The organism is Acinetobacter sp., assembly GCF_041919735.1.
In the GTDB taxonomy this organism is placed as follows: domain Bacteria; phylum Pseudomonadota; class Gammaproteobacteria; order Pseudomonadales; family Moraxellaceae; genus Acinetobacter.
The window spans coordinates 192,454-246,266 of sequence record NZ_JAYRTF010000002.1 but is presented as its reverse complement, the minus strand read 5'-3'; the positions used below and the strand labels follow the sequence as shown (position 1 = coordinate 246,266).

The window sequence follows — 53,813 nt, the reverse complement described above, 5'->3', positions numbered from 1 at the left end:
AAGTCGTAAAGCTCAGAAAGCTGTTGTTGAACAAAGAAACTTAAATCCTGTGCTTGACTCTTGTGGTTAAAAACAGGACATTTTAAATGGTTTATCGCATAGACATTTTAATTGGTGAATAACAACTAAAAAGGTGATTTGAATGTTCAAACCACCTTTTGATTAGCACCATACAACACTTAAACAGGCTGATTTTCCAAAAAATCGCGGTGGATGTGGCTGAGATCAATCAGCGCAAAATCCGCCAATTGGAATGTTTTCCAAACCTGAATAAAATCCTGCTTAGAATCAAAAGCAGCCGTTGGGGATCGCGTGGCCTGCCACTGCAAATCTGAAATCCACAGATAAGCTTGCTTTGCATCCGAATCCCAAGCCTGAACTTTGCCATTCGCATTGACACCCTGCACGGCAGCATGTGCTGGAAGCACTGGTTCAATTTTCGGCAAACTGATTTCTACAAAATGCTTGATTTGACGAAGACCGTAGCCTGCAAAAATTTCCTTTTGTTCAGAACTGAGCTGATCATACTTTTCTTGAATATCCAAAATCATTTCTATTGCCTAGTTTCAATTAAATTCTTTAAATACATTCAGCAGGATAAAATTTTATCCCAGCAGGTCTGGCTTTCTTCGCATTATCTTTGCTTTGCCGCGCTTATTTATACGTGAAAAATTGCCTTTTTTTTATTCTACATTAGTACAAAGCCTGCGCGGCATTGCACTGCAGCTGTGTAGCCAGCAAAGCGTAGAAGCTGCCTTCATCTTCTTATTTTTAAATAATAGCAATGAACGAAGATAAATGAATCATTCGTTGAATCATTCACACGCTGTAGCCATTTTGCCCATCTCGCTCTGTATTTCAGCCTATAAACCTGCTGCATCCAGCACGAAACCACTGACTGAATCCGCCGCATTGGCCTCCATTCAATCCCGCCTATGCTCAGCCATCAAAAATCGAAGCTTCACTTTATTTTTTTTGCCGCTCTTGGATGCGCCTGATCATACACTTGCGCGAGATGATCAAAATCCACATGAGTATAAATTTGCGTAGTGCTGAGATTGCTGTGGCCCAGCATTTCCTGCACGGCGCGTAAATCGCCGCTATTGGACAGCATATGGCTGGCAAAACAGTGGCGCAGCAAATGCGGATGCAGATCGACGTTTACCCCTGCGCGCTGCGCCTGAAATTTCACCCGGTTTTCAATTTGGCGCGCACCCAGCGGATTACCCTTTTGCGTGATAAACACATGGGCTTCCGGCACAAAATCGCCATGCCACAACGGATAAATCTGCAGCCAATTCATCACAGCATCTTTAGCTTTACGGCCAAAAGGCACAATGCGGGTTTTGTTGCCCTTGCCGGTAATGCGCAGCAGCTGACGGTTAAAATCGACATCTTTAATTCTTAAGGACTGCACTTCGGCTAAGCGCAGGCCGCTGGAATACAGCAGCTCCAAAATAGCTTTATCGCGCAGCCACATTTGCTGCTGCACTTCGCTTTGAGGCTCTGGCTGATCCAAAATTTGATTGACCGTTTCAATATCCACCAAGCCCGGCAGCGGGCGCGACTGGCGCTTGAGCTGAAAATCATCCGCAGGATTAAAACTCATGTATTCGCCCTGCTCCGCCCATTTCATAAACTGGCGGATGGCAGACAGCATGCGCTGCAAACTGCTGGAACTTAATTGCTGGCGCTCAACTTTATCAGCCAGATATTCACGCAAATCCGAGGTTTCAACATCAGCCAGCGGCAAGTTGCGTTCAGCGCAAAAATCAATAAAGTCTGAAACATCGCGCTCATAGGCATGCAGCGTGTGTTCAGACTGATTCTGCACTTTCCGTTCTTTGAGCCACATTGCCAGCAGCTCGGCTTGATCATTTTTATTCTGCATCACTACCGTATCGTCACTCATTCGCTCAACCGCGCCTCCGCTGCATTCACATTCAATTGCTGCAGATAATGCTGAATCCATGGCGCAGTTTCTTCAGCCTGCCGCTCAGCAAATAAATGATCTCCGCCATGAATGATCTGCAGCGCGGAATCATTCAGCTGCTGATGCAGAAACGCTCCAACCGCGACGGGACTGATGGGATCCGCATCGCCCCATAACAGCAAGGTCTTTTGCTGAATATGCCCCAGCTCAGCCGAATAATCCAGCTGCGTGTTGGTGAACCAGTCTGGATAATTTAAAAATTGCTGCTGATACGCATCCCGCCAGTCTTCCACCTCAAAAGCGCCTAAATCCAGCCCGCCCGATGTCGCAATCAGCACCAAGCCTTGAACCAAATCCGGCTTGGCTAAAGCCGCCTGCACGGCAAATATGCCGCCCATGGACTGTGCGATCAGCACTGATTCCTGCTGAATCTGATCCAATACATATCGGCTCAGGCTGTTAAAATCATAGACCTCTGCCCGCGCCGGCTCATGATCAAATTCTGGATATGCGATGATTTGAGTAGAATATTCTGACGGCAGCAATGCGATCAACGGCTGCCAAAATGCTGTATTGCCGGATGCCCCTGGCAAAAAAATCAGATGTTTCATACTGATCAGTTAATATTGAATAATGGCTACAGCATAACGCATTTGGGGTATAAAAAAAGCACCGTTCCAGAACAGTGCTTTTTGGTCATTTCCTCCTGTGCAGGCTGGTGCGGTCAGCCTTGGAAATAGCTTAAATCCAAACGGCCTTCATAAACATTTGCGGTCGGGCCTGTCATCCAGACTACATCGCCTTCTTTCCATTCGATTTGCAGCTTGCCGCCTGCCAATTCAATTTCCACAGAATTGGACAATAAGCCGCGGCGCATGCCCGATACAGCTGCAGCGCAAGCGCCTGTGCCGCAAGCTAAAGTTTCACCGACACCGCGTTCAAACACGCGCAGGCGCGCATGCTTTTCATCAATAATCTGCATAAACCCAGCATTGACACGTGCAGGAAACCGCTCATGCGATTCTACCTGCGGGCCAATACGCGCAACATCGGCCTGAATCACATCCGGCACAATGGTCACGGCATGCGGATTGCCCATATTCACCACATCAATGGTCAGCTGCTCACCATTTTTCAAGCTGATGTCATACAGGCTTTCCGCTTCTTCCGCTAAAAATGGAATTTCATGCGGCAAGAATTTTGGATAGCCCATATTGACGCGCACCCAGCCATTGAGGCCCAGTTCAGGCTCAACAATACCGGCTTTGGTTTGCACTTTGATTTTGGTTTTTGTGGTCAGCTGGCGCTCATGCACAAAACGCGCAAAACAGCGCACGCCGTTGCCGCACTGCTCCACTTCAGAACCATCAGCATTAAAAATGCGGTATTTAAAATCCACATTCGGCATATCTGGCGGCTCAACCACCAGCAGCTGATCAAAGCCGATACCGAAGTGGCGGTCTGCCAAACGCTGAATGGTCAAAGTATCCAAATAAGCGCGCTGGCTGATCAGATCCAGCACTAAAAAGTCATTGCCCAGGCCATGCATTTTGGTAAATTCTAACAACATCTCGAATTTCTCCTTAAGGCAATAGGCGTTCACGTTCCCACAATGATTCGATCGTTTCACGTTCACGAATCAAATGAGACTGATCGCCGTCCACCATCACTTCTGCTGCGCGGCCCCGGCTATTGTAGTTTGAGCTCATCACAAAACCGTATGCGCCGGCGCCCATCACAGCCAGCACATCATTTTCCTGAATGGCAAGCTGACGTTCTTTGCCCAAGAAATCACCCGTTTCGCAGATCGCACCGACTACATCCCACTCTTTCACTTCGGCATCAGTCCGCGGCGTCACTTCCTGAATGTCCATCCACGCTTCATATAAAGCTGGGCGGATCAAGTCATTCATCGCTGCATCAATAATGGCAAAGTTGCGGTGATTGGTCGGTTTCAATAAATCCACTTTGGTCAGCAGGACACCGGCATTAGCAGAAATGCTGCGGCCCGGTTCCATATAGACTTTCATGCCTAATTTTTCTAAAGCCGGTTTCATGGCATTGGCGTATTCTTCAACCGTTGGCGGTGTTTCATCTTTATAGGTCACGCCTAGGCCGCCGCCGATGTCGATGTGCTTAAGATGGATGCCCAGCTCTTTCAGCTTCGCAATCATCACCATCACACGGTCCAAAGCATCGACAAAAGGCTGTGTTTCAGTCAGCTGTGAGCCAATATGGCAGTCAATGCCGACCACATCCAGATTCGGCAATGACGCCGCATATTGATAGGTTTCATACACGCTGTCCGATGGAATGCCGAACTTGTTTTCTTTTAAGCCTGTAGAAATATACGGATGCGTTTTGGCATCAACATCTGGATTCACACGCAATGAAATAGGCGCTTGCTTGCCCATTTGCGCGGCCACTTTTTGAATCCGGTCCAGCTCTGCATGCGATTCCACATTAAAGCAGGCGATGCCGACTTCCAGCGCTTTTTGAATATCCGCTTCGGTTTTGCCTAGGCCTGAAAATACAATTTTTGATGCATCGCCGCCGGCTTTCAATACCCGCGCCAGCTCACCGCCCGTCACAATATCAAAGCCTGCGCCCAGCTTGGCCAATACATTCAATACTGCAAGGTTAGAGTTCGACTTTACCGCAAAGCAAATTTGATGCTCAATAAAGCCAAATGCACGGTCCATATCCAAATAATGCTTGGCGAAAGTATTTTTAGAATAGACATAAAGCGGTGTGCCATATTGCTCCGCGAGCTGCTGTAATGAACATTGCTCTGCGTGCAAAACCCCATTAATGCGGGTAAAACTCATGAATGTATCCTTGCGTGAAATGACTGGCTTAAAAAAGTTAAGGCTTAAGGTTGAGTAGCGGGCTGGCCGTCAGCAGGCGCTTCAGCGTGCTGAACTGGCGCGGCGCTGCTCTTTTCTTCAGATTGTTTCTCTTCAGATTGTTCTGCAGCTTTTTGCGGCGCTTCAGCATCTGAATAGAGCAAATATTTTGCACGTTTGTCGTAATTTGGATCATTCGGCAGCTGTAAAGCGCCAGACTGACCGCAGCCCGTGAACATAAAACCCACGGCGCATAAACTCATGCAGCAAATGATTTGGCGCATCTGTTCACCTATCCATATTTTCAAAGAAGTATAGCGCAATCACTTGCATGACCGAAGCGCTAAACGCTAGAGATTATCGCCACTCATAAAAAAACGCCAGCGTATTGCCAGCGTTTTTTTGCATTAGCATCGATTATTTATGTTTCGGTTTGTAGAAACCAAAGTAACCGATAATCAAAAGAATAAACCAGATTGGGCTGACCATCAGCGCTTTCATGGTATCCGCTTCCAAAGACAAGACGTAAATCATACCGATAAAGAAGATGATGACCACCCAGCAGGTAAACAAGCCGCCAGGAAGCTTGAAAGTTGATTTGGCATGCAGCTCTGGACGGGTTTTATAGTAAACGATATAGCTCCAGATAATCATCAGCCATACGCAGATAAATAAAATCGTCGACAGCGTTGTCGCCAAGGTAAAGGCTTCAACCGTATTCGGCACAAAGTACTGCAGCGCAGCGCCAAGCAGCAGGCATACGGCAGAGAAATACAAGGCATTTGCCGGAACTGAGCGCTTATTCAAATGGCCAAAGGCTTTCGGGCCCTGATTTTCACGCGATAAGCCAAACAGCATGCGCGATGTGGAGAATACGCCGCTGTTCATCGAGGACATTACTGAAGACAGCACCACCAAGTTCATGATGATGGCCGCCGCGGCAATACCCGCTTGGCTGAACAAGTTGACGAATGGCGAAATGCTTGGATCAATTCTGTTCCATGGCGTTACTGACATCACAATCACCAAGGCCAAGACATAAAAAATAATGATCCGCACAGGAATTGAGTTCACTGCTTTCGGCAAGTTTTTCTCAGGATCTTTAGTTTCCGCTGCCGTCGTGCCGACCAGTTCTACACCCACAAAGGCGAAGATCGCAATCTGGAAGCCGGCCAGGAAGCCTGTTACCCCAGTAGGGAATAAGCCGCCATGCGACCACAGGTGGGTAAATGACGCAATTTCACCGGTCGTTGACGTAAAGCCGGTAAAGATCATCCACAGGCCGACACCAATCAGCACCACAATCGCGATAATCTTAATCAGGGCAAACCAGAATTCCAATTCACCGAACAGCTTCACCGTCACTAAGTTCAAACCCATGATGAACACAATGGCGGCCATGCTGATCATCACCCCTTCTTCCGGCGAGAACGGGTTTCCTCCATTAAAGAACTGCAAGTAGTAAATAATGGCAGAAAGGTCAGCAATGCCGATGGTGATCCAGCACAGCCAGTAGGTCCATCCGACAAAATATCCTGCCCACGGGCCAATTAAGTCCGTCGCAAAATCAATAAAAGATTTATATTCCAGATTGGATAATAGCAGCTCGCCCAATGCACGCATGACGAGAAAAACCATAAAGCCAATGATCATATAAATCACAAGAATGGACGGGCCAGCCAAACTGATGGTCTTTCCTGACCCCATAAATAAACCTGTCCCAATCGCCCCGCCAATCGCAATCAACTGCAGGTGCCGGTTGGACAAGCTTCGTTTCAAATCGCCGCTATCCGCATGCGATTCATGAATTTCATTCGACATATTTTTAATTCAACTTAGCGTTCCATTGGCGACAAATTAACGTAAAAGCTGAAACAAATACAAAATTATTTTTCATCATTTGTTTTTTCGGATTATTCAACAAAGTTCATTTATTTTTCTTATATATAAAAACGCTTAGAAATTGAACATTTTTTAAATACTCAATAAAACAACAAAATTCTTGTAAAAACCTAAATTTCATGTAAAAAATATTTTACTAATGATTAAAACATGCCCAAAAATCATGGAAGTTTCAAACAATGGCATGTCAATTGCTTCATTTTTTATAAATAAAGCATTCACTCAACTAGGGCTTATAAGAAGAAAGATACTATGCAAGATTTACACACACTCATGGAAACACTCAGCGGCTGGGTCTGGGGCCCTTACATGCTGGTTCTGCTCGTTGGCACAGGCGTTTTCCTGACCTTCCGGCTGCTCTTTTGGCAATTCCGCATGCTGCCTTTTGCGTTTAAACAGGTCTTCGGCAAACATGAACACGCCCATACCCACGATGGCGATATCTCGCATTTTGCTTCACTCATGACTGCCCTTTCCGCAACCATCGGTACAGGTAATATTGCCGGTGTAGCCACTGCTTGCGTACTCGGTGGCCCCGGTGCAGTCTTCTGGATGTGGATGACCGCGCTGTTCGGCATGGCCACCAAATACGGCGAAGGCGTGCTTGCCGTCAAATACCGGATCAAAAATGAAAAAGGCGAAATGAACGGCGGCCCGATGTATTACATCGAACGCGGCTTGAAATGGAAATGGCTTGCAGTGATCTTTGCTTTATTCGGCACGCTGGCTTCATTCGGCATCGGCAGCTCGGTGCAGTCCAACACGGTTGCGCTGGCGGTAGAAAACAGCCTGGGCATCGAAACATGGATGACCGGCATTGTCATTACCATCTTTTCGGCTCTGGTCATTTTAGGCGGGATTAAATCCATCTCTAAAGCATCGTCCTACATTGTGCCGATCATGGCTGTAGGCTATGTTCTGGGCGGCTTAATCATCATTTTGAATAATATTGAACTGGTGATTCCGGCATTGAAGCTGATCTTCACTTATGCCTTTACCGGTGAAGCGGCGGCTGGCGGCGCAATCGGCGCGGCGATCCGCTACGGTGTAGCCCGCGGCGTCTTCTCCAACGAAGCCGGCATGGGGTCTGCGCCAATTGCGGCAGCGGCGGCAAAAACCGATCACCCTGCACGCCAAGGCTTGGTCTCCATGACAGGCACCTTTATTGACACCATTATTGTGTGTTCAATCACCGGGATTGTTTTGGTCATGGGCTATATCATGGCGGGAAACAGCTTTGGCGATCAAACCGGCGCGGTCCTGACCATCAGTTCCTTTGACAAGCTGTTGCCGGGAATCGGCGGCTGGGTCGTCACCTTCGGGATCATCTTCTTTGCCTATTCAACCATTTTAGGATGGTGCTACTACGGCGAAAAATGCTGCTCATATTTATTCGGTGAAAAATCAGTTCTGCTGTACCGCATTATTTACATTATCAGCGTATTTATCGGCTGTGTCGCAACCTTAGACCTCGTTTGGCTCTTTGCCGACACCTTTAACGGTTTAATGGCCGTGCCGAACTTAATCGCCCTGCTATTATTATCGGGCGTGATTGTCAAAGAATCGAAAGACTTTATTGCTAAGCGCAAATCTGGCGAACTGTATTAAAACTGGATCCGATAAAAAAGCCGCGGTCAGCGCGGCTTTTTTATTGATTCAACATTTTGCAGCTTGATAATCGAATGCCTCTGACTAAGCCAGCATCCAATTGATCAGCAAAATACTCTTAAGATTTTTTATCGTTGATGGGTTCAAAGTCTGCTTCATTTTGGGCTTCTGAATCTTCAATAAAGCCTTCGCCAAACTGATCGCCAAATGCCTCTTCGTCGAGATATTCAATTTCAAAGCCTTCTTCGCTGTCACGCTCAGCTTCTATTTCCAGCGCAAGCTCCAAAGCCAATGAAAAGAACAGCACGCCGTCAATTTTCATATTGCCCTGTTCATCTTCCAGAAATTCGCTCAGGGTTCTAAACGCCGGATTTTGAGCATCAAAAGGCACATCGACATAAATGTCACCGCTGTAGCTGCGGAGCACCGCCTCGCTTTCCAGCCCCATGCAGGGAAAGTATTCAATGTGCTGCAAATCAAACCAATCCAGCACTTCATTGCGCACCGTATTTTTTTCAGGATGCTCATGGTCATATTCTTCAAAATGTACAAACAGCACATCACGATTTTTTTCACGCGCAATCGCATCAATATTCGGCAATAGCAATGGCATCAGTTCTTCCATCCAAAAGATAACGAGGGTTCATTATAGAGCCGAATAGCGCTTTGCGGCATGTCCACCGCTTTTAATTCGCAGTTCTGCATCCATCCTGTTTATTTTTAATCGAAGGCTTGGTTTTTTCACAGCTTCACCGCTATGCTGTGTCTCAATTTCGGTATGTGCAATATGGATTATGGCTAAAGCAAAAAGTGTCTACCGCTGTGAACAATGCGGCGCAGATCATCCCAAATGGGCTGGTCAATGTTCTGAATGCGGTGAATGGAATTCATTGGTCGAGGTCAATATTGCACCGGCGGTGTCGCATCGCGCGCAGCCTAAAATGGGCGGCGGCTATGCGGGCCAAGCCGCGGCGGTCACAACACTGAATCAAGTTTCGGTATCGCATGAAACCCGTATGGCAACCGGGATTGGCGAATTTGACCGCGTCCTGGGCGGCGGTCTGGTCACCGGCTCTGTGGTCTTGATCGGCGGTGACCCGGGGATCGGCAAATCGACCATTTTGCTGCAAACCGCAACACATATGGCTACGGATAGAAGCGCTGCGCTGTATATCACGGGTGAAGAATCTTTGTCTCAAGTCGCTTTACGTGCGCAGCGCCTGGATCTGCCGACTGACCAGCTCAAAGTTATGGCGGAAACTTGCGTGGAACGCATTTGTGAGGTTTTAGCCCAGGAACGCCCTGCGGTGGCCATTATTGACTCCATTCAAACCATTTATACCGAAACCTTGCAGTCTGCGCCGGGCGGCGTATCGCAAATCCGTGAATCAGCCGCCTTGCTGACCCGTTTTGCCAAGAACAGCGGCACAGCGCTGTTCATCGTGGGTCACGTGACCAAAGAAGGCTCACTGGCCGGCCCGCGTGTATTGGAACACATGGTGGACTGTGTCTTGTATTTTGAAGGCCAATCGGACTCGCGCTTTCGGATGATCCGCGCGGTGAAAAACCGTTTTGGCGCAGTCAATGAGCTGGGTGTTTTCGGCATGACCGATAAAGGGCTGCGCGAAGTGTCCAACCCTTCTGCGATTTTCCTCAGCCGGTATGATGAAGCCATTCCCGGTTCAATTGTCATGATCAGCCGTGAAGGCACGCGTCCGCTGCTGGTTGAGGTGCAGGCTTTGGTCGATGACTCGCAAGGCCAGCCGCGCCGTGTTGCGCTTGGTTTGGAGCAAAACCGCTTGAACATGCTGCTGGCGGTCATGCACCGTCACGGCGGCGTGCAAACTTCAGGGCAAGATGTGTATGTCAATGTGGTCGGCGGTTTAAAGATTACAGAAACCGGTTCGGATTTGGCCGTATTGCTGGCCTGTGCATCAAGTCTACGCGGCAAAGCGCTGCCGCAGCAGCTGGCGGTATTTGGCGAAGTGGGCCTCTCTGGGGAAATCCGCCCCGTGCCGAATGGTCAGGAACGCTTAAAAGAAGCCATCAAACATGGCTTTAAGCATATTATTTTACCGCGCGGCAATGCGCCGCAAAGCCCGATTAAAGGCGTCAATGTTATTGCTGTTGCACGCCTGCATGAAGCGCTGACTGAAGCCATGAATCTGAGCGATGAACTGGCTTAATCGTTAATTCAGCACTTAAATCGATTTTTTAATAAAAAATACGATTTTTATATTGAAATTCAGATGGAATGCCTGCATAAATACAGGGCATTATTTTATTTTTAAATAGGAAAATTTAATGGAAGTTCGACAGCGTGGTTTGATTGCAGGTGTTTTGACTGCTGCTTTATTGGTTGCGCCTTTAACAGCAGAAGCAAAACGTGCAGGTGGCGGCAAAAGCCACGGTATGAGCCGTCAAGCTGCTCCAGCGCAGTCTTACCAACAGCCGCGTCAAGCTGCTCCTGTTCAACAGCCTGCAACTGCTGGCGCGCCAGCAAAATCCGGCTCTAATGTCGGCGGTATGGTTGCGGCCGGTGTGGCCGGCGCTGCTATTGGCGCAGTTGCTGCAAACGCAATGGCCGATGACAAGAACACTCAGGCTGCTTCTGAAGCGCAAGCTCAGCAACAGGAAGAAAAAGGCGGTATTCCAAGCTGGATCTGGATTTTACTCGCTGCTGCTGTCGCCTTCTTTATTTTCCGCAAGATGGGCGCAAAAAAAAAACTAGCGAATAATCCCTATGCGCCAAATAACGGTGCAAACAATGCGCCGTTTGGCCAGCAAAATGCTGCGCCGCGTCCTGCATCTGGCGACAATACCAATATTTTTGGCGGCGCTGTAGGCGGCAATACCGCTGCATCGAATGCGCCATTTGGCGCTGCGGCAACAGGCGCAGCATATACCAGCAGCGGCAATCAATTGCCGGACGGCACAGAACCTGCAGCATTTTTGCGTGTAGCGCGTCAACGCTTCAACCACATTCAGTCCGTGAACTCTGCAAGCAATGTTGCAGAAATTCAGCGCTATTTAACGCCTGATCTTTACCAGTCGATGTATAACGACATTATGGCAAACCAAGATCAGGACGTTGCTGAGTTTTCAAACTTGAATGCAATGGTTTCTGATTCTGCGACTGAAAATGGTCAATATATCGTGAGCGTGCGCTTTACCGGCACAGTCAGCGAAGACTTAAACAGCCTGCCGCAGCCATTTGCAGAAATCTGGCACTTTGTAAAACCTGCCGGTTCAACTGAAGACTGGAAAGTAGCCGGCATTCAGCAAGAAAGCTAATGCCCGTTTACAAAATCTGAAATTTAAAAACAGCAGCTTCGGCTGCTGTTTTTTTGCCCTGCACATCAAAATAGTACCGGCTTTTACATTAATCAATCACCGCATTCATTAGCAGTTTCATCAGCTCGCTTTGCGATGAGCAATGCGTTTTAATGTAAATCTGCTTTAAGTACGTCCGCACTGTGCTGAGCGTTAAATGCATATGCTCTGCAATTTCGTTTAAATCCATGCCCTGAAAAAACAGCATGCAAATCTGCAGTTCCCTGCGCGTCAGCTGGTACAGCTGCCTTAGGTAGCCTTCTTCCAACTCACGCTTCTGATTCAATTGCTTAAAAAACACGGCAATGATTCTTGAATCCAAACCGCCGGCATCCCGCTCAGCGCCCTGATCAATCAAGCTGATATTTAAAGAGAGAATCTCGTGCTGGCCTTTGCCGTAAATCGCCAAATTGCGCTCATAGCTGAAGCCATTTTGCAGCACATCATTCAGCAGATGGCTGAGCTTATCTTGAAACTCTGTACTGGTTCTTAAGCGCTTTTTGCTGATGCTTAAAAGTGAGGTTTTTTCCAGCAGCTGCTCTGCATACGCATTGTGGTAAAATACCTGCTGATCATGCGTCAGCAAAATAACGCCCGTTGTGAAGCAGTCAAAAATTTTAAACAGCTGCTCATGCTGTACCGATGCATTCGGCTGGAACAGATTGAGCATCATCAGCGGGCGCGTGCCGAAAATCAGCTGTTCCTGCTTGGACAGCAGCAAGCTTAAAAACAGATAAGCTGTCTGCCCATTGTCATTGACCATCTGAATGCTGCGTTCATTTAACAGCTGATCTGAAATCTGCCTGCGCAGCAAAAATTCAAAATGATACAGCAGCTCTTCCAAACGTGATTCCTGCCCTTCCAGCAGCTGCACCTGCTTGGTGTCCGGCTGGACACTCAGCCAGCGCCCCTGTTCAAGCACGCGCCTCATCGCAGGATTGCAATGTATGGCCTGGCCGGAAAGATTCAGCAGCATAATCGGCTGCGGCAATTTATCAATTAAAGCAAAGCCTGCAATGGACTGCGCTTCAAATTCATATTTCTGGCGCTGTACAGACACAGCGCGTTTTAAATGCACGAGCAAACTGTCCAAAAACCGCAGCTCATCGGCATTTAAAGGCTGACGCTCCGCAGATGTGCTGATGCTCCAAAACACGCATAGCTTTTCATCCCGCATTAAAATATGCGAAGTCACATACCTCAGGCCAACAGGCAATAAAATCTGCTGATACAAATCAGAAGACTGCACAAAGCCTTTTGAAACATGCGTATGGCACTGATACCAGCCTTGACGATCTGGATGCAGAAATACCGGCCAGCGCGGATCGGCTTCGGCAGGAAAATGCAAATAATTCAGCTCGGCCTGCGCATAAAACTCTTGCGCCAAATTTCCTACGCCATGACTAAATGACAAAACATTATATTTAAAATCAATTGCCTGAATGTGAACATAGCTCGCATCCAAAAGATGCAGCAATTTTTTTGAAAACCGTTCCCATGCCCCAGAATCAGATGGCATCTGATAAATCAAATCGATCAAGCCATCCAGCTGATCTTTAAATAAAGCGCTCATTCTTGTTCTGCTTATTCCATGTGCTTATACAATGAAGACTAGCTGTTTGCGGCGTTTAAATAAAGGAGAAAAACGATCAATTTCATGACTTTATTTTATGCATAGCTCGTTGTCTCAAAAGTTTTTTTACAGCAGAACACCGCATCTAAATTCAACAAAACCAGCAAAATCCACTTTTTATATTTTAAATGTAAATGTTAATTGTTATCATTTAGATTAAATTTAAATTCCATTCCTTTGCCGAATTGACTGCCTTATGAACAGCCCTCCACTCAATGCCGTAAAAAACCTGACTGACCTGACTGCAGCTGCTAAAAAAAAGAGCAGCAAAAGCGTTTCAATGCTGAACTACCGTTTGATGATTTTTTACCGTTTTGCCCTAGCCTGCATCGGCGGCTATCTTTTGGCAAGCTTAAGCGCTGCATGCATCGCCCAATACTTTGCGCAACAGCGCGCCAGCGCAGCCATGAGCGCAACCCTGATTGCCTTTTGCCTGCAGGCAGCGGCTTTTATTTGGGTCTTTATGGTCAATAAAACCCTTAAAGCCAGCTTAGGCATTATTTTGCCCTGCCTGATTATTTTTGCTTTCATCCAAATGGCAGGACATTAAGATGCGTCCAGATGCCAAAGCGGAAGGCCCGCGTCAATCGATGTCATGGCTGCATACATGGACCAGCTTAATTCTCGGCTGGCTGCTGTATGCAATTTTTGTGACCGGCACACTCAGCTTTTTCCAACATGAGATTACCCTCTGGATGAAGCCGGAGCTGCATCAGTCTGTGCCGCATTCATCACAAATGCAGCAGACCCAAGTTGCGCTGAATTATCTGCAGCGCCATCATCCCGAAGCCGCCAGCTGGACGATTCAGCTGCCGAACGCGCGGCAAAACACCACGCAAATCAATGTCCGTGAACAAGGTGAAGATCCGAATGCGCGCAGAGGCGGCAGGCGCATCACGTTGGACAGCGCTAGCGGCGAAGTTCTTGAACCCCGTGATACGCGGGGCGGCAGTTTCCTTTACCGCTTCCATTTTGAACTGTATGGACTGCCGCGCATTTGGGCGCGCTGGATTGTCGGCATTGCCACAATGCTGATGCTTGTTGCGATCATCAGCGGCGTTATCACTCATAAGAAAATTCTTAAGGACTTCTTTACCTTCCGTTCAGGCAAAGGCCAGCGTTCATGGCTGGATGCGCATAATGCCACGGCGGTTTTCGCACTGCCCTTTCATCTGATGATTAGCTTCAGCGGCTTGCTGCTGTTGATGTTTGTCCTCATGCCTTGGGGCGTTGAGCGCATCTATGAAAACCGCGGAGCCTTTTTGCAGGAACAGCGTAAAGCCTTAATTGCGGCGCCCGAACGGCAGCAGCCCCGCGCAGCAGAACAGCAGGCACAGAATGAAAGAGCAGCTGCCCGCAGCGCAAACCGCACGGAACATGCAGCAAATGCATCGCCCCGCGGGGAAAAACGCGGCCAACCGCCATCTCATCCTGCCCCATTGGCTGATTTAGCACCGATGCTGAGTGATGCGCAGCAGCAATGGAAAGATAATCCTATTGGCAGCATCAAAATTACGGCGCCCAATACGTCGCACGCGAAAATTGAATTGCAGGCGCTGCATGGTGAAAGCATTGCTTACCGCAATATTTATCAAAGCATGCAATTTAATGGCGTGAGCGGTCAAAACATGACGGATAAATCGGCTCAATTAAAGCCGCCATCCGTTCCAATGGGCATTTATAACGTGGTGACCACTTTGCATGAAGCACGCGGCGTCGATATCGCCCTGCGCTGGCTGCTGTTTTTCTCCGGGATTATCGGCACATTGATGGTCGCGACCGGTCTGATTTTATGGTGCGTCAAACGCGCACCGCAGCAGCAAAAGCAAGGCTTTAAATCCTTGGGCTACCGCACTGTTGAAGTCACCAATATTGCGGCCATCATTGGCTTGCCGATTGCCTGCGCCGCTTATTTCTATGCCAACCGTTTGATACCTGCACAGCTGGAAAACCGCTTGGAATGGGAAATCCGCAGTTTCTTTATCCTTTGGCTGATCACGCTGATGTATGCAATGTGCCGCACGCACCGTCAAGCTTGGCTGGAACTTCTTGCCTTTGCCAGCGTGAGTTTCGCTTTGCTGCCGGTCATTAACGTTCTGACGGGCGGCCAGCCGCTTTGGAGGGCTATGGCGCATGGCCAATGGATGATTGCTTCTTTTGATATAGCCCTATGGGTGCTGGCGCTGCTGTTCGCCTGCGCCTTTTATAAAGTGAAAAAGCATCAAGGCTTGCCGCTCAAAAAAGCCAAAGTCCCTAAAACGCCTCTGCAGGAGGCCGAAGCATGATCTTTTTCCTTCTGATTTGGTCGCTCAGCAGCCTAGGCTTTTTTGCTTTGGCGGGTGCCATGCCGAAACATCAAAAACAGTTTTTTCAGCAGGAACTCAGTGCTGGAAAAACACGGCTTGCGGCATTCACTGGCGGAAGCCTGCTCATTCTGGCCTTAGCACTGTGCCTATCTCTCGGCACACCCAGCAACCATATCAGCTATTGGTTTGGAACGCTGACGCTCGCTGCATGCTTTAGCGGACTCTGCATCAGCTATATCGCACAGTATTTTTGGAAGATGATTGGCGTTTTGATTGCCCTCTTCATCTTGTCTGCTCTGATCCTGACGTTCTCATCCTAAAGTTCTCACCACATCGAAAATGACTCGAAAAGCTGATCTTCGGATTGGCTTTTTTGATGGCAACCGATTAGGCTATGCCTATTCTGCTCTTTTGGATTTCTCATGTCTGATCTTCCTATTTCTCCCGCTTTGTATAACCGCGCGATGGCCGGCAATAAAGATGCCCAATTTGAACTGGCTGAAATTTATATGCAAAGTGAAAATGATGAGCATGTCGAGCTTGCTGAAGAATGGGCGCTGAAAGCTGCGCAGCTGGGGCATGTGGAAGCGATGTATTGGCTCGGTGAAGGCTATGCCGTCTATGCCAAAGACATGCTGGAAGACGATCCTGAAGAATCGAAAACTTATTTTGAACATGCGCACCGCTGGCTGGAACAGGCGGCAAAACATGATCATCCTGCCGCAATCTTAGAATTGGCGAATTTTTACCGCCGCGGCGATGTGGTGGAAAAAGATGTAGCTAAATCCATTGCACTGGTACAGCAGTCTGCCAAACTCGGTGAAGTTCAAGCCATGCGTGATTTGGCCTTTATTTATGCCAATGGCTTAGGCATTGATGCAGATGAAGACCAAGCCGACTATTGGACTGAACAGGCCAATGCCGCTGAGCAATAGTTGAACGATATTCAAAACATGAAAGCCCGTCAATTGACGGGCTTTTTTCATTAAACAATGCAGCTTAGTCCGCTACGTATTCATTTACATCGACAGTAATTACTTGCCGGCAAATTCCATCGGCTTGACGCTGCTGCTCAAAAACATCTGCAAGCATGGCCTCAAAGCTGTCAAAAAAACTGATTTCGGTTTCATCAATGTCATACACCAAGGAATGATTGCCCACCCCATCCAAAGTATCATAATACACAATCACAAACTGATTTTGCTCAAAGGCCTGCTGAATTTGCACATAGCTGATGGCAGGTAATATTGGAAGTTTTAATTGTTCCGCTTCTGCATAGCTGCGTTTTTCACTGTCCTGCAAATCTGGATCAGGCGCCGTAGAAAACGACACGTTAAAGCCAAACTTTTTCAGTCCAAGCGCTAGGCCAATGGTGGTTGTCCCATGCTCTGCTTCGTAGCCGCACACTTCAATGAGCTGCTGAATGTCTGCATCTATACCTAAATGCTGCAGCAGCATCCAAACCGCATAAATGCCGCCATTGGCTTCTAAATTGGCCAACTCATCAGGTATTTGCATCGACATAATCAAAACTCAAAACTGTATTTAAGCTGATGATAAACAAATCAGCAGAGATGTGTACGGTAATTTTTATAAACACAGCCATACTGCATCAAAAAAATAAAAGATGCCGATCGTACTGAATGACTTTTGAATGCATCCAAGAGCTTTCTGAAAATTTTTCCGCTAAAACCATCACTCGGTATCACTTTTAGCTTGCAGTGCTTTCGCTTGACGCTTCGTTTTGCTTTTTTTAGATGTTTTTGATCTCTTTGAATCAGTAAAAGCATCCCACAGCATGATAGCTAGAATAAGAACTAAAACCAAGAACAGCATTTGAAGACTGAAAATCAGCCATGCAAAACCCGAATTACGAAGTTCAAAATAGCGCTGATTAAGAAAAAACCGCGACTGACTGGGGTTTTGAGCATTTACATAAACTGAATACTGCTGCTGATGCATTGCCTGATTGGTTTTTTGCTCTGCTATGGCTTTTAAAGCCGGTGACGTTTCAAAGAACCAAAGCATATATTGCGGATCAAGTTTATCTGCGGCCCCCATACCCATTTGGGCATTCAGCTGGTATGTATATTTCACCCGCGTGTACGCATATTGCAGTGAACGCCTGTGCCGATAATCATCAATTTCAACGTCATTAATCTGAACCTGATCCGCCAAAACCCAGTTGGGATGTATCAGTTGAAATTCTTTAATTTGTAAAAAACTTGAACTGAAAAATATGGCTAAGAGAGCGCTATACAAAATAATAAAACTGATGCCATGCCGCAGCCAGCTCCATGTTGTTTTTCTGATCAGCTTAAATAGCGCATACAGCAAGCCATACAAAACTATTGAAAATAGAAACAAATGCCATTTGTCATTTTCATAGAAAAAAGTATAGCCGCCATATAAACAGGCACACATTCCCCAAAAATATGCCGCATATGTTTTAAATTTTTCTAGGCTCATTACTTTGGTCATTTCTCTTGTAGGCTTGTGTCTTATGACGGACGTTTACTCACAAAAATAATGTCCAAATCTTGTTTCGGTACAAAATTCTTTTCTGTCATTTGAAATTGCGTATCGCTCATTTTTTTGACTTTACCCGCCCAGCAAAACGAAACTAGTTCGTTGGCATCCCGCTCGATGGTCAGCTTGAAATCTTGAATGGGCTTGGCCCAATTGGCGCCGGTTGTTAAAATATAGCCCAAGGCTTGATATGGGGCATGCTGTGATTTAGCCTTTCTTAGTCCAGCCTTAAAGTTTTGGTCCATACAATAGGTTTTATTATCTTCTTCAGGATATAAAGCCACCGATCCGCCTACCAGCGGCGCATATTGGTGCTGTACGCGAGTCAATGCATTGGCTTTAAATGTTTGCTTCCAGCTGTAAACAACTTGAGACGACCATGAAATGACTTCATTCGGATCTTTGGGCAATACTTTTTGCAGCGCTGCATTTTTACAGTTTCTGAGCTTTGCCTCAAACGTTTCATATTCATCATCTTGCCTGCTCCACGGATTGAGCAGGTCTTTTTCAGTAAAGCCGCATTGCTTAAAGCTGTCTGTCATATCAATTGGTGCTGATTTTTCATCGTTCTGAATAAACATACGTACATGCATTTCGGGCTGAATAGATTTTCCATTGACCTGAACTTTAAAGCTTTTGAGCAGTTTTTCGGTATCAGCAAAATCAGATTCAAAAAAATTTTCGACTTTCGGCAACGGAAATAAGACCGTTTCAGCCACATCCTGATTACTTAAATTTTTGAACTGGTAATCCACTTTGATGATTTTTTTGCTGATGAATAAATCTTCACTCAACATCTGGATATTTTTATTTTTCAGATACTGTACGCCGCCCGTCGCAACATAGCCTGTTGAGTCATTGGCAGCAGCTAAAACAGGCAAGAGCATTAAAAAAACTGTTAAATATTGAGTCATGCTTCTTCTGTTCCAAACCAATTTATTTAAATCAAAAATATTCACACCGCATTTTTACCGATCAGCAGCCTATCAGTTAGATATTAATCAATTTCAGATTGGAACTCACTGCTTTTCCAAGTACAATACCCCGCTAGTCGAGGGATGCTGCGACTTTTTCACAGGCTCATAAATGTGAAATCGCTAGGCTCGACGATTCGGTTCAATGCTCTTTTGAATCAACAACGGCATCCGCGAACATAATGATCAATTGTTTTTATTAAGGAGATCGTGATGAACGCGGTTAATGCTTCATTTACAGATTATAAAGTTGCCGATATTTCCCTAGCTGACTACGGCCGTAAAGAAATCAAACTTGCTGAAGCAGAAATGCCGGCGCTTATGGGTTTGCGTAAACGCTATGCTGCAGCTAAACCGCTTGCTGGCGCAAAAATCCTTGGCTGTATCCACATGACCATTCAAACTGCAGTTTTAATTGAAACTCTGGTTGAATTAGGCGCAGAAGTTCGCTGGACTTCATGCAACATCTTCTCTACTCAAGACCACGCTGCTGCTGCCATTGCTGCTGCAGGTGTTCCTGTATTTGCTTGGAAAGGCGAAACTGAAGAAGAATACGTTTGGTGCTTAGAACAGCAAATCAATGTGAATGGCACACCTTGGGATGCCAACATGATTCTGGACGATGGCGGTGATTTAACTGCACTTGTTCACGAAAAATACCCAGAAGTGATTGCAAAAATTCACGGCATTACAGAAGAAACAACAACTGGCGTTCAACGTCTGTACGAAATGCACCGCGATGGCACTTTAAAAGTTCCTGCGATTAACGTAAACGACTCTGTTACTAAGTCTAAAAACGACAACAAATATGGCTGCCGCCACTCTCTGAACGACGCAATCAAACGTGGTACAGATATGCTTTTATCTGGCCGCCGTGCGCTTGTAATCGGTTACGGTGACGTTGGTAAAGGTTCTGCTCAATCACTTCGTCAAGAAGGCATGATCGTTCGCGTAACTGAAGTTGACCCTATCTGTGCGATGCAAGCATGCATGGACGGTTACGAAGTTGTTGCGCCATACAAAAACGGCGTACAAACAGGCAAAAAAGAAGACATCAATCTTGATCTTCTTCAAAACACAGACCTGATCGTGACTACAACGGGTAACTACCACGTATGTGATGCAGCTATGTTGGATTCATTAAAAGCAGGCGCTGTGGTTTGTAACATCGGTCACTTCGATACTGAAATCGACACCAACTACTTACGCGGTTACAAATGGGTTGAAGTTAAACCTCAAGTACACCAAGTGTATCGTTCAGAAAATGAAAACGATTACCTGATCCTTCTTTCTGAAGGCCGCTTGGTTAACCTTGGTAATGCAACAGGTCACCCTTCACGTATTATGGATGGTTCTTTTGCTAACCAAGTCTTGGGTCAAATGCATTTATTCGCTGAAAAATTTGCTGATCTTCCTGAAGATCAAAAACAAGCAGCGATTCGTGTTGAATTGATTCCTAAGAAATTAGACGAAGAAGTTGCTGCTGCAATGGTTGCAGGTTTCGGTGGTGTATTAACGACTTTAACTCAAGAACAAGCAGATTACCTCGGTGTTCAAGTTGAAGGTCCATTCAAAGCTGAAGCTTATAAATACTAAGTTTTATATTTCCCCTCATCCTAGCCTTCTCCCAGAGGGAGAAGGAACTTTTCATTATTAATTAAATTTATATTGAAAGTTCCCTCTCCTCTCAGGAGAGGGTTAGGGAGAGGTCTAGATAAAAAGTACTTATAACAAGGATTTGAAATGAGCAAAAATATACCCATTTCTTTTGAGTTCTTCCCGACCAAAACTGACGCTGGCGCGGAAAAACTTAAAGTTGTACATCAAGAACTTCAGTTACTGAATCCTGAGTTTTTCTCTGTGACTTATGGCGCAGGCGGTTCTACCCGCGAACGTACATTGTCAACTTTGAATGATTTTAATGGCAAAGGCACGCCTGTTGCTCCCCACCTATCTTGTATTGGTGACAGCAAAGAGCGTATTGCTGAATTGCTGGATTTGTATCAATCACAAGGCATTGACCGTATTGTTGCGCTGCGCGGTGATTTACCTTCAGGCCAAGTTGGCTTGGGTGAACTGCCTTATGCAACTGACTTGGTTCGTTTTATCCGTGAGCATTCAGGCGATCACTTCAAAATTGAAGTCGCTGCCTATCCAGAAATGCACCCTCAAGCAGAAAGCTTTGATTTAGACATTAAACGTTTCTGTGATAAAGCCAATGCAGGCGCCAATGCTGCTTTGACCCAGTTCTTCTTTAATCCAGATGCGTATTTCTATTTTGTAGAACGCATCCAAAAAGAAGGCGTGAATATTCCTGTCGCTCCGGGCATCATGCCGATTACCAATGCAAGCAACTTGATCCGCTTTGCCGATGGTACAGGCGCAGAGATTCCACGCTGGATTCGTAAGCAATTAGCTGCTTATGGCGATGACACAGCTTCAATTAAAGCCTTTGGCCATGAAGTGATTGTAAAACTGTGCGAACGCCTGATTGCTGGCGGTGCACCAAGCCTGCACTTCTATACCATGAACACCACTGATCCGACACGCCAGCTTGTACAAGACCTCGATCTCGCATAAGACATTTACACCGACTTGAGAGTAAAACTTTAAATGCCACGTTTTTATATTGAAGCTGATTTAACTGTTGAGACAACTGTTGAATTAACGGAAACCGTGTTCCATCACTGGGTCAAAGTTTTACGTGCTCAAGTCGGTGAAACCGCCACGTTGTTTAATGGACAAGGTGGCGAGTTTGAGGTTGAGCTGACTGAGGTTTCAAAAAAAACCGCTTCTGTGAATGTGCTGGCTTTTAATCCAGATAACCGCACGCCAGATTTTCATACTTTGCTGGGGCAAGTCATGAGCAAAGGCGACCGCATGGATTATGCGATTCAAAAAGCAGTTGAATTAGGCGTAGCTGAAATCCAGCTGCTGACTTCAGAACGCTGTGAAATGCGCCTTAAATATGACCGTGATCAAAAAAAACTGGATCATTGGCAAGGCATTGTCATTGCGGCCTGCGAACAATGCGGCATGAACATTGTGCCAAAAATCCTTGCACCGGTCAGTTTAGAGAAATGGCTTGCAGCAAACCTGCCTGCAACTAAACTTGTCTTAGCGCCCAATAAAGATGAAATGGATGTTCTGGCAGACGCAACGAATCAAATTGCCCTGCTGATTGGCCCTGAAGGCGGATTGAGTGAAGCTGAGATTCAGCATGCAAACCAAGCCGGCTTCAAAAATTGGTGTATTGGATCACGCGTTTTGCGTACCGAAACCGCACCAATTGTTGCCTTATCCATTCTGAATTACAGCCTAAAAGTTTAGTTCATCCGAATATTATATTTTTGTATGCAATTTGATTGATTTTTATGTTCAACATATTTAGTCTTAATGCATACAGCAAAAAATATGCAATGAAAACAATAGCGTTTGGACTAATAAAACAAAAAGCTTCAATTAATACATTTATATAGGCATTTATATTGATGACAGACAATCAATATGACTTCATTAAGCAGTACAACTATACTGCCCAAATTGAGAATACGCTTCGGCTGAGCCGCTATTTTCTCATTAGCATTCTTATTATCTGCCTCTATATCTTTTGTATTTATCAAATTTATTTCAATGCTCCAGATTTTTACTTCAACCTCTGGTTTATCGCTACAGAATTATTTGCCAGCATGTGCTGGCTGATCAGCACCGTATATTTCAAGCCGCACCAATTCTGCTTGAAAACAGCGCACCGCTGGCTGCAATTCCAATGCTTCAGCATCGGCACGCTGATCGCTTCCGGCATTTTCATCCTTTATTATTATCTTCCGTCTGTGAATCCGCATTTTACCGACATCCAGGCTTTAACCTTATCAGCGCTACTGCTGATTGTGACTCAAACCTTTGGCCTGACGTATTTGACGCAAAAGCTGAATTATTTCTGCCTCGCGTTTTTGCCCTCTATTGTGCCCTATTTGGTTTCACAGTTTATTTTTATTGAAAAAACGGACCACTTATTCAGCCTGACGATCAATTTTGCACTCATTGTGATCCTGCTCTGCGCGACGACGTCTTACCGCATCCACCGCCGCATCTCAACCTTATATGCGCAAAACAGCCTGCTGGTGAAAGATGCGGAGCAGCAAGTGGTCTGGACGGATGATCTGTGCAAACAGCTGCAGGATGAAATCAACCACTCCAAAAATATTGAAATGCAGCTGCAGCTGAACAATCAATTGCTCGAACAAAAAGTCAAAGAAAGAACCTTTGATATCGTGCAGATGAATAAAAATCTGGAGGATCAGCAGCAGAATCTGCAGTTGGCGCATGAAGTTGCCGGCCTCCGCCCTTGGGACTGGAACATCAAAGACCGGAAAATTTCACTGACCAATACGCATAAAGAAATTACCCAGCGCGGTTCTAAAGAGCATCATTATCAATTGCTGCAAACCATCCATCCAGATGATATAGCGCCTTTTAAAAACGCCATGAAACAGCACCTGCGCGGTCAAAATGACCGCTATGAGTCCACTTACCGCATTCTGAATCCGATCAATGGTAAATGGAGCTGGGTGCATGATATTGGCCATGTGATTGCCCGCGACGCAAGAACCAACCGCCCTACACGCATGGTCGGCATCCGCCGTGATATTCATCAGGAGCGCATGTCGCAAGAACGCTTGAAACTGGCTGCCAGCGTGCTGGAACAGGCTGCTGAAGGCATTTTCATCCTGAATGATGAGCTGTGCTACATTGATGTCAACCCATTTTATGAGCAGCTGACCGGTTTTAGCCATGAGCAGATTATTGGCAAGCATTTATTTGATATTGCGGCCAATTATAAATCGCAGCAGCGCAGCAGCCATGCCGGCATCCTTAAGCAAGTGATGCAGAATCAGCACTATGACGGTGAATTGCATGAAAAATTCCTTTCCGGCAAAGAGCTGACCTTATGGATGCACATCAATGCGGTCACCGATGAGCAAAGCCGTGTCACGCATTATATCGGCATCGTTTCAGACCTGACCGAGCGCAAGCTGCAGGAACAGCGCCTGTCTTATCTGGAAAATTACGACACGCTGACCGATTTGCCGAACCGCTTTTATTACAATTATCAGCTGCACCAATACCTGGTTTCACAGCAGGATTCCTTAAAACAGCTGGCGGTCATCCGTTTAAACATTGACCGCTTCCGCCCGCTGAATGAATATCTCAGCAATAACGGCGGCGATGAGCTGCTGCGGCAAGTGGCGCAGCGCCTGCGTCTGACCAATGCAGAGGCTTTATTCCTTGCGCACCTGAACGGCGATGATTTTGCCATTGTGTATGAAATTTCCCATATACGGCCTTCAGTCATCGAACACTGTGAACGTATTGCAAAGGCTTTTACCCTGCCATTCAATATCCTCGGCCAAGACCATGTCATCACCTTGTCCATGGGCATTGCCTTTTATCCAGAACATGGCCGCCAGCTGGATTATCTCGATAACTGTGCAGAACAGGCGCTCTCGGAAGCGAAAAAACTGGGCGGTAATACCATCCGCTTTTATTCCAATGAAAATACTGCCCTGCTGGAACAAGGTATTTTTCTGGAACGCGACTTGCGCAAAGCCATTCAAAATAATGAACTGGTGGTGCATTACCAGCCGAAAATCCATTTCAGAGATAAAAACATCTATGGCTTTGAAGCCTTAGTGCGCTGGAACCATCCGGAAAAAGGCATCATTCCGCCAGGGCTGTTTATTCCTCTGGCTGAACAGACCAGCCTGATTTCAGATATTGGCCGCATCGTCATTCAGCAAACCGCAAAGCAGATTAAAATCTGGAATAAAATGGGGTTTAATAACATTTGCGTCTCAGTCAATGTCGTCGCGCAGCAGCTGTGCCGGGGACAATTGCTGGCAGATTTGGATGCCGCCATTCAAAGCAATCAAATTTCAGGTTCCAGCCTAGAGCTTGAAATTACAGAATCATCATTAATTGAAAACTCTGAAACGGTTAAAAACCTGCTTCAAGATATCAAAAACCGCAACATCAACATTTCACTGGATGACTTTGGCACAGGCTACTCATCCTTATCCTATCTTGCTGATTTTCCTTTCGATATTCTCAAAATTGACCGCAGTTTTGTTTCTAAAATCGGGCACAGCAAACAGGAAGCCATCGTCAGCGCGATGGTCGCCATGGGCAAAGCCATGGGGCTCACTGTTGTAGCTGAAGGAATCGAAACACAAGAGCAGCTGCAATACCTGCAAGATTTAGACTGCGATATCGCGCAAGGCTATTTATTCTCCAAGCCGCTTCCAGAAGCGGAAGCAACTCATTATTTAGAGCAAAACATGCCTGCGCCCACTTATACATGCTGACTATAAGTTAAACTTATTCAGCGATAAGTTTGTTGGAAAAAGGCGCTTTAGCTGCTGGGCTAAGCGCCTAACAAATGATATATTCAAGCTTAATTTAAGAAACACTACCCGTATTTTTGGGCAACTCAGAACAAACGAGATACAGATGGAAGATCAATCTTTAAAACAGCAGGCTTTGTATTACCACGAATTTCCAACACCGGGAAAAATCAGCGTTACTCCCAGCAAACAATTGGTCAACCAACATGATTTAGCTCTCGCATATTCACCTGGCGTAGCCGCACCTTGTTTAGAAATTGAACGTGACCCATCTACCGCAGCGCTTTACACAGCGCGCGGTAATCTTGTTGCAGTAGTCAGTAACGGTACAGCCGTACTGGGCTTGGGCAACATTGGTCCATTAGCGTCTAAGCCTGTAATGGAAGGCAAAGGCGTACTTTTCAAAAAATTCGCTGGTGTCGATGTCTTTGACATTGAAATCGCTGAAAACGATCCAGACAAAATCGTAGATATCGTTGCAGCTTTAGAACCGACTTTTGGCGGCATCAACCTTGAAGACATCAAGGCCCCAGAGTGCTTCTACATCGAGCAAAAACTTCGTGAACGCATGAATATTCCTGTGTTCCATGACGACCAGCATGGTACTTCAATTATCGTTGGTTCAGCACTGCTCAATGCTTTGCAGCTGAACGGCAAAAAAATTGATGAAATCAAAATTATTGCATCAGGTGCAGGCGCAGCTGCGCTTTCATGCTTGAACCTGCTTTGCGCGCTGGGCGCGAAGAAAGAAAACATCATTGTGGCCGATTCGCGCGGTTTGCTGACAACTAAGCGTGAAGGTTTGGATGAGTCTAAAAAAGCTTATGTTCAGGACATCGATGGTTCACAGCTGGCTGATGTGATGGAAGGCGCGGACATGTTCCTCGGCCTTTCAGCTGCAGGCATTTTGACCAAAGAAATGGTTAAATTGATGGCTAAAGATCCAATCATCTTTGCGCTGGCCAACCCAGATCCAGAGATTCTTCCAGAACATGCGCATGAAGCGCGTTCGGATGTGATTATGGCGACAGGCCGTTCAGACTATCCAAACCAAGTAAACAATGCGCTGTGCTTCCCTTATATCTTCCGCGGCGCGCTGGATGTTGGCGCGACCACCATCAATGAAGATATGAAAATTGCCTGTGTGCATGCCATTGCGCGCATGGCGCATGTTGAAGCCGATGCTGCATCTTATGGTGAAAAATCTGCATCATTTGGCCGTGATTACCTGATTCCGCGTCCATTGGATCAGCGCTTGATTCTTGAAATTGCACCTGCAGTGGCTCAAGCAGCCATGGATTCCGGCGTTGCGACACGCCCAATTCAAGACTTCTCTGCTTACCGTCAACGCTTGTCTGAGTTTGTTTACAACTCAGCATTCATGATGAAGCCTATTTTTGCGCAAGCAAAAACCGATCCGAAACGCATTGCTTATGCCGAAGGCGAAGATCTGCGTGTGCTCCGCGCTGTGCAAATTGCAGTAGATGAAGATTTGGCGAAACCAATTTTGGTGGGTCGCCCTGCGGTGATCGAAGCAAATATCAAAAAATTAGGCTTGCGTCTTGAAGATGGCGTGAATATCACGATTGTCGATCAAGAGAAAAACCCTGACTACGATAAATTTGCAGATGACTACTACAGCATCATGCAGCGTAAAGGCGTGACGCCTGAATATGCGCAGCGTGAAGCCCGCCGCCGTTCTACGCTGATCGCCGCGATGCTGGTCCGTCACGGTTTAGCAGACGGCATGCTGTGCGGTACTTATTCGAGCTATGACATCCACTTAGACTTTGTCAGCAATGTCATTGGTTTAAAAGAAGGCCGCAATAACTTCTTTACCCTGAATGCCCTGATGCTTGAAGACCGCAACCTGTTCATTGCGGATACCTACATCAACCGCAACCCAACTGCTGAACAATTGGCGGAAATGACTATTTTAGCGGCTGAAGAAGTCCGCCGTTTTGGCATTACGCCGCGTGTGGCGCTGCTTTCTCACTCTAGCTTCGGTTCAGACCAGCACGATCCAAGCGCGCAAAAAATGCGCAAGGTGTATGACATCTTGTCAGAAATTGCGCCTGAACTTGAAGTCGAAGGCGAGATGCATGGTGATGCGGCGCTGGATGAAAATATCCGCCATTTCGCATACCCGAACTCACGCTTCAAAGGTTCTGCGAACCTGCTGATTATGCCGAATCTGGATGCAGCCAACATTTCATTCAACTTGTTAAAATCAACTTCAGGCAGCAATGTGACCATTGGCCCTATCCTGCTGGGCGCGGCTAAACCTGTTCATATTTTAACACCGACTGCGACCACCCGCCGTTTGGTGAATATGACTGCGCTAACTGTTGCTGAGATTCAAGAAAACGAAAGAAACACGCTGTGATTTAGCCTGCTGGATCACACTTTGTGACTTGAGAAAACCTCTATTCTGTTGCATGATGGCTTCAAGAATAGAGGTTTTTTCATGCAAGTTTATTTAGTAGGCGGTGCAGTGCGAGATCAGCTGCTCGGGCACCCCTATCACGAAAAAGATTATGTTGTTGTCGGTGCAACGCCGGAACAAATGCTTGCTCTGGGCTATCAGCCTGTGGGTAAAGATTTCCCTGTTTTCCTTCACCCTGAAACCAAAGATGAATATGCGCTGGCGCGGACTGAACGCAAATCAGGCCATGGCTATCACGGTTTCGAATTTTATACAGATGTTGCCGTTACCCTGGAACAGGATTTAATCCGCCGCGATCTGACCATCAATGCGATCGCAATGGATGACGGCGGCCAGCTGTATGATCCGTATGGCGGCCAGCGTGACCTCGAACAGCGTGTATTGCGCCATGTTTCGGATGCCTTTGCAGAAGATCCACTCCGTGTGCTGCGCATTGCGCGCTTCGCCGCCCGCTACAAAAGCTTAGGCTTTAAAATTGCTGATGAAACTTTAGCGCTGATGAAGCAATTGGCCGAATCTGGAGAACTGCAAGCCTTGACGCCGGAACGGGTCTGGAAAGAAACCTCCCGCGCGTTAATGGAAGATCATGCGGATGAATATTTTGAAGTCCTGCGCGCATGCGGCGCGTTAAAAGTGCTCTTCCCTGAGCTGGATCTGCTGTACGGCATTCCGCAGCGCCCTGAATATCATCCGGAGATTGACTGCGGCATTCATACCATGATGTCGCTGCAGCAAGCCTGCAAAGCCAATTATTCGTTGGATGTGCGGTTTGCGGTATTGGTTCATGACTTGGGTAAAGCCCTGACTCCTGCTGAGGAACTGCCACGCCATATCATGCATGAAGAGCGCGGCATTCAACCCGTGACTGAAGTCTGTGATCGGCTGCGCGTACCGGCCAATACCAAACAGCTGGCTTTAGCCGTGTGCAAAGAGCATTTAAAATGCCATCAGGCGCTGACACTGAAACCCGGCACGTTATGGCGCCTGCTGCAGCGGCTGGATGTGCTGCGCCGTCCTGAACGTGTTGAAGCGTTTGTACAAGCCTGTGAATGCGATTCCCGCGGCCGTTTGGGCCTGGAAGACCGTGACTATCCTCAGGCGCAGTATGTATTGGATGCGATGCAAGTGGCGCGCAGCATCAAAGCACAGGATTTGCCGCCTGAGATTCAGGGGCCGGATATTGGTGAAATGCTGATTGAGCGCCGCATCAAAGCTTTGGCTGAGTTAAAGCAAGCTCATACGGATATTGCTGTTTAATTTTTAAAATCTATCATGCCCTCTTTCGCATCTGCTAGAGGGCATGATTATGAATATAGACTGTTCATTGATCTTGAGTTTTTGTTGAAATTGCTGATCTAGCTGACAATGATTAAATGCAGCAAAACGCTCCAGCTCCGCACTTAACAGCGCAATAAAATGCGCTTTATCCTCAACAACGGCTTGCAGATGGCAGCTGATGACTTCCAAAACACCTTGTCCGCGATGAGCCTCGCAATCTATTTTTCTGACCAAGTCAGCGCTATACAGTATTGGCAAACAAAAATAACCGTATTGCCGTTTTTCCGGCGCCACATAGCACTCCAAACGATAATCAAAATTAAACAAGGCCATTAAGCGGTCACGATGAATCACCAGATTATCAAAGGGTGAAAGGATTTGGACTCTTTTTTTCAATAAAGGCAAATTGATCCATTTTTTCCACATCAGCATAGATGGATTCGCCGGAGGGCAGCTGAACCGATTCAATCACTTTTGCATCGAGCTGCTCATTCAGTATCGCGCGCATTGCATTTTTCAAATCCGCTCCGGTTTTTAAATGAAGCAATTGTTTCCAGGTAAAAACGCCTTGTGACCTTTTGACTGTTTCATATAAGTATCGTACATATTCCTCTATGCTCGGTTCTGTCAGATCCACTCCGGGAGCCAAGCATTGCTCTGCAAGCGCATAGACTTTCTCTACGCCTGAACGCTTGCAGACCATCAGGTCCCCTTGCATATAAAGCTGTTCTATCGACTTCTGGACAGCGCCTGATTTCCACCATCCTTGGGCAGTTTTTTCTTTGTTCAGCATAAAATCCCGGGAACACACCGTTCCTTCTGATTTCGCCTGCGCTAAAATTTCCTGCATCAAGCGCGGATCGCCTTGATTGAAATATTTGCTTTCCCCGCGCCGGACAGCATTCATCTGCCTGAGCGCATATCGATAATCCCGCATCGGGATGTATGAAGCGGCATGGAACCAATATTCAAAGACGGCCTTATTGGCCAATAAGGTATTTAAGTGCTCTTTTTCATAATGCTGAACACTGTTCCAGAGGATATGGTGGTGCGCGCACTCAACCACTGAAATCGTATCAATTTGCACATAGCCTAAATGCTTAATCACCGCCAAGCTACCGATCATGCCTTGCGGCTTGACGGGCTGAGCGTGAAGAAAAGAACTGTGTATCGCGAATTGACGGAGTTGAACATCCATAATATGCCGTATTCTTGTTATTGATGATGATGCACGGAATCGATTGGGTTGCGCTTTGATTTTAATTCCCCAAACACAGCAATGAGATGCATTTGGGGAGAACGGTTTAAGATTGCGCGGCCGGGAAAGCAATCACGTGTTCAAGTTTCAGCTGTTCAGCGGCAATCATCAGCAGGCGGTCAATCCCCAAAGCGATTCCTGAGCATTCCGGCATATTCGGCAGCGCGGCCAGCAAATATTCATCGATAGGCATGACATGCAGGCCGAGTTTTTCTCGTTCACGGTTATCCGCTTCAAAACGGCTGCGCAGCACTTCTGCATCAATCAGTTCATCATAGGCATTCGCCAGCTCCAAACCGTCAATATACAGCTCAAAACGCGCGGCAACCAGCTCACCGTCTTCATCAATTCGGGTTTTCGCTAAAGATGCTAATTCGGGCGGGAAATCCGTCAAAAAAACAGGCGTATCAAACCCGAGGCTTGGCTCGACAAAATGCGAGAACAGCAGATCGATATAGCCCAGACGGTCATCGCCTAAATCCAGATTCAGCCCGACTCGATTGCAGCAGTTTTTCAGCTCTTGCAGGGTGGCCTGCAACGGATTTAATTCCAGCCGATCCATAAAGGCATGCTTATAGCTCAAAATGGTTGGACGGACGGCGCCAAAGCGCTGCGCTAAAGTGACATTCAGCAGATCCGTCACTTCAAACATCAGATCTTGTAAGCTGAAGCCCGGGCGGTACCACTCCAGCATGGTGAATTCGCTGTTGTGCTTGCGGCCATGCTCATCATCGCGGAAAACCTTGCAGATCTGATAGATGGGGCCGCTGCCGCTGGCGAGCAGGCGCTTCATGGCAAATTCAGGCGAAGTCTGCAGATAATGCGTATGCGGTTTGCCATTAACATGGCGCTGCGCCTGCACCGAAGCCAAATAAACATCGGTTACCCCTGCTTGCGATAGCACAGGCGTTTCAACTTCCAGCACACCGCGTTCTGCAAAAAACTGCCGGATTTGCGCATACATGTGCGCACGCGCGCGCATGGCGTTTAAATCACAAGTGGGCTGATAGCGGATGGCAGTCTGGCTCATGCTTTAGGCTCTCCATAAGCCGCCCATTCACGGCGCAGCGGATAGGTTTTACGCAAATAGTCAAAGGCTTTTTGATCCACTTTGCCATCCTTTACGGCTGCTCTTAAATTTGCATCATCACGGGCAATATCATAGATTTCAGCCAGATGCTGCTTCAATACCGCTTTGAGCGGCTGATTGGCAAATAGAGCGTCACAAACGGGCAGCTGCGTCTCAAAGCGCTTATCTGCAGCCTGCTTAAAGGTTGTGCAGAAAGCCTCGTAAATCATCTGCGTACCGCGCGCTTTGCCTTCCAAGCTATAGCCTGCAATATGCGGCGTAACCAAAGTGATCAGGTTCAGCAACTCTTCGGAAATATCCGGCTCATGCTCAAATACATCCAGCACGACCTGACGCTGGGTCTTTTGAATATCTGCAATCAAATCAGCTTCTGCAACCACTGGCCCGCGTGCAGAGTTAATCAAAATCGCTTGCGCTTTCATCTGCGACAAAGCATCGGCATTGATTAAATGATAGGTTGGATGCGGCCCAGTTTGAGTCAAAGGCACATGCGTTGAAATAGCATCGGCCGTTGCTAATAATTCTGCCCAGCCGACTTGCTGCACCTGCTCGCGCTGCACAAAAGGATCATAGCCAATCACGTTCCAGCCCAAAAGCTGAGCCATCACTGCTAAGCGCGAACCGACATTGCCTAAGCCGACGATGCCTAAAGTGAATGCGCCATTGGCATCCAGCAGTTCAGGTTTTAATTTCAATAAAGCGGTAATGACATATTCAGCGACGGCCTGCGCATTGCAGCCTGCCGCATTCGACCATGCTATGCCCTGCTTTTCTATAGCGGGAATATCCAAATGGTCTGTGCCGATGGTTGCGCTGCCGACAAATTTCAAAGCCGTCTGCTGAATCAAGGTGTCATTCACTTTAGTCACTGAGCGCACCAGCAATGCTTCGGCATCCTGCACATCATCATGCGTCAACGTACGCCCAGCTTTATGCTGAATATCACCGAATTCGGCAAAAAAATAATCGGTAAATGCCAGATTTTCATCTGCAATGATTTTCATAACGGCGTCCAAAAGATTACTGCAGTTATGATAGCGCGTTTATCGCCAGATTCACTATGCTTGTTTGCAGAAGCGGGGCGTGCCTAAAGAGATAGATACGGCTGAAAGATCCAGCAATCAAATACGATGCATCTAAACGCCTGCACAATGCTGAGTGCAGATGCTCCCAGTCTTGCACAAAGCCAATATTGAAAAACACTGCAAGCTATTTAGATTAGATGTGTCTGCATGGCTGCAGCTCTTTGGGCAGCAAAAAGTATGGACTTATATAAACGCGCTGCATAAAAATATTTCTATACTGCTTCAGGCTCAAAGCCTTAACAGCTGAATCCTGTTCTTCCATTTTAGCTTAATTTCAATAGCCGTGACATTTCAACCTGCAATGGCGGCCTTAATTACAGCAATATCAATTTTCTTCATGGTCATCATGGCTTCAAAGGCTCTTTTTGCGGCTGCTTGATCAGAGCCTGTATAAGCTTCGGTTAAAATTCTTGGGGTAATTTGCCAAGAAATCCCCCATTTGTCTTTGCACCAGCCGCATTCACTTTCTTGACCGCCATGATTGACAATGGCATTCCAGTAACGATCTGTTTCTTCTTGATCTTCGGTTGCTATTTGAAAGGAAAAGGCTTCAGAGTGTTTAAAAGCCGGCCCGCCATTGAGCCCTAAACATGCAACGCCTAGAACGGTAAATTGGACAGTTAATACATCGCCTTCCTTGCCGGATGGATAGTCACTCGGTGCATGGTGCAGCGCAATGATTGATGAATCTGGAAATGTTTCGGCGTAAAACCGTGCAGCGCCTTCAGCATCGTTATCGTACCAGATGCATATCGTGTTCTTTGCAATATCCATTATTTCACCTCATTATTAAAAATATTATTGGTGTAACCGCGCATAGCCTTAATTCAATCAAAACGCCCGACCAAGAGGTTCAAGTATTTTTAAATCCTTGATCACAGGACAAGCGCTTCTGTTCATGTTTATTCTGACTGCAATTTTTTATTCGATGAAGGGGAGTAATGTAGGCATTTTAATGCCTCCGCGTGCATTTAATATGCGATGTGTTAAAGCTTAGATTAGCATTTGAAGTGCAACACCCTGTTGTTGGCATAATACCTGACTCGGACTTTTAAAGCCGAGTCTTTTTCTTGGGCGATGATTAATACGTTGTGTGATTTCTAAGATATATTCATCTGTATAGAGATTTAAATCACTGCCTTTTCTAATATATTGCCTGATTAAGCCATTTGTATTTTCATTCGTGCCTCGTTGCCAAGCGCTATAAGGATCAGCGAAGTACCAGTCTATTTCTAATTCTTCAGCAACGTACTCATGTAGGCTGAGCTCTTTGCCATTATCTGCGGTACGTTTGATTTCCCTAGAAATTGTGGAAGGTGAACGATTTAATCTCCAAGCGATGTAACGTTTAGAAAAACCTTCACGTAACAGTGTATAAATCTGATATCTTTCTTCTTGGGTAAGATGAGTATAGTTCATGATGCAACTTTGACTTTGGTCAGTCGGAAGCAGAATGCTAGCTCATCTTGCTTCCTTCCAATAATTTAATCTCTGTTGCACTTCATTTTAGAATCTAAGTTTAAAAATATAAAATGCTAAGGATACATTTCGTCAATGCAATCACTGTGGGCGCAAACAGCACCATGACGATGCCTGAAATAATCATTGAGAGGCTGGCGATGACTCCTTCCAACTCATGCCGCTGCCTTGCCCGAGCAATCCCCATCGCATGCGCGGCATTGCCAAATGCAGTTCCGTATGCAATTCGATTTTTAAACCTCATCCACAGTAATAACAAATCACCCAAAAGCATGCCGACCAAGCCAGTAATCACCGTAAAGAGCGGAATCAAGCTGATGGAACCACCAAGTTTTTCTGTTAAAACCAATGCAAATGGAATGGAGATAGAACGCGCCAAAAGGCTATTTTTGACGATATCATCCAGATTGAAGATACTGGCCAACAGCCAACTACTTAAAATCCCTACCAACATTGCCATCATTGAACTGAGCATTAAGACTTTAAAATGCTGCCGGATCATGCTGCGAAAACGAAATACAGGAATGGCAAAAGCCACCGTAATTGGTCCAAGCATCGCCACCAAATATTGGGTATAACGGTAATAGTCTTGAAACTGGTGCTGAAAAATAAAGATCAGCCCAATACTGAGTACAGGGACCACAATAATTGGAGATAAATAGATTTTTTGGGTTCGAATAAAAAGGTGCTTTGCAAAAAAATAGCAAAGCACTGTCCAAACTAAGTAAAAGAATCCCCAGAACTCAGTCATACGAATCTTCCTGTTGTATGCTTTCCTGTCTAAAGAACATTTGCGTGGTATAAATCGAAGCCATCATCACCAAAGCAGTACTGATCAGAATCACCAACAGGATTTTCCAACCACTAGTCATCAATAAATCCTGATACTGAATCACCCCGACCACTGGCGGAATGAAAAATAGCAAAAGCTCACCCAATAACAGATCTGCGCCCTGTTCAACATGCGCCAATTTCAACCATTTCATTTCGAGGAAGAACAACAGTAGGAAAAACCCAAGCACACCTGAGGCTACGGGTAAGTTCAGCAGCTTTTGCAAACCATAAGCCAAACCCCACACTGCCAAAATAAACATAATTTGGCAGCTAGGAGTTTTTAGTCGATTCAATCGGGTTCGGACATCTAACACTTTAATTTATGTCCGCATAAGCCCGTTCTTTAAATGGCTGAATCGAAACCCGTTTATAAGTTTCAAGAAAGGATTCATCTTCTAGACGTAAATCTAGATAAGTATTGAGAATTTCTTCCAAAACATCAGGAATTTTATCAGCAGGAAAAGACGGTCCTAAAATATCGCCAATCGATGCGTCATGATCTGAGTTACCGCCGAGAGTAATTTGGTAATATTCTGCGCCCTTTTTATCGACCCCTAAAATACCGATATTACCGACATGATGATGTCCGCAGGCATTCATACAACCTGAAATATTCAAATCGACTTTACCAAGGTTATAAATGGTATCTAAGTCATCAAAACGGCGAGCAATCGCTTCATATACAGGAATCGATTTGGCATTGGCCAGCGAGCAAAAATCTCCTCCCGGACAGCAAACCATATCGGTGAGAAAACCAATATGGGCACGGGCTAAATTGGCACGATCCAGCACTTGCCACATTTCAAATAAATCTTTTTGTTTCACATCGGTTAAAGCAATATTTTGCTCATGTGTGGTACGTAATTCACCAAAGGTATATTTGTCGGCTAAATCTGCAATTAAGTGCATTTCATCAGAGGTCATATCACCTGGCGCTACCCCTGCTCGTTTCAAACTGATCGTAACGATACGGTAGCCAGTTACTTTATGTTTATGAGTATTCAGATTAAACCAATGCTTAAACTTCGGATATTGCTGAAATAGCGTTTCAAGATTCTCATCTTCTAAAGCCTCATACATAAATGGTGCAAAGACGGCATCCATTTTTGCCAAGACTTCGGACTGAACTTTCAGTTTGGTTTGTGTGTATTTAAATTCAGCCTCAACTTTTTCAGCAAAACCTGCTGGAGTGAGTGCTTTAACTAAAATTTTAATCCGAGCTTTGTATTTATTGTCGCGGCGACCGTGCAAGTTATATACCCGCATAATCGCATCCAAATAAGCAATTAAATCCTCACGCGGTAAAAATTGCTTAATAATATGCCCTGCTAAAGGTGTCCGTCCTAGACCACCACCGACTTTAATTTGATAGCCCAATTCGCCATTTTCATTTTCCACCACATAAACTCCCACATCATGAAAGGTTGTGGCAGCGCGGTCTTGTTCAGGGTGTGCACAGACTGCAATTTTAAATTTACGTGGAAGGAAGGAAAACTCTGGATGAAAGGTACTCCACTGACGAATCAGTTCACACGTTGGACGTGGGTCTGTCAACTCCCCTTCAACCACACCTGCATACTGGTCGGTGGTCGTATTTCGAATACAGTTACCACTGGTTTGAATAGAATGCATGTGTACCGTTGCGAGCTCCTGTAAAATATCAGGTACATCTTCAAGCTGAGGCCAGTTGAGCTGAATATTTTGACGGGTCGAAATATGTGCATAACCACGATCATACTTCTGCGCAACATCTGCCACTTTGCGTAATTGCCTTGAGTTCATCAATCCGTATGGGACTGCCAAACGCAGCATTGGCGCATAACGTTGGATATATAAGCCATTTTGTAAGCGTAATGGTCGGTATTCTTCTTCGGTGAGTTTCCCAGCTAAATAACGCTGAGTTTGATCACGAAATTGTGCAACACGTTCATTAAGTAAGTTTTGATCAAAGTCTGTATATAAAAACATGTGAATGACCTATGTGTGCAATAACAAGGAAAAACTAAATGTTGAAAAAAGATCAATAAGGACGATTGATATGCTGCATTAAGCTAAAAAATTAGCGTTTATGTTGTGCTCATCATGTTGTAAACGTGTCTGTATATATTCCCCATAGACCGATAATTTTTCATAAATATGTTCGGCATAAAACATATCTTCGACCAGTTGTACCGCTTGTCCTTGGCTATAAATACCATAGCACTGAAGCAGCTGAGCATTCAGTTTTGAGAATTTTTCACACAAGGCAATATATTGATCATCTTTGTTTTTAAAGAATAATTGACGCATATTCAGTTCAGCCGCCTCCGCAATTTTATCTTGCGGGTCAGTCTCAATATAATGAATCACAACTTTAAAAAACTTTTCCACCTCAGCAAATTGCGCAATATCCAGCTTTAAGTCCGTGATTAAAAAGATTTGAGAAACATCCGAACGGCACAGCGCTTTGATCAGGGAAAAATAGAAAAAATCAGCTTCACTAAATGACGTTTCAGCCAAATCCAAATACAGATTCAACGCTGACAAGACTTCATCAATCTTTAAATTTTGTATTTGCCCCACCTGATAATAGCGGCCCAGAATACTGAGCACCGGAGCAGTTGCAGGACTGTGATAAATCACGCTTTGATTGAGATTTGCTAAAATAAATGGCGCAAATAAAAAGCCAAGGTTCGCTTGTTCTGTTTGAATCGTAGACTGAGCAATATACTGCACTCTAGAAGTTGAAAATTCACGTAAAACCTTGGCGCGCAACAAGGTTGCTTCCAAATTGACATAATGCTGCCCAAGCATTTTTTGCAATTTTTCTGAAAAGCCTTGCCTCTCAATCAATGTTGAAATGATATTCAATTTTTCAGTCACAAACACAGCACCACCCCAGGTCTTCAATCCTTTCATTGCAGACATTCTCAACAGATTGAGACCTGAGATGTAGCTACAAAAAGCCAAGAAAAAAATATAACAAGAAGGTCATATAAATGTGCTCTGTTATATTTTATTGCCCATTTTTTTGTACCTACTTATTCAAAAGCAACCTCTGCAGAATAGAACAAACCATTTTCAATAGGTAGTTTCTATGGAGCGATCTATTCTTTTTTCTGATTTTTTTCACTGTCTTTGGGCAGTTTTCTGCATCCCTTTGAATCATCGGAGAACAATTGTATGAGTCTCGGATTAACCGCCTTAGAATTAGCAAGGATACAATTTGCTTTCACTGTCTCTTTTCATATTATTTTCCCTGCAACATCAATTGGTTTAGCCTGTTTCCTTGCTTTATTAGAATGGAAATGGCTGAAAACACAAGATCCGGTTTATAAAGATTTATTTAAATACTGGATTAAAATTTTTGCCGTTGCTTTCGGTATGGGGGTGGTTTCTGGTGTCGTGATGAGCTATCAGTTCGGCACGAACTGGAGCGAGTTCTCACGTGTCGCAGGTTCAGTCACGGGTCCATTGCTGACCTATGAAGTCTTAAGCGCTTTTTTCCTTGAAGCAGGCTTCCTCGGCATTATGCTATTTGGCTGGGGACGAGTCAGTCCCAAAGCGCACTTTTTTGCAACATTGATGGTGGCGATTGGCACCTGCATTTCCATGTTTTGGATTTTATCGTCCAATAGCTGGATGCAAACCCCTCAAGGCTTTGCGATTGAAAATGGCATCATTATCCCAACAGACTGGTGGGCGATCGTTTTCAATCCTTCTTTCCCTTACCGCTTTGCCCATATGGCAACAGCAGCTTTCTTGGTGTCTTCACTCTTGGTCGTCGGGACTGCGGCATGGCATTTGCTCAAAGGACGCCGTGATGAATTGGTTAAAAAATCATTCTCTATGGGGCTGTGGATGGTCCTTGTCACTTCATGCCTGCAAGTGGTGATTGGTGATCATCACGGTTTAAACACCCTAAAATACCAACCGGCCAAATTGGCTGCAATCGAAGGTCACTGGGAAACCAATCGTGATCATGGCATGCCTTTACTCCTATTCGCATTGCCGGATATGGAAAATGAACGTAACGCGGCTGAAATGGGTATTTCAAACTTGGGTAGCCTGATCTTAACCCACTCAATGGAAGGAGAAGTCGCAGGCTTAAAAGACTTTGCCAAAGAAGACCGCCCCAATGTGCCGATTGTGTTTTGGAGCTTCCGCGTCATGGTCAGTCTAGGAACCTTGATGGTTTTACTGTCATTGGCTGCATTGTGGCTGCGTAAAACTGGACATCTCTATGAAACATCATGGTTTCATAAGTTTGCCATCATCATGGGACCTACAGGTTATATCGCACTGCTTGCAGGTTGGGTTACCACTGAAGTTGGACGTCAGCCGTGGGTGGTCTATGGCGTGATGCGCACGCAAGATGGCTTATCGCATGCAGTAACAGCCAATCAAGTCGGTTTGAGTCTGATCATTTTTGTTCTGGTCTATACCGTCGTATTTGGCAGCGGTATTTATTACATGCTCAAGCTCATCAAAACAGGGCCTGCATTTATAGAAAGCTTGGCACCCGAAAATGGCGGACCTGGACATTTCAAAACACCATTGCGTCCACTCAGCGCAGTTGATGATGCCTTTGATCACGGAACGGAACAGCAAAAATCCGAAACTGACCATAATAAGGAGAATCACCATGATTGATCTAGCGTTAGTATGGGTCGGTATCATTGGTTTAGGGGTATTGATCTATGTGATTATGGATGGTTTTGATTTAGGTATTGGGATTTTGTTTCCATTCATTCAAGACCATCAAGAACGCGATGTAATGATGAATACCGTTGCACCGGTTTGGGATGGCAATGAAACATGGATGGTACTCGGTGGTGCGGGTTTATTTGCAGCCTTTCCCTTAGTCTATGCAACGGTCCTGTCCGCACTGTACTTACCCATCACCTTTATGGTCGTAGCACTGATTTTCCGTGGTGTGGCATTTGAATTTCGCTTTAAAGCAACCCGAACCAAGCATTTATGGGATCAAGCCTTTATTTGGGGATCAATTTTATCGAGCTTTTTCCAAGGCGTGATTTTAGGGGCTTATATTCAAGGAATTGAAACCACCAATGGCATTTATAGTGGCGGTGCATGGGATTGGTTAACGCCCTTCTCTATTTTCACTGGCCTAGGCGTAGTTGTCATGTATGCAACTTTAGGTTGTGGTTGGTTAATTTGGAAAACAGAAGCTAAATTGCAAGCGCATATGTATCAATTTATGCCTAAACTTCTGATTGCACTGCTGCTGATTTTTGCAGGTGTGAGTTTATATACTCCACTGACTCACTCAGAAATTGCCAATCGCTGGTTTACTCTGCCAAATGTATTTTATTTTAGCCCTGTACCAATCTTGGTCTTCTATTTTGTGGGCTCTATTTTAAATGCGTGCAAAGATAAAAATGAAATTAAGCCTTTCATCTACACCTTAGCGTTAGTATTCCTAGCCTTTACGGGTTTTGTGATCAGCTTATGGCCTAATATCATTCCGCCATCTGTCAGCATTTGGCAGGCTGCTGCACCTGAATCAAGCCTGAAATTCACCTTAGTCGGTGCTGTAATTCTAATTCCGATCATTATTGCCTATACCTTCTTATCGTATTGGGTATTCCGCGACAAAGTTCGCGTTGGTGATGATGGTTATCATTAAATTTCAGCAGTTTTTTATTCAACCTATTTTGCATTATCTCGCGGCTAAGACTTAGCCGCGAGATAAAGTCAAAAATGTGATGGAGAATTCTAAATGCCTAGGTTTTTCAACAACATGAATTCCACACAATGGTTTGTGTGCTTATGGCTAGCCGGTTTTCTGGGATTGGCGCTGATTGCAGGCGTATTTAAAGTCTTGTTATATTTTGCTTACCCATAAATTAAACCGGTTTGGGTTTAATTTTTAATGATTAAAATCCAGCCTTTGTGATGAGCTGCAGTAAAAATTTAAAATATGGGCAGCCTGCGCTGTCCATACTTCCTTTGTGAATCATTTGAGTCATTGACTATGTATAAATCTGAACAACTTGCACTCAGTTTGAAGCATCTGATTGAAAGCGGTGCATGGAAAGCCAATGAAAAGCTGCCTTCTTTGCGTCAGCAAGCGCAAGCATCAGGGTTCAGCTTAATCACCGTCATGAATGCCTATCAGGAACTTGAAGCGCAAGGACTGATATATTCCAAAGAAAAACTGGGCTATTTTATTGCCGAAGATCCAAACAATGCAGAAATTGCCAAGACAGTGATTCTGAATGAAAAAATTGAAATTAACTCTACAGTATTCCGTTATTTAAAATCGATTCAGTCTGAAGATATTGTGCCTTTTGGCATTGCCTTTCCTGACAGTCAATTATTGTATTCGCCCAAACTCATGCAAACCTTGGCGCAACGCGCCAAACACCGTTTAAGCTATGAGCAAATGCCAAGTTTGCCGCCGGGCAATTTGGAGCTGCGCAAACTCATTGCGCAGCGCTATTGCATGCAAGGCATCCCCACTGATCCGTCCGATATTGTCATCACTTCCGGCGGTTTAGATGCACTCAATCTGGCCTTGCAAACCCTGACCCAGCCAGGGGATTATATTCTTCTGCAAGAAACCATTTTCTATGGCGCATGGCAAGCCACAGAACATTTGGGCTTAAAAGTCATCACTATTCCTGAGCATCCAGAACACGGTTTGGACTTGGAGGCTTTTAAGAATGCCGTGTCAAATTACCCGATTAAAGTCTGCTTGCTGATGCTGAACAGCCACAACCCGATTGGCTTTACCGTCAGTGATGAAATTAAATTGCAGTTGGCAAAATTATTACAGGAACATCAGATTTATCTGATTGAAGATGATGTGTATGAAGAGCTCTATTTTGATCATAAAAAACCCTTATCAATGAAGTATTTTGATCAGCAGAATTTAGTTTTGCATTGTTCTTCATTTTCTAAAACTTTGGGCGCCGGGTTCCGAATTGGCTGGGTCTATGCAGGAAAGTTCTCGGAAAGCATTCAGCATTTGCAGTTAATGAGCACGCTCTCAGTGAACTCTTTCATTCAAAATGCTTTGATGGATTATCTGTCGCACCGTTATTATGAAAAGCATTTAAAAACTTTGCGCAACACGCTCAAACGCTTAAAAAATCAATATTATCAATATCTCACTGAAAGATTACCTGAGACATGTAAAGTGCATTATTATCCATCAGGCTATTTTTTATGGATGACTTTGCCTGAGCAGATCAACAGCAATGCAATTTACCATGAAATGCTGGAACACAAGGTGGGAGTTGCATCGGGTGCATTGTTTTATCGAACTGATAAAACGCCGCATCATATTCGGATCAATTGTTCATTTGAATTAAACGAACAGACACAAGCAGCTTTAGATCAACTGATTCGGCAAATTACTGAGTTTAAGGCAATGGCTTAATGCTCAAAATACTTGCTTTGGCTTTACTTCATGGTGAGTTTTAACCCGCTTAATCTCTTATATTTTTAATATCTTAGAGATGTATTCTATGTTGGATACTTACCCAATTTCCCCCTTTGACTATTTTGATGAAGCACCAAAGACCTTTGATTACTGGTCTGAAGCTGATATCAGTGTGATATTTGAAAAAAGCGGTGCCGCCAAAATAAATAACCAGACCACAAGAATAAATGCTGACGTCAATGCAGGCATGCCTATCGGCTCTAAGGCAGCAGAGAGTGCTGCGAACACAAAAGAGGTCACAATGACTGCCAATAGGCCATAAAGAGCGGTGGATTTATTGATCAGGAAAATCCCTCCAGCAAAGGTGATGGCTGTTAATACATTATTAAACCCAAATACACCGGCACGAATCGCTGGCTCCGCCGCGCCCATTCCCCAAGCAATCAATACGCCAAGCAATGAGCCCAAAAATGCAGCCATGCAGGCGATACGTGAGTTAATGCATAAACCAAGAAGAAAGATTACCCCAGTCACGCTATTGCCCTGAAAAAAGACTTGTGAAATTCCAGTAAAAACACCTTCAATCACCGTAGAAGCCGTTACAATCCCTTCAATGCTGATCGCTGCTGAGGGCAAGTTCGCCGTTGGTAGCATTCCTGTGGATTCCAACTGACCGAAACGTGCACAAGCCAAGATAAACAGCAATGTTGTCACTACAAATGGAGCGGTGAGCGTCGGGAGCTTCCAGACTTTGGTTAGCGTTAATGTGGCTGCCATCATAATCGTGCTGCTGGCGGTGGCTAAAATAATATAGCCCCAAGTGATCCATGTCGGCTCAAGAAAATATAACAGCGCAATTGCAACTAAAGCTCCATTGAAACCAAAGAGTCCCTCTCGGATACTGGCAGTGTTCACACCTAGTAAGCTTGCACTGAATGTACTGATGATTGCACCCAATAAAGCAGCACATCCCAATACTATGGAGTTGTAAAAAATTCCTATTAAAAAAATTAAGCCTGTATAGCTGTTATTTTGCAGCATGACTTGCCCGATACCGCGTAATACAGAATCAATAAAAATCAATAGTGAGGGCGGTTTCTGTGATTGATTTTGAACAACAAGCCCTGTACGCGACAAGTTTTTAATAGTATTACTGAGGTATGGATGGGTCATTTCATATTTCTCATGATTAGAAATCAAATGCTTAATTTGGAGTTAATCGTTAATAAGTCGAATAATGAAGAAAAGAAATCCTAAACCTCTATTCAGCCCCACCAATACTGCCTGAAGAACCGAATCATCACATACTTTCAGATATTAAAATCGTTTTTTGCAGTGGCCGCTGATTGTTTAAACGCCAATCAGCGCACTTTCAAAAATTGGATTGCGAATTAGACTTATTTCGTTGAATTCAGGCTGCTTTGCTTTTTTTGTGCAACAGAATCCGTCGCATCACGAGCCATAGCAACACTTCCTAAGACATTGCCGTCATTATCTTTAATTAAGGAAAAACTCATTTCTACATAGAGCTTTTTCTCTGCATCTTTATGAACGACTCGCGTTAAAGTGGGTTGACCTGATAATCGAAGATTTCCACTTTGGATAGCCAGATTAAAACCATGCCAATGCGCTTTGCGTGCACGTTCAGGAATAATGGCATCAAGGCTTTGCCCCAGCATTTCAGCCTTTGAGAAGCCAAATAATCGACTGGCAGCATCATTCCAACGTTGAACATTGCCATGATGATCTGCATAAATTACTGCATCACTGGTTTGTTCTATAATCCACTCAGCAAGTTCGCTCTTACTCATGATTTAACTCCTTTTTTATCAAAATAATTCTTATGTGGCATTGATGCAAGCTTTCGGCGGCAGTCCGATCAAGCCATTGTCTTAAATTCTGAATTAAAAATACCTGAGGAGCTTTTTATATCTTTTAAATAATGAATGGAACCGCAATAAGCATAGTCCTAAATATCGCCAGTGAAAATTGATCTCTCACTCAAATATATTCCGACAGCATTATTGCCACAATGAAATGAACAGCAGCTGGTTTTACTGTGGAAAGCAGATGAAGACCAACACTATTTTGATAGCTATCCGCATCATATTCATTCCTGAAATTTTTCTATTTTTATGGGTTTTTATATCGATAAAGCTGACAATCCTCTAAAAACCATACAAGCCTAAAAATCATATCAATCAATTTATGGTATTTAAGGCTTGTATGGACTGGGTTCATAAAGGACTTAAACAACCGTGTTATACATGTGCTCTATAGACTGTTTGCTCCACACTGGCCACAACTTTTCCAAAGTTTTCTCAAATTTTGAATTCTCTGTTTGCCACTGCGGATTTTTATCTTTATCAACAATTAAAGCCCGCACACCCTCGATAAAATCCCCTTGCTCAAACCAGATATCCTGTAAATCACGCTCAAGCTGCATACACTTTTCAAGCGACAAATTTTGTCCTATTTGCTGTAATTTCAAACTCGTTTGCTTCGCGATTAAAGGGCGCTGTTTCAACGTATTCAAGGTCTTATCTGCCCAGCTTTGATCCTTAGCATCAGTTTCATGGGCTAAACTTCGTTCAATTTCATCAAGGTTTTGATAGGCAAAATGCTTATGAATGTGATCCGCCAATGTCTTGAGTTCACTTTCTACTGGGGTCGTGATAAAACCACTAATAATTTTTCTGATTTCAGTAGGGTTTAAAGAAGATGCTGCGATCAAAGCTGCCTGCAATTCAGGGAAGCGTTCACTCGGTAAATGATAATCGACGAGATCTAAATACAGCGCATCGCTGCTGCTGATTTGCTCACCTGTAAGAGCCAGATAAACACCAATTTCATCAAGCCGTGATAAAAAGTGTGTCGCACCGACATCCGGGAAAAAACCAATTGCCGTTTCTGGCATCGCAAAACGTGATTTTTCACTGGTAACCTGAATATGACAGGCTTGCGCTAGGCCAAATCCGCCCCCTAATACATAACCATCAAGGAACACAATGACGGGCTTGGCAAACTGACGTAAGGTATTCAGCATGACGTATTCGGTAGCAAAGTAGTCCTGATATTGTGTATTTCCCGCTTTATAGCTGTCATACAAATAACGAATATCGCCACCTGCGCAAAAAGCTTTAGGGCTGTTGGAATTGATTAATATCGCCTGTATTTCAGGCAGATCACTCCAATTTTCTAGCTGAGCGGTAATTCCCTGAATCATCGGCAAAGATAGCGCATTTAAATGCGTTGTACGATCTAGACTAATAATGCCTAAACCGCCTTGAACTGTCGTGATCAAATTATTTTCATTACTCATGATGATTTCCCTTATTGATGAGTAAATTTGGCTGGACGCTTTTCAACAAATGCACGCATCCCTTCTTTCTGATCAGAACCTGCAAAAATTGAATGGAATACTCTTCGTTCAAATCGCAGACCTTCAGCAAGGCTCACTTCAAATGCCCGATTAATTGACTCTTTAATCATCATTACAGCCGTCAGAGATTTTTCAGCAATTTTTTCGGCTGCTTGCAGCGTTTGTTCAAGCAATTCTTCTTGCGTAAATACTTGCGCAACTAAACCACTTTGTTCTGCTTCTTGAGCACCCATGTGTCGTGCAGTCAGGCACATTTCCATGGCTTTGGCTTTACCAATGGCTAAAGTTAGACGCTGCGTACCCCCAATCCCAGGAAGGACGCCCAAGGTCACTTCGGGTAAACCAAATTTTGCATTATCAGCACAATAAATAAAGTCGCACATTAACGCTAATTCACAACCGCCCCCCAAAGCGTAACCACTTACCGCTGCAATCAAAGGTTTGCGGCGCTGAGCAATTCGATCAGCAAGGCTGAAAAAATCATCCAGATAAATTTGTGGAAAGTTTAAGCCCGCCATTTCTTTAATATCGGCGCCAGCTGCAAACGCTTTTTGGGAACCTGTCAGCACGATACAGCCAATATTTGGATCTTTTTCAAGCTGATCCAGTGCTTGATTGACTTCAATAATCAGCTGGTTGTTCAGTGCATTTAAAGCTTGAGGACGATTTAATGTAATCAGCCCGACGCCATTACGTTGTTCTAATAAAATAGTTTGCCATTGCATAAAAATATCCTTTTTTATCTTATAAACTGCGTGCGATCACTAAGCGTTGAATATCACTCGTACCTTCATAAATTTGGCAAATACGTGCATCGCGATAAATCCGTTCAATCGGGAAATCTTTGAGATAACCATAGCCGCCAAAGATCTGTAAGGCTTTAGAACAAACACGCTCGGCCATCTCTGAAGAAAATAGCTTTGCCATTGAAGCTTCGGTTAAACAAGTCTCACCGGCTTCCTTTTTACGTGCGGCGAAGTGAACCAACTGACGTGCAGCTTCAATTTCGGTTTTCATACCAGCTAAACGAAATGAAATAGCCTGTTGTTCAAAAATGGTTTTGCCAAAAGCTGTACGTTCATGTGCATAACGAGTTGCTTCTTCCAACGCTGCACGTGCTAAACCCACCGCTTGAGCTGCAATACCGATACGGCCGCCTTCAAGGTTGGCAAGTGCAATTTTCAAACCATCGCCTTCAGCGCCCAAACGCATACTTTCATGCAAGCGAACATCGGTTAACGCAATTTGACAGGTATCTGAGGCATGCAATCCTAATTTTTCTTCCACACGGATGACTTCATAGCCTGCTGTATCTCGCGGTACTAAAAATGCGCTCATCCCTTTTTTACCCGCAGTCGGATCAGTCACTGCAAAAACGATAATCATCCCTGCATTATGACCGGATGTAATAAACTGCTTCGCACCATTAATAATATAATGATCACCCTCTTTAACCGCTCGAGTCTTAATTGCAGCTGCATCTGAACCAGTATGCGGCTCAGTCAAAGCAAATGCACCGATCATTTCACCACGTGCAAGAGGCATTAAATATTTCTGTTTTTGTTCTTCTGTGCCGAATTTTAAAATGGGTACACAGCCGACTGAGTTATGCACACTCATAATGGCTGAGGTCGCACCATCTGCTGCTGCAACTTCCTCAAGCGCCAAAACATAAGCCAGCGTTCCCGTACCTGAGCCGCCCCATTCTTCAGGAACCAACATGCCTAAAAAACCCAGTTCACCCATCTGCGCCAAAGCATCTTTCGGAAAAATTCCTTTTTGATCCCATTCACTTGCATTTGGCTTAATTTGTTCTTGTGCAAAACTTTTTGCCATATCTTGAATCAGTTGTTGTTCTTCCGTGAAATGCATGTTTTCTTCCTATCAACGTCTTATGCTTTACTATTTATGAATATGTTTTAAATCACTATTTTAAGATGAGAACAAGCCCTAAAATATAATGCTTCCGTCTTATTCTCATCTTCTTCTCAATAAATACTTCTGTTCAGTATTTCACTCATCAGGGCTGAGTCAAACGGCTTGATTCAAACGTTCTTGCTGTTTGCTAATTTCCTGATTTCGTAATAAAAACCGTTGAATTTTTCCGCTTGGTGTTTTGGGCAATTCACTCACAAATTCAACCAATCGAGGATAAGCATGTGCAGACAAACGTTTTTTCACAAATTGTCCCAACTCCTCTTCTAAATTGGATGAAGCTTGAGCATGATTTGCTAAAATCACGAATGCCTTAATCACCTCTGTACGCTCAGGATCAGGCACACCAATCACAGCCGCTTCGACTACAGCATCATGCTCCAGCAAGGCACTCTCGACATCAAATGGCCCGACACGATAGCCAGAAGTAGTGATCACATCATCACTACGCCCGACAAAACTCATACTGCCATCCTCATGAATTTCAGCAGTATCACCTGTCAAATAATACTGGCCAATAAAGGGTGATTTACGGCTTTCCACATAACCTGAAAACCACATCATTGGCGACTGGCTGACATCCACCGCTAAAATTCCCGGTGTGTTTGCGGGCAGTTCTTGACCTTGTTCATCCACCACGGCAATTCGATAACCCGGACTTGCAAAACCTGCTGAACCCGCATGTACAGGGTGTGATAATGCATGATGATTACACACCACCATTCCTGTTTCAGTCTGACCATAATGATCAAAAATTGGAGCATCTAAAGCTTGTTCAAACCAGCGAATTACTTCAGGATTTAATGGCTCGCCGGCACTGCTCACAACGCGGAATTTGCCTCGAAGCGGCGCCATTTTCTCAGGCTCAGCCGCCATCATCATACGATATGCCGTTGGCGCACCGGCCAAGTTATTAATCTGATATTCCTGCACAATCTGACAAACGTTCTCGACGCTAAAACCGCCTTCATAAAATAAGGTTGCATGCCCTAAGAATAAAGGCCCTGTAATGCCGTAATACAAGCCATAGGCCCACCCCGGATCTGCGATATTCCAAAAAGAATCATCCTCTTTTAACCCGATGGCATCCTGCATATAACGGCCAAAAGCAACCAAGGCTTTGTGCGGCACTTGCAAAGGTTTTGCCGGACCTGTTGTGCCCGAGGTAAACATTAATAAAAATGGATCACTACTCTGACGCATCACCAGTTCGCAAGCATCTGACTGCTGATTCAGCACGTCCCAAAAACTGATATCTTGAGGATACTGCTCAACCACTTGTTCGGCATGCACGGTCACAATCGGCGGACAATCTTCTAAACCCACTAACTTTTCCCGATTTGCTAAATCGGTCACGACAAATTTACTGCCCGCGAGCTTAAGCCTGTGTTCAATCGCTTTAGGCCCAAAAGCGGTAAATAACGGTTGATAAACTGCACCGATTCGCCATGTCGCTAAAATGGTAATAATCAACTCTGCGGTACGAGGTAAAAGCCCTGATACTCGATCACCCGCCTGTACACCTTGGGACTTTAAAAAATTGGCAAACTGACTTGAATATTTCTTTAATTCCGCAAAAGTAAATTGTTCTTTACGGCCATCTTTAGCATGCCAATACAATGCCACTTTATCTGCGTCTGCATGACGATCACAGCATTCATAACATGCATTGAGTTCGTCCAATGAACCAGATAACAACTCACTTGCAACCGTCTTTAAATCAAATGTCTGAACCGCGTCCTGATAATTCAACATCTCATTACCTCAGTCTAAATATTGTTTTTACTGATTTTTTTGAGGCAGCAAATCCTTGCTGCCCTTTTGCTCATTAAGCTTGTTATGCGTATTGTTGAATAATGCTGGAGAAGTCTAAACGGGCCGTATCACCCACACTTTGCTTTTGATACATTTCTTGAACTTTCTCACCCAAAACAACGGACTGATCAACGTGTTTTGCTGCATCCACAGCCAGTCCTAAATCCTTCAGCATTAACTGTGAAGCAAAGCCATCACTATAACCACGCGAAGCAGGTGCATTTTCACAAATTCCAGGCCATGGGTTATATATTTCTGAACTCCAGCAACGCCCAGTAGAGCTATTAATCACGCCTGCCAATGCTTTTGGATCGATACCTAGTTTCACGCCAAGCGCCATACCTTCGGCAACTGCCGTCATTGAAATACCGAGGATCAAGTTATTGCAAATTTTAGCGACCTGACCTGTCCCGACTGCACCGCAATGCACCAGATTTTTTCCCATTAGACTCAATACTGGTTTGGTTGCTGCAAACGTTTCATCATCGGCACCGACCATAAAAGTCAAGGTGCCATCTTTTGCACCAAGTGTCCCACCTGAAACAGGGGCATCACACACTGCAATATTTTTTGTTTTGGCAATTTCAGCAATCTGTTGAATGGTTTGCGGATCAATCGTGCTGCTATCAATACATAAACTGCCGGCTTTCAATACCGCAAGGACGCCGTTCTCGCCTAAATAGACCTCACGGACATGCTGAGCTGCAGGCAACATAGTAATGACCACATCCGCCTCTTTTGCAGCAGCTTGCGGGCTGGCACAAACCACCCCACCAGCTTCCGAAAAATGCTGTAACGCCACTTCACTTAAATCATAACCAAAAACCGTTTGTCCTGATTTAAGCAGGTTCTGCGCCATCGAACCGCCCATATTTCCTAAACCAATAAAAGCAATCTTCATGCTTCTTCTCCTTAGCGCAGACTAATGGTGGTATTGACGCCACCTGCTTCTTGGTCGTCTTCAAACCAACGGCTGGTGATGGTTTTAGTCTGCGTGTAGAACTGCACAGCTTGTTTGCCATAAGGTCCCAAATCACCAAGTTTCGAGCCTCTTGAACCAGTAAAGCTAAAAAATGGAACCGGCACTGGAATTGGAATATTAATTCCAACCTGACCAATATCGATGCTATTTTGGAAGGTGCGCGCAGTCGTCCCACTTTGGGTAAATAAGCCCACACCATTACCAAATGGATTAGCATTCACTAAGGCAATAGCTTCCTCTAAGCTATCTACATGAATAATCGCAAGCACTGGACCAAAGATTTCTTCTTTATAGATTCGCATCTCGGTATTGATTTGATTAAAGATTGTTGGGCCAACAAAGTTGCCTTGCTCATAACCTTTCACTTGGACATCACGACCATCCAGCAGAAGTTCAGCACCTTGTTCTATTCCACTGTTAATTAAATCAATGACACGCGCTTTGGCCTGAGGTGAAATTACAGGGCCTACATCTGTATTTGGCTCATGTCCGGCATTTACACTCAGTGTTTTGGCTTTAGTCACCAATTCATCAACCCAATGTTTGGTTTCACCGACCATCACTGCAACAGAAAGCGCCATGCAACGCTGTCCAGCCGCACCAAATGCAGCGCCAACTAAGGCATTTAAGGTTTGTTCTTTATTGGCATCTGGCATAACGACAACATGGTTTTTTGCCCCCATCATCGACTGCACACGTTTACCATGTTGTCCTGCAAGGTTATAAACATGTGTTCCAACCGCTGTAGAACCGACAAAAGAAATCGCTTTAATATCCGAATGGGTACACAACATATCGACGACTTCTTTGCCGCCATGCACCACGTTCAGTACGCCTGCTGGTATACCAGCCTGTATTGCAAGCTCAACCAACATCATGGTTGAAAGCGGATCTTGTTCAGATGGCTTCAATACAAAAGTATTGCCACAAACAATCGCCATTGGGAACATCCACAATGGAATCATCACAGGAAAGTTAAAAGGCGTAATACCAGCACAGACACCGAGAGGCTGCTGCAAAGTATAGGTATCAACACCTCGCGCTACCCCTTCAATATACTCACCCATTTGTAGTGTGCCGACTGAGCAAGCATGCTCTACCACTTCTAAGCCGCGCTGAATATCGCCTTCCGCATCTGCTAGGGTTTTGCCTTGTTCAGCAGTCAGTACTTGAGCAATGCTTTTCATATTGCTTCGGATTAAATCCTGCAATTTCAGCATAATGCGCATACGCGCTTGAATTGGTGTTTGTCGCCAGCTGGCAAAAGCGTTCTGTGCCGCAGCAATGGCTGCATTGACTTCTTCAGGAGTTGCGAAAGGCACTTGTCCAATCACTTCTTGGGTCGCGGGATTAACAATATCTTTCCAATTGCTCGTCTGTGACTCAACAAATTCACCATTGATCAGCAGTTTAGCCGTGGTGAGTTGGGTGTTTTTATCTAGTTGATGAATAGCGTTCATGATCGCTCCGTGATCCTTACTTTTGTCAATATATGCCCGATGGCCTGTTTTATTTCATATTCTATTTCGCGTAGTTGTTGCTGTATTTTTACGCTGTTTCAACAGACTAACAAAGAAAACTTTGACCACCAACGAAAAATGTTGCACGATGATTGTGCAAATTTGCACAAGATAAAATCGAATAAATATTAGATCTTTTTCAAAAGTCAAAAATATTCAAAATTAATAATGAAAAGTTCCTTCTCCCTTTGGGAGAAGGTTAGGATGAGGGGGTATTTTTATATAAATCCTCTCCCTAGCCCTCTCCTTTAAAAGGAGAGGGAACATCCATTATGAACTGAATGGTGGTTAATATTTGATTTATGTAAGAAGTCTATTTAACAGGACGTTAAACAATATATGAAAGTCGACTGGGATCATTTACGCTTTTTTTTAGTATTGGCGCGCGCTAAAACACTCACCAATACGGCTCGACTCATGGGTGTTGAGCACAGTACAGTCGCACGGCGTATCCAAGCACTTGAACAGACACTGGGCATGCAACTTTTTAAACGTGAAGCGACAGGTTATGAGTTAACCGCTGAAGGCCAAACTTTAGTTCCTCGTGTAGAGCAAATGGAACAGTCTTTTTTACAAATTGAAAAGCCAAATCCACTTCAAGGCAGAGTCCGAATCGGCGCTCCCGAAGGTTTCGGAACCGCCTATTTAACTCGATTATTAGCAGAATTTTCCCAACATTATCCATTAATCAGCATTGACCTGATTCCAGTGCCCAAAACCATTCGTTTATCTCATCGGGAAGCCGATATTGTCATTTCAATTGAACGTCCAAAATCAGGCCCTTATATTATTACTCGGCTTAGTAATTACACATTAAAACTGTATGGTAGCCAGCAATATTTAAAAAATAATCCTGAAATTAAAAAAGTTGAAGATTTATCTGAACATCGTTTTGTCGATTATATCGATGATTTAGTTTATAGCTCTGAACTTTACCGACTTGAACGACTCCCCTTGCAGCTCACCGCATGCTTCCGAAGTAATAGTATTTTAGCTCAACAAATTGCTGTAAGTTCAGGCGCTGGTTTAGCGATTTTGCCTCGATTTATTGCAATCAATCAGCCTGAACTCTGTGAGGTTTTAAGTGATCAAGTCTGTTTTACACATACCTTTTGGATGCTGACTTTAGTTGATTTACAGCATGAACCTAAAATTAAATTGGTCTGGGATTATTTACGTAAACAAGCCGATATCCAGCAAGATATATTAATGGGAGGTTAGGAAAAATAAATAAACCTGTTATTTCTTCTTTTAAGCAATTCAATGCAGAAAAATTATTCATTCATGATGAAAGGTGATCATAGAACTGCTGAGAAGCTTCGTCTCTCACTCACCGCACTAAACACAGCCGCTGGCGAATGAGTTGCCATTGCCGCTGCGTTCCCCGCAAGCCTCCATCCTTCTGCCGTTTTTATTCTATGATTAAAGAAACTTTCAGCTCCTACTAATATATTTTCAATCCAAGAATCCACTATCCATCGTTGTCCTGCCTTACTATCCGCTGCCATATTAATCGGTGCTAATAGAATAACCTGGACACGCCCCCGCATCTCTATGCATCTGTTGCTGACGGCTATAATCCGTTGGCAAAAAACTAAAAATATTTTCAGCATAAATAGATCAAGATTCAGTTGCTGGACTTGTAAACCAGTTCTGAGCATTCTCTCCAAACTGCCTACTAACAGCATTTGCATCATTAAATAAATTTACAGAATTAAGCCGCTTCCATATCCAAGCTGCACCTTAAATTTGAGCACATTTAAGTCATTTCATTTGCAAATCTTTGTGCAGCACAGCCGCTTTCTTCACGGCCTCATGAGTTATCAATAAGCCGTCATAAAGATGACACCT

Annotated in this window: 47 protein-coding genes and 1 pseudogene (1 of these 48 running past the window's edge); 18 read left to right on the top strand and 30 right to left on the bottom strand. The window is 44.8% G+C overall.

Going from position 1 to position 53,813, the window contains the following annotated elements; genetic code table 11:
* Nucleotides 1-179: 179 nt before the first annotated feature.
* The 7 genes from ACE3T3_RS02250 to ACE3T3_RS02220 form a co-directional block, all read right to left on the bottom strand.
* Nucleotides 180-551, bottom strand: coding sequence for a hypothetical protein (locus ACE3T3_RS02250; RefSeq protein ID WP_374663626.1), 372 nt, complete (start codon nt 549-551; stop codon nt 180-182).
* Between the two features lie 410 nt (nt 552-961).
* Nucleotides 962-1,912, bottom strand: a complete 951-nt coding sequence (gene xerA / locus ACE3T3_RS02245) for a site-specific tyrosine recombinase/integron integrase (RefSeq protein WP_374663624.1) — start codon at nt 1,910-1,912, stop codon at nt 962-964.
* Nucleotides 1,909-2,544, bottom strand: coding sequence for an alpha/beta fold hydrolase (locus tag ACE3T3_RS02240; protein WP_374663622.1), 636 nt, complete (start codon nt 2,542-2,544; stop codon nt 1,909-1,911). The genes xerA and ACE3T3_RS02240 overlap by 4 nt, the downstream gene beginning before the upstream one ends.
* A gap of 113 nt (nt 2,545-2,657) precedes the next feature.
* Entirely contained in the window at nt 2,658-3,503 is an 846-nt protein-coding gene (gene dapF / locus ACE3T3_RS02235; protein WP_374663620.1) for a diaminopimelate epimerase, read from the bottom strand.
* 13 nt (nt 3,504-3,516) lie between these two features.
* Complete coding sequence (gene lysA, locus ACE3T3_RS02230; RefSeq protein ID WP_374663618.1) at nt 3,517-4,761, bottom strand: diaminopimelate decarboxylase; 1,245 nt, start codon at nt 4,759-4,761, stop codon at nt 3,517-3,519.
* Between the two features lie 44 nt (nt 4,762-4,805).
* Nucleotides 4,806-5,063, bottom strand: a complete 258-nt coding sequence (locus ACE3T3_RS02225) for a lipoprotein (protein WP_374663617.1) — start codon at nt 5,061-5,063, stop codon at nt 4,806-4,808.
* A 133-nt stretch (nt 5,064-5,196) separates the two neighbouring features.
* Nucleotides 5,197-6,600: an amino acid permease gene (locus tag ACE3T3_RS02220; RefSeq protein ID WP_374663615.1), complete on the bottom strand. Its 1,404-nt coding sequence runs from the start codon at nt 6,598-6,600 to the stop codon at nt 5,197-5,199.
* A 333-nt stretch (nt 6,601-6,933) separates the two neighbouring features.
* On the opposite strand from ACE3T3_RS02220, the gene ACE3T3_RS02215 reads away from it, so the two are divergent.
* On the top strand, nt 6,934-8,289 hold the full coding sequence (locus ACE3T3_RS02215; protein WP_374663613.1) for an alanine/glycine:cation symporter family protein: 1,356 nt from the start codon (nt 6,934-6,936) through the stop codon (nt 8,287-8,289).
* A 118-nt stretch (nt 8,290-8,407) separates the two neighbouring features.
* On the opposite strand, the gene ACE3T3_RS02210 is transcribed toward ACE3T3_RS02215, so the two are convergent.
* The gene (locus ACE3T3_RS02210) at nt 8,408-8,902 is read right to left on the bottom strand and encodes a hypothetical protein (protein ID WP_374663611.1); all 495 of its coding nucleotides are present in this window, start codon (nt 8,900-8,902) and stop codon (nt 8,408-8,410) included.
* Nucleotides 8,903-9,083: 181 nt separating this feature from the next.
* On the opposite strand from ACE3T3_RS02210, the gene radA reads away from it, so the two are divergent.
* The gene (gene radA, locus ACE3T3_RS02205) at nt 9,084-10,475 is read left to right on the top strand and encodes a DNA repair protein RadA (RefSeq protein WP_374663609.1); all 1,392 of its coding nucleotides are present in this window, start codon (nt 9,084-9,086) and stop codon (nt 10,473-10,475) included.
* A 118-nt stretch (nt 10,476-10,593) separates the two neighbouring features.
* Entirely contained in the window at nt 10,594-11,583 is a 990-nt protein-coding gene (locus tag ACE3T3_RS02200; RefSeq protein ID WP_374663608.1) for a Tim44 domain-containing protein, read from the top strand.
* Nucleotides 11,584-11,671: 88 nt separating this feature from the next.
* Here ACE3T3_RS02200 and ACE3T3_RS02195 read toward each other — a convergent pair whose 3' ends face one another.
* Nucleotides 11,672-13,195 carry a LuxR C-terminal-related transcriptional regulator gene (locus tag ACE3T3_RS02195; protein ID WP_374663606.1) on the bottom strand — a complete coding sequence of 508 codons (1,524 nt, stop codon included), beginning with the start codon at nt 13,193-13,195 and terminating at the stop codon, nt 11,672-11,674.
* Between the two features lie 256 nt (nt 13,196-13,451).
* Here ACE3T3_RS02195 and ACE3T3_RS02190 point away from each other — a divergent pair, with 256 nt between their 5' ends.
* The 4 genes from ACE3T3_RS02190 (at nt 13,452) to ACE3T3_RS02175 (ending at nt 16,496) form a co-directional block, all read left to right on the top strand.
* On the top strand, nt 13,452-13,805 hold the full coding sequence (locus tag ACE3T3_RS02190) for a hypothetical protein (RefSeq protein ID WP_374663604.1): 354 nt from the start codon (nt 13,452-13,454) through the stop codon (nt 13,803-13,805).
* A gap of 1 nt (nt 13,806) precedes the next feature.
* Complete coding sequence (locus ACE3T3_RS02185) at nt 13,807-15,540, top strand: PepSY-associated TM helix domain-containing protein (RefSeq protein WP_374663603.1); 1,734 nt, start codon at nt 13,807-13,809, stop codon at nt 15,538-15,540.
* Nucleotides 15,537-15,881, top strand: coding sequence for a DUF3325 family protein (locus ACE3T3_RS02180; protein WP_374663601.1), 345 nt, complete (start codon nt 15,537-15,539; stop codon nt 15,879-15,881). The genes ACE3T3_RS02185 and ACE3T3_RS02180 overlap by 4 nt, the downstream gene beginning before the upstream one ends.
* A gap of 102 nt (nt 15,882-15,983) precedes the next feature.
* Nucleotides 15,984-16,496: a tetratricopeptide repeat protein gene (locus ACE3T3_RS02175; protein ID WP_374663599.1), complete on the top strand. Its 513-nt coding sequence runs from the start codon at nt 15,984-15,986 to the stop codon at nt 16,494-16,496.
* Between the two features lie 64 nt (nt 16,497-16,560).
* Here the strand turns inward: ACE3T3_RS02175 and ACE3T3_RS02170 are convergent, their stop codons facing one another.
* The 3 genes from ACE3T3_RS02170 to ACE3T3_RS02160 all read right to left on the bottom strand — a co-directional run bounded on the left by ACE3T3_RS02170 (nt 16,561) and on the right by ACE3T3_RS02160 (nt 19,004).
* On the bottom strand, nt 16,561-17,085 hold the full coding sequence (locus ACE3T3_RS02170; protein WP_374663597.1) for a cysteine peptidase family C39 domain-containing protein: 525 nt from the start codon (nt 17,083-17,085) through the stop codon (nt 16,561-16,563).
* Between the two features lie 171 nt (nt 17,086-17,256).
* Entirely contained in the window at nt 17,257-18,042 is a 786-nt protein-coding gene (locus ACE3T3_RS02165; RefSeq protein WP_374663595.1) for a hypothetical protein, read from the bottom strand.
* A gap of 20 nt (nt 18,043-18,062) precedes the next feature.
* Nucleotides 18,063-19,004: a DUF4424 family protein gene (locus tag ACE3T3_RS02160; RefSeq protein ID WP_374663593.1), complete on the bottom strand. Its 942-nt coding sequence runs from the start codon at nt 19,002-19,004 to the stop codon at nt 18,063-18,065.
* Nucleotides 19,005-19,277: 273 nt separating this feature from the next.
* On the opposite strand from ACE3T3_RS02160, the gene ahcY reads away from it, so the two are divergent.
* The 6 genes from ahcY to ACE3T3_RS02130 all read left to right on the top strand — a co-directional run bounded on the left by ahcY (nt 19,278) and on the right by ACE3T3_RS02130 (nt 29,171).
* On the top strand, nt 19,278-20,660 hold the full coding sequence (gene ahcY / locus ACE3T3_RS02155) for an adenosylhomocysteinase (RefSeq protein ID WP_374663591.1): 1,383 nt from the start codon (nt 19,278-19,280) through the stop codon (nt 20,658-20,660).
* A gap of 147 nt (nt 20,661-20,807) precedes the next feature.
* Nucleotides 20,808-21,644, top strand: coding sequence for a methylenetetrahydrofolate reductase [NAD(P)H] (gene metF / locus ACE3T3_RS02150; RefSeq protein ID WP_374663589.1), 837 nt, complete (start codon nt 20,808-20,810; stop codon nt 21,642-21,644).
* Between the two features lie 33 nt (nt 21,645-21,677).
* Complete coding sequence (locus ACE3T3_RS02145) at nt 21,678-22,394, top strand: 16S rRNA (uracil(1498)-N(3))-methyltransferase (protein ID WP_374663587.1); 717 nt, start codon at nt 21,678-21,680, stop codon at nt 22,392-22,394.
* A gap of 161 nt (nt 22,395-22,555) precedes the next feature.
* Entirely contained in the window at nt 22,556-25,429 is a 2,874-nt protein-coding gene (locus tag ACE3T3_RS02140) for an EAL domain-containing protein (protein ID WP_374663585.1), read from the top strand.
* 145 nt (nt 25,430-25,574) lie between these two features.
* Nucleotides 25,575-27,854 (top strand): NADP-dependent malic enzyme, encoded by a 2,280-nt coding sequence (locus ACE3T3_RS02135; RefSeq protein ID WP_374663583.1) that lies wholly within the window; start codon nt 25,575-25,577, stop codon nt 27,852-27,854.
* Nucleotides 27,855-27,935: 81 nt separating this feature from the next.
* Nucleotides 27,936-29,171, top strand: coding sequence for a multifunctional CCA addition/repair protein (locus ACE3T3_RS02130; RefSeq protein WP_374663582.1), 1,236 nt, complete (start codon nt 27,936-27,938; stop codon nt 29,169-29,171).
* 3 nt (nt 29,172-29,174) lie between these two features.
* Here ACE3T3_RS02130 and ACE3T3_RS02125 read toward each other — a convergent pair.
* From ACE3T3_RS02125 to ACE3T3_RS02085, 9 genes and pseudogenes are all read right to left on the bottom strand, one after another.
* Nucleotides 29,175-30,390 (bottom strand): annotated as a pseudogene (locus ACE3T3_RS02125) (winged helix-turn-helix domain-containing protein).
* A 106-nt stretch (nt 30,391-30,496) separates the two neighbouring features.
* On the bottom strand, nt 30,497-31,480 hold the full coding sequence (gene epmA / locus ACE3T3_RS02120) for an EF-P lysine aminoacylase EpmA (protein ID WP_374663580.1): 984 nt from the start codon (nt 31,478-31,480) through the stop codon (nt 30,497-30,499).
* Nucleotides 31,477-32,544, bottom strand: a complete 1,068-nt coding sequence (locus ACE3T3_RS02115) for a 4-phosphoerythronate dehydrogenase (RefSeq protein WP_374663577.1) — start codon at nt 32,542-32,544, stop codon at nt 31,477-31,479. The genes epmA and ACE3T3_RS02115 overlap by 4 nt, the downstream gene beginning before the upstream one ends.
* Nucleotides 32,545-32,916: 372 nt before the next feature.
* On the bottom strand, nt 32,917-33,399 hold the full coding sequence (locus ACE3T3_RS02110) for a VOC family protein (protein ID WP_374663575.1): 483 nt from the start codon (nt 33,397-33,399) through the stop codon (nt 32,917-32,919).
* Nucleotides 33,400-33,618: 219 nt separating this feature from the next.
* Nucleotides 33,619-34,044 carry an IS30 family transposase gene (locus ACE3T3_RS02105; RefSeq protein WP_374663573.1) on the bottom strand — a complete coding sequence of 142 codons (426 nt, stop codon included), beginning with the start codon at nt 34,042-34,044 and terminating at the stop codon, nt 33,619-33,621.
* 100 nt (nt 34,045-34,144) lie between these two features.
* Complete coding sequence (locus ACE3T3_RS02100) at nt 34,145-34,855, bottom strand: LrgB family protein (protein WP_374663571.1); 711 nt, start codon at nt 34,853-34,855, stop codon at nt 34,145-34,147.
* Nucleotides 34,848-35,252 carry a CidA/LrgA family protein gene (locus ACE3T3_RS02095; RefSeq protein WP_374663569.1) on the bottom strand — a complete coding sequence of 135 codons (405 nt, stop codon included), beginning with the start codon at nt 35,250-35,252 and terminating at the stop codon, nt 34,848-34,850. The genes ACE3T3_RS02100 and ACE3T3_RS02095 overlap by 8 nt, the downstream gene beginning before the upstream one ends.
* 1 nt (nt 35,253) lies before the next feature.
* The gene (locus tag ACE3T3_RS02090) at nt 35,254-36,906 is read right to left on the bottom strand and encodes a nitrite/sulfite reductase (protein ID WP_374663567.1); all 1,653 of its coding nucleotides are present in this window, start codon (nt 36,904-36,906) and stop codon (nt 35,254-35,256) included.
* Nucleotides 36,907-36,984: 78 nt separating this feature from the next.
* Complete coding sequence (locus tag ACE3T3_RS02085) at nt 36,985-37,806, bottom strand: hypothetical protein (RefSeq protein WP_374663649.1); 822 nt, start codon at nt 37,804-37,806, stop codon at nt 36,985-36,987.
* 294 nt (nt 37,807-38,100) lie between these two features.
* Between ACE3T3_RS02085 and ACE3T3_RS02080 the strand changes: the two genes are divergently transcribed.
* The 3 genes from ACE3T3_RS02080 to ACE3T3_RS02070 all read left to right on the top strand — a co-directional run bounded on the left by ACE3T3_RS02080 (nt 38,101) and on the right by ACE3T3_RS02070 (nt 42,325).
* The gene (locus ACE3T3_RS02080; RefSeq protein WP_374663565.1) at nt 38,101-39,570 is read left to right on the top strand and encodes a cytochrome ubiquinol oxidase subunit I; all 1,470 of its coding nucleotides are present in this window, start codon (nt 38,101-38,103) and stop codon (nt 39,568-39,570) included.
* A complete protein-coding gene (cydB, locus tag ACE3T3_RS02075) occupies nt 39,563-40,567 on the top strand; it encodes a cytochrome d ubiquinol oxidase subunit II (RefSeq protein ID WP_009518252.1) in 1,005 nt (334 codons plus the stop codon). The genes ACE3T3_RS02080 and cydB overlap by 8 nt, the downstream gene beginning before the upstream one ends.
* A 348-nt stretch (nt 40,568-40,915) precedes the next feature.
* Entirely contained in the window at nt 40,916-42,325 is a 1,410-nt protein-coding gene (locus tag ACE3T3_RS02070; protein ID WP_374663563.1) for a PLP-dependent aminotransferase family protein, read from the top strand.
* A 150-nt stretch (nt 42,326-42,475) separates the two neighbouring features.
* On the opposite strand, the gene ACE3T3_RS02065 is transcribed toward ACE3T3_RS02070, so the two are convergent.
* The 8 genes from ACE3T3_RS02065 to ACE3T3_RS02030 all read right to left on the bottom strand — a co-directional run bounded on the left by ACE3T3_RS02065 (nt 42,476) and on the right by ACE3T3_RS02030 (nt 51,902).
* Nucleotides 42,476-43,501 (bottom strand): urea transporter, encoded by a 1,026-nt coding sequence (locus ACE3T3_RS02065; RefSeq protein WP_374663561.1) that lies wholly within the window; start codon nt 43,499-43,501, stop codon nt 42,476-42,478.
* A gap of 224 nt (nt 43,502-43,725) precedes the next feature.
* Nucleotides 43,726-44,139 carry a PAS domain-containing protein gene (locus ACE3T3_RS02060; RefSeq protein WP_374663559.1) on the bottom strand — a complete coding sequence of 138 codons (414 nt, stop codon included), beginning with the start codon at nt 44,137-44,139 and terminating at the stop codon, nt 43,726-43,728.
* 437 nt (nt 44,140-44,576) lie between these two features.
* On the bottom strand, nt 44,577-45,650 hold the full coding sequence (locus ACE3T3_RS02055; protein WP_374663557.1) for an enoyl-CoA hydratase/isomerase family protein: 1,074 nt from the start codon (nt 45,648-45,650) through the stop codon (nt 44,577-44,579).
* A gap of 11 nt (nt 45,651-45,661) precedes the next feature.
* Complete coding sequence (locus ACE3T3_RS02050; protein ID WP_374663555.1) at nt 45,662-46,435, bottom strand: enoyl-CoA hydratase; 774 nt, start codon at nt 46,433-46,435, stop codon at nt 45,662-45,664.
* 19 nt (nt 46,436-46,454) lie between these two features.
* Nucleotides 46,455-47,582 (bottom strand): acyl-CoA dehydrogenase family protein, encoded by a 1,128-nt coding sequence (locus ACE3T3_RS02045; RefSeq protein ID WP_374663553.1) that lies wholly within the window; start codon nt 47,580-47,582, stop codon nt 46,455-46,457.
* A 159-nt stretch (nt 47,583-47,741) separates the two neighbouring features.
* Nucleotides 47,742-49,400: an AMP-binding protein gene (locus tag ACE3T3_RS02040; protein WP_374663551.1), complete on the bottom strand. Its 1,659-nt coding sequence runs from the start codon at nt 49,398-49,400 to the stop codon at nt 47,742-47,744.
* Between the two features lie 82 nt (nt 49,401-49,482).
* Nucleotides 49,483-50,361 (bottom strand): 3-hydroxyisobutyrate dehydrogenase, encoded by an 879-nt coding sequence (mmsB, locus tag ACE3T3_RS02035; RefSeq protein ID WP_374663549.1) that lies wholly within the window; start codon nt 50,359-50,361, stop codon nt 49,483-49,485.
* 11 nt (nt 50,362-50,372) lie between these two features.
* Complete coding sequence (locus tag ACE3T3_RS02030) at nt 50,373-51,902, bottom strand: CoA-acylating methylmalonate-semialdehyde dehydrogenase (RefSeq protein ID WP_374663547.1); 1,530 nt, start codon at nt 51,900-51,902, stop codon at nt 50,373-50,375.
* Between the two features lie 399 nt (nt 51,903-52,301).
* On the opposite strand from ACE3T3_RS02030, the gene ACE3T3_RS02025 reads away from it, so the two are divergent.
* The gene (locus ACE3T3_RS02025) at nt 52,302-53,183 is read left to right on the top strand and encodes a LysR family transcriptional regulator (protein WP_374663545.1); all 882 of its coding nucleotides are present in this window, start codon (nt 52,302-52,304) and stop codon (nt 53,181-53,183) included.
* Nucleotides 53,184-53,260: 77 nt separating this feature from the next.
* Here the strand turns inward: ACE3T3_RS02025 and ACE3T3_RS02020 are convergent, their stop codons facing one another.
* Complete coding sequence (locus ACE3T3_RS02020; RefSeq protein ID WP_374663543.1) at nt 53,261-53,650, bottom strand: hypothetical protein; 390 nt, start codon at nt 53,648-53,650, stop codon at nt 53,261-53,263.
* 162 nt (nt 53,651-53,812) lie between these two features.
* On the opposite strand from ACE3T3_RS02020, the gene ACE3T3_RS02015 reads away from it, so the two are divergent.
* A protein-coding gene (locus tag ACE3T3_RS02015) for a hypothetical protein (RefSeq protein WP_374663541.1) crosses the window boundary here: on the top strand, nt 53,813 shows a 1-nt sliver of it. 197 nt of this gene lie beyond the right edge of the window; only 1 of the gene's 198 nt is visible here; only part of the start codon is in view: it crosses the right edge, with 1 base visible at nt 53,813; the stop codon falls past the right edge of the window.

Bases quoted from the DNA above. Each gene is read 5' to 3' on its own strand.
- ACE3T3_RS02140 (WP_374663585.1), top strand. From the start codon at position 22,556: ATGACAGACAATCAATATGACTTCATTAAGCAGTACAACTATACTGCC.
- ACE3T3_RS02050 (WP_374663555.1), bottom strand. From the start codon at position 46,435: ATGCAATGGCAAACTATTTTATTAGAACAACGTAATGGCGTCGGGCTG.
- ACE3T3_RS02170 (WP_374663597.1), bottom strand. From the start codon at position 17,085: ATGTCGATGCAAATACCTGATGAGTTGGCCAATTTAGAAGCCAATGGC.
- ACE3T3_RS02020 (WP_374663543.1), bottom strand. From the start codon at position 53,650: ATGCTGTTAGTAGGCAGTTTGGAGAGAATGCTCAGAACTGGTTTACAA.
- mmsB (WP_374663549.1), bottom strand. From the start codon at position 50,361: ATGAAGATTGCTTTTATTGGTTTAGGAAATATGGGCGGTTCGATGGCG.
- ACE3T3_RS02225 (WP_374663617.1), bottom strand. From the start codon at position 5,063: ATGCGCCAAATCATTTGCTGCATGAGTTTATGCGCCGTGGGTTTTATG.
- xerA (WP_374663624.1), bottom strand. From the start codon at position 1,912: ATGAGTGACGATACGGTAGTGATGCAGAATAAAAATGATCAAGCCGAG.
- ACE3T3_RS02040 (WP_374663551.1), bottom strand. From the start codon at position 49,400: ATGTTGAATTATCAGGACGCGGTTCAGACATTTGATTTAAAGACGGTT.
- ACE3T3_RS02165 (WP_374663595.1), bottom strand. From the start codon at position 18,042: ATGACCAAAGTAATGAGCCTAGAAAAATTTAAAACATATGCGGCATAT.
- ACE3T3_RS02195 (WP_374663606.1), bottom strand. From the start codon at position 13,195: ATGAGCGCTTTATTTAAAGATCAGCTGGATGGCTTGATCGATTTGATT.
- ACE3T3_RS02130 (WP_374663582.1), top strand. From the start codon at position 27,936: ATGCAAGTTTATTTAGTAGGCGGTGCAGTGCGAGATCAGCTGCTCGGG.
- ACE3T3_RS02100 (WP_374663571.1), bottom strand. From the start codon at position 34,855: ATGACTGAGTTCTGGGGATTCTTTTACTTAGTTTGGACAGTGCTTTGC.
- ACE3T3_RS02110 (WP_374663575.1), bottom strand. From the start codon at position 33,399: ATGGATATTGCAAAGAACACGATATGCATCTGGTACGATAACGATGCT.
- ACE3T3_RS02145 (WP_374663587.1), top strand. From the start codon at position 21,678: ATGCCACGTTTTTATATTGAAGCTGATTTAACTGTTGAGACAACTGTT.
- ACE3T3_RS02220 (WP_374663615.1), bottom strand. From the start codon at position 6,600: ATGTCGAATGAAATTCATGAATCGCATGCGGATAGCGGCGATTTGAAA.
- ACE3T3_RS02210 (WP_374663611.1), bottom strand. From the start codon at position 8,902: ATGCCATTGCTATTGCCGAATATTGATGCGATTGCGCGTGAAAAAAAT.
- radA (WP_374663609.1), top strand. From the start codon at position 9,084: ATGGCTAAAGCAAAAAGTGTCTACCGCTGTGAACAATGCGGCGCAGAT.
- ACE3T3_RS02065 (WP_374663561.1), bottom strand. From the start codon at position 43,501: ATGACCCATCCATACCTCAGTAATACTATTAAAAACTTGTCGCGTACA.
- ACE3T3_RS02045 (WP_374663553.1), bottom strand. From the start codon at position 47,582: ATGCATTTCACGGAAGAACAACAACTGATTCAAGATATGGCAAAAAGT.
- ahcY (WP_374663591.1), top strand. From the start codon at position 19,278: ATGAACGCGGTTAATGCTTCATTTACAGATTATAAAGTTGCCGATATT.
- ACE3T3_RS02250 (WP_374663626.1), bottom strand. From the start codon at position 551: ATGATTTTGGATATTCAAGAAAAGTATGATCAGCTCAGTTCTGAACAA.
- ACE3T3_RS02185 (WP_374663603.1), top strand. From the start codon at position 13,807: ATGCGTCCAGATGCCAAAGCGGAAGGCCCGCGTCAATCGATGTCATGG.
- ACE3T3_RS02175 (WP_374663599.1), top strand. From the start codon at position 15,984: ATGTCTGATCTTCCTATTTCTCCCGCTTTGTATAACCGCGCGATGGCC.
- ACE3T3_RS02160 (WP_374663593.1), bottom strand. From the start codon at position 19,004: ATGACTCAATATTTAACAGTTTTTTTAATGCTCTTGCCTGTTTTAGCT.
- ACE3T3_RS02030 (WP_374663547.1), bottom strand. From the start codon at position 51,902: ATGAACGCTATTCATCAACTAGATAAAAACACCCAACTCACCACGGCT.
- ACE3T3_RS02055 (WP_374663557.1), bottom strand. From the start codon at position 45,650: ATGAGTAATGAAAATAATTTGATCACGACAGTTCAAGGCGGTTTAGGC.
- ACE3T3_RS02200 (WP_374663608.1), top strand. From the start codon at position 10,594: ATGGAAGTTCGACAGCGTGGTTTGATTGCAGGTGTTTTGACTGCTGCT.
- ACE3T3_RS02180 (WP_374663601.1), top strand. From the start codon at position 15,537: ATGATCTTTTTCCTTCTGATTTGGTCGCTCAGCAGCCTAGGCTTTTTT.
- dapF (WP_374663620.1), bottom strand. From the start codon at position 3,503: ATGTTGTTAGAATTTACCAAAATGCATGGCCTGGGCAATGACTTTTTA.
- ACE3T3_RS02060 (WP_374663559.1), bottom strand. From the start codon at position 44,139: ATGAGTAAGAGCGAACTTGCTGAGTGGATTATAGAACAAACCAGTGAT.
- ACE3T3_RS02135 (WP_374663583.1), top strand. From the start codon at position 25,575: ATGGAAGATCAATCTTTAAAACAGCAGGCTTTGTATTACCACGAATTT.
- metF (WP_374663589.1), top strand. From the start codon at position 20,808: ATGAGCAAAAATATACCCATTTCTTTTGAGTTCTTCCCGACCAAAACT.
- lysA (WP_374663618.1), bottom strand. From the start codon at position 4,761: ATGAGTTTTACCCGCATTAATGGGGTTTTGCACGCAGAGCAATGTTCA.
- ACE3T3_RS02080 (WP_374663565.1), top strand. From the start codon at position 38,101: ATGAGTCTCGGATTAACCGCCTTAGAATTAGCAAGGATACAATTTGCT.
- ACE3T3_RS02105 (WP_374663573.1), bottom strand. From the start codon at position 34,044: ATGAACTATACTCATCTTACCCAAGAAGAAAGATATCAGATTTATACA.
- ACE3T3_RS02215 (WP_374663613.1), top strand. From the start codon at position 6,934: ATGCAAGATTTACACACACTCATGGAAACACTCAGCGGCTGGGTCTGG.
- cydB (WP_009518252.1), top strand. From the start codon at position 39,563: ATGATTGATCTAGCGTTAGTATGGGTCGGTATCATTGGTTTAGGGGTA.
- ACE3T3_RS02070 (WP_374663563.1), top strand. From the start codon at position 40,916: ATGTATAAATCTGAACAACTTGCACTCAGTTTGAAGCATCTGATTGAA.
- ACE3T3_RS02240 (WP_374663622.1), bottom strand. From the start codon at position 2,544: ATGAAACATCTGATTTTTTTGCCAGGGGCATCCGGCAATACAGCATTT.
- ACE3T3_RS02115 (WP_374663577.1), bottom strand. From the start codon at position 32,544: ATGAAAATCATTGCAGATGAAAATCTGGCATTTACCGATTATTTTTTT.
- ACE3T3_RS02190 (WP_374663604.1), top strand. From the start codon at position 13,452: ATGAACAGCCCTCCACTCAATGCCGTAAAAAACCTGACTGACCTGACT.
- ACE3T3_RS02025 (WP_374663545.1), top strand. From the start codon at position 52,302: ATGAAAGTCGACTGGGATCATTTACGCTTTTTTTTAGTATTGGCGCGC.
- ACE3T3_RS02090 (WP_374663567.1), bottom strand. From the start codon at position 36,906: ATGTTTTTATATACAGACTTTGATCAAAACTTACTTAATGAACGTGTT.
- epmA (WP_374663580.1), bottom strand. From the start codon at position 31,480: ATGAGCCAGACTGCCATCCGCTATCAGCCCACTTGTGATTTAAACGCC.